We start from the raw sequence: 57,671 nt of genomic DNA, 5'->3' as shown, positions 1-57,671 counted from the left end.
ATTTGCAGAGGTCATCGTCGAAGATGAGCTTGCATTGATTGCTTTGATAGGGAATGACCTGCAGAAGACCTCAGGAATTGGTGGACCGTTATTTACTGCACTGGAAGATTATAATGTACGATTGATTTGTCATGGGGCCAGCCCGAATAATCTTTGTTTTTTGGTTGAGCAGAAACAAGCCGAAGATATCGTGCGGATGTTGCACGGTAAATTTATCACTGAATAAGAATCAGATTTATGAAAATTGCAGTCATAGGAACAGGAAAGACCGGCGGAAAAGTAGTGGAGCTTCTGGGAGATGAACTTGCCGAAGCTTTTGACTCATCAAATCCCCCCAACGTAGAAAAACTTCAACAAGCAGATGCGGTTATCATTTTTGTGCCGGGAGATGCGGTACCAGATGTGATGGATAAAGTCATCGAAGCCGGAATACCCGCCGCCTGGGGAAGCACCGGTTTTGATTGGCCGGATGATGTGGAAGAGCGGGTAAAAGCCAGGAATGCGAAATGGATAATGGCTTCCAATTTTAGTTTGGGGATGAATGTAATCCGCAAAAGCATCGAGGTAATTTCAGCCGGATCAAATATCCTGAAAGACCCGGAGTTTAAAATTCACGAAGTGCATCATGTTCATAAAAAAGACGCTCCCAGCGGAACCGCACTATCCTGGAAGGAATGGCTGGATAAAGAAGCCGAGGTAACCTCAGCCCGTGAAGGGGATGTGAAAGGAATTCATGAACTGACATTAAAAACAGAAACAGAAGAAATCACCCTAAAACATAAGGCCTTAGACCGTGCATTATTTGCAGAAGGGGCGATTTGGGCCGCAAAGCAACTGGTAAACCATTCGAAGATGGAAGCAGGAATTCGTACCTTTGGGCAGTTATTTGATCAAGTAATGGAGGAACAAAAATAATGGAAAATTTTCCACTGTGGACAGCAATTGTCACCCCGATGAATACAGACGGGAGTGTGGACTATGACAGTTTTGAACAACTTCTAAAGAAGCAGGAGAAGGCCGGCAATGGAGTATTGGTTTTGGGCAGTACAGGAGAAGGATTAAACCTGAATGAAGAAGAAAAAAGAGAGGTTGTCGAATTTACCAAGAACCTGAAACTGGATGTTCCGTTTATGATTGGAGTGGGTGGCTTTAATCTTCCTGCCCAGGTTGATTTCATCCATTTTTGCAATGAAATAAAGCCGGATGCTTTGTTATTGGTAACCCCTCTTTATGCGAAACCGGGTGCTGAAGGTCAGTTTGAGTGGTTTAGCGAATTGATGGCAGAGACAGATATTCCCTGCATGCTGTACAACGTGCCTTCCCGAACAGGGGTGAAAATGCATCCGAGCGTACCGGCACGCCTCAGTAAAGAATTTGACCACCTGATGGGAATGAAAGAAGCGAGCGGCAGCGTGGAAGAGTTTAAGGCCTTCCGGCGCGAGGCCCCTGATGTTAAGTTTTATAGTGGTGATGATGGCATGACCCCGGCTTTTAGCAAAGAAGGTGGGGTAGGGTTGGTTTCCGTAGCTTCAAATGTATGGCCGAAAGCTACCCACAGATATGTGGAACTGTGCCTGAAAGGAGAAACCGAAGGATTATTCCCTTTATGGAAAAATGCTACGGATGCCTTATTCAAAGCCCCGAATCCGGTTCCGGCGAAAGTACTGCTGGGCAAAAAGAACTGGATTACCAACGACACTGTTAGGTTACCGTTATCCCTTGGAGATATCTCAGAAGATGTAGAAAATAATCTTTTGCAGGCCGATAAAGAGATTGCGGAGTGGCTTGACGGGCAGAAATAGCTGTTTGTAAAGTCATACAGAATTGCACAATTCAAGAATTCAATAATATAAATTACAGAATGAGTTACGAAGATATTTTAGATCAACTGGAAGAAGGAACGGTAAGAGCAGCCAACAAAACCGAGAGTGGCTGGGAGGCTAATGTAGAAGTGAAAGAAGCTATTCTGGCTTCTTTTAAAGATGGCGAGAATACTTCCTATGAAGGCATCTACGAGGGATTTGTTGATAAGCACAATCTGCCACCCCGATTCTTTGGACCTGAAGATGGAGTACGTCTGGTTCCCGGTGGTTCATCGGTTCGCAGAGGCGCTTATGTTTCACCGGGTGTGATCATCATGCCTCCGGCTTACATCAATGTTGGAGCATTTGTGGATGAAGGCTCTATGGTTGATAGCCATGCTCTGGTGGGCTCCTGTGCTCAGATTGGGAAGAACGTACACCTTTCAGCCGGAGTACAGATAGGTGGAGTATTAGAGCCGGTTGGCATGAATCCCGTAATCATCGAAGACGATTGCTTTATTGGGGCCGGATCTGTAATTGTGGAAGGAATTCTTGTAAAAAAAGGGGCCGTCATTGCACCCGGAGTTACACTTTCCAAAGCTGTTCCTGTTTATGATACGGTGAATGAGAAAGTTCTGGAGCGCGGATCAGCTATTCCTGAAAATGCAGTAGTTATTCCGGGAACACGACCGGTAAGTAACGATTGGGCCAGGGAAAATGGCCTCAGCATGGCTTGCCCTATTATTGTGAAATACAGAGATGAAGGAAGCAATGCATCCCTGGAATTAGAAGAAGCCCTCCGATAACTCTGTCTACCTATTATTTTTATCATCGGGTGAGGTTGAAGACTTTACCCGGTGATGTATAATACTTATGGCTCCAAGGATTAAAAAGGGCAGTGTGGATGAGAAGATTCTGATATTCATTCCCATTAATCCTATTAGGGAAACAAGTAGAATCAAGAACCCAACAGCAGTTAATCCGGATAAGGACAGCATTCGTCCGGGTTTTTTCTGAAAAAGCGTAATGATCAACAACACCTGTCCTATTAATGGGATTACAATTAAGGGATGGAAAACTGAAAGCGGATCCTCAAGAAACTTTGAAAACAATTCTATTTCTATTTCTATGAGGAAAGTGTTGTAATCGACACCCCACTCAAAATAAACCAAAAAAGAGCTTAAGATCAGGCCGATATTTAAAAGCTTTGTTTTCAATGTTATCTCAAATCTGTATTTGAAATAACTGAAACACCACTAAAATAGCAACAAGTACTATCTAGATAGCCAATGCCTTATTTGCTATTGCCAATCCTTTTACAAACGCTTGAATTACAGCTTCCAGAGTATCAGGAGAAGCTCCTTTTGAAGTAAATCTATGCCCTTCTTTTTCGAGGGTAAGAGTTACAATTACCAATGAGTCAGTATCCGGACTCAGGATTTCCACTTCGTGATTTATGACTTCAAGTGGTAGGAATCCATCCGTTTCTGATTTGATAGCGGTAAGAATGGCGTCAATCGGGCCTACACCCTGATCGAGGGAAATGATCTCATCTTTTTCTTCAATTCTCAGTTTCACAGCTGCACTTACAAGTCCGTGTTTACGCATGGTCAGCTTATAGTCTACCACCTCAACCGGATACTCGAGGTTCGCATCTTCATTATAGACCAACGAGCGAAGTACCTTAATCTCTTCTTCTTTAAGCGTTTTTCCTTTACGGTTGATATTATTCACGTACTCATCGTACAGCTTGCTATGTCCTTCATCCATATTAACATTTTCAAAGCCGGTGTTACGCGATTGCCCCCAGCTGTTCTTCTGCATGTCAATAAAGCCCGACTCAATATACTGTTGAATTCGCTCTAAGTCCGGAGGAAGCACCGGAGATGAAAGAGAGTATTTGGCTACAATATGGGAGCTCTTAAGCCCGGTTCCGGTAAGCACAAACAGGCATTTCTTTCCTTTAAACTGCTCGAGGTTATTCTTGAAAGTAGCGAGAGGAATGGCGCATGCCGGTTCGGTGAAATACCCTTCCTCTACCGTCATTTCTTTCATAGAATCGAGTAACTCATTTTCGGTAGCGGTAAAAGCAAGACCGTCCGTTTCTTCAATTCCTCGAAATACCTTATAGAAATCCAGCGGATCGGCTACAGCCACAGCATCAGCCATGGTGTTAACCTGTTCTTTCACAATTTTATCTTTCTTGAAAATTCCTTCTACTACCGGCGAACTTTGCTCGGGTTGAACCGCAACAAAGCTTGGGATTTTATCAATCATACCTGCGGCTTTCATCTCTTTGTAGCCTTTGTAGATGGCAGCAAAATTAGTTCCGGCGCCAATGGGTACAAAGATGTAATCAAATTCGGTATCACCCTGCTCGTATAACTCGTATGAAAACGATTTCTGACCTTCCTGACGAAAAACATAATCTCCGGCAAGGTAGTAATTCCCGGATTTGGCAAACTCACGGCATAGCTTCTCACAGGCCATAAAATCACCCTTAATCTTGATAATGGTGGCATCATAAATAGTGGCCTGAGCCAGTTTTACTTCAGGCGTCTTTTCCGGTACGAAGACAAAACAAGGGATCTTGAAATAACAAGCGTAAGCAGCCACCGATGCAGCCATATTACCGGTTGAGGCCAGGCAAATAGCATCAGCTCCCAATTCAAGGGCCTTCTGAACTTCAATATAACTTCCACGGTCTTTAAAGCATCCGGTGGGGTGTTCAAATTCAAGCTTGGCATAAAGCTCTGCATCATATTTCTCGGAAAGACGATCAAGCTTCTTCAGCGAGGTGTAATGATTCTTAAGAGGATCAGGCAAAATCTCTTTAAGCGGATATTGAATATGCTTCTCAGATTTATTGTACTCAATATCCAAAACTCCTCCGCAGTTGGTACAATAAGTACTGGTCTCTCTTTCGTCATTTTCACGGCCGCACATAATGCAGCTCATGGTATATCCGGAATTGCTTGATTTCATGGAATAATTCTATTGAAATTGTAATAAAACTGCGAATCAGAAGTTATCAAAAAATAAAGAAAAAAGCGCTTTTTCAGCGGTTCTGATTATAATGGAAGCAGGGTAATTTGTTCAAAGTCCAGATCCAGTTCACTTAAAACCGGGGCCGCGATTTCCTCAATTTCATGCTCATCGTAATCATTCAACCCTTCCAGCTTCACATATAAAATATCATTGTGTTCATCGATGAAAAACTGTGCATCGGTCGACTCAAAACTGTCTTTCAGCGTTTTAATCAAAAATTCGACATCTTCAATAAAAGCTTTAATTTCGTCTTCGGTAGGTTCGCTCATTTTCCGTAGGTTCTTGCTTATAAATTCAGCCTAAATCTATGAATAATTATTTGGCAAAACTGTGGGAAATTTCCCAAAAACCGGAACGCACTATTATAGGGTTGATGTCCGGTACCTCGCTGGATGGACTTGATTTATGTTTATGTAAGGTGTCCGGCTTGGGAAGTAATTCGAAGGTTGAAGTGATTAAGTTCACGACGGAAGAATATTCAGCCAATTTGCGGAATCGAATTCGAGCTATTCAATCTAAAGAACAGATTCCGGCCCGGGAGTTAACCGTATTGCATACCGAACTTGCCGGGATCTATGTTTCATCTATTCTTAAAGCACTGAATGAATGGGATATTGATCCTGAGCAAATTGACCTTATAGCCAGTCACGGACAAACGATTTACCATGCACCTTCTCAAAGTGAAGATGAAGAACATGCCACACTTCAAATTGTAGATGGAGATCACATTGCTCAGAAGTCAGGAATAATTACCATATCTGATTTTCGTCAAAAGCATACGGCTGCTGGTGGAGAGGGAGCACCGCTGGCTGGAATTTTTGATGAAGTCCTTTTTCGAGATCAGGAGAAACACCGGTTATTGTTAAACCTGGGCGGGATTGCCAATTTTACCTGGTTACCGTCCATAAAAAGTGGAGAGTCGATTTTAACAAGCGATACCGGTCCGGCCAATACGCTTATCAATGAAGCTATGCAAAAGTATTTTGATAAGCCTTTTGATGAGGGGGGAAAAGTGGCGGCATCCGGGCAAGTGCATTCTGAACTGGTGAGGTATGTGCTGCTTGAGCCTTACTTTCGCAAAGCTTTTCCCAAGACGACCGGGCAAGAAGATTTTCGCCTCGAATTTATTGAAAACCTGATGGAAGGACACGGTATAGAATTACCGAAGGAAGATTTGATAGCTTCACTCACAGCCGTTACATCACAAAGTATCAGTAGGGCAGTTGATGAGATAATTGGTGATGTGAAGTTTGAATGCTTCGTTAGCGGTGGGGGTATTCATAACAAAACATTGTTGAAAGACCTGAAAAAGAGAAACCTAAAAGCGGAATTCAAAGATTTCGAAGAATTGGGGATTTCAGCTGATGCCAAAGAAGCAGCGATGATGGCCTTTTTTGCCAATGAGCTGGTGGCCGGGGAGGGATTTGCCATTCCTGGGGTTACGGAAGAAAAAATTCACTTAGGGAAGATTAGTCTGCCGGGGTAAAAGCTACTGTTTGAGAACCCTGATTTACTTGATTTTCGGATTACCCGGATTCAGGTATCCAAGATTTACTAAAATAGCACTATTCAAGCTCAATTATAGTTACTCCCGTCGATAATTTGGAATTCAGGATAGCAATCAGATTTTTTAGCAACTTAGAGATGTTCTGATAGGTCAAACGATTTACGCTCAACACTAAAACCGGGATGGAGTAGGTATTAAAGTTTTGTTGATTTTGAAGATTTTTATCCGCTGTTATGAAAGCATCAAAACCATTGGCCAGCATCAATTTCAACAATGCTCCATTTTCTTTTCCCTGCCAGCCCATATCCTGCACGGTGAATACCTCATGCTGTGAAAGGTCTTTCTTTAAAGGATGAGGAATATTTTCATCAAGAAGTAGCTTCATACTTTGACTTAAAATCCTGAGAGGAAACCACTTTGCCGGCAATATCTAAAACAGCGATAGCTTGTTTCTTTTCCACTGTGGGATAGTCGTTCAGAAAGGTATCAATGGAAGCGCCTTCTTCGAGGTAATCAAAAAGGATTTCTACAGGAACGCGTGTGCCTTTAAAAACCGGTGTTCCGCCTAGAATATTAGGATTGGATTGAATTTCTTTCATGGCAATCTCCTGAAATGATCTGAATAATAGTACAAAAATAAGGGCTGAAATTCATTAACGGCTTTTCCGGTGTGAATGGTATTATAGGTGGGTACAAATTTATACGAAAAGGGAAACCCGTTAATAACTTCGTTCCGCTTAATCCGTGTTCTATTATTTAGTTTGATTCAATGCCCATTTCAGTTCATCAACAATACGCTCAATCTGTTCTTTGGTAATAACCAAAGGAGGGAGAAATCGAACCACGGTGCCATGAGCGGCGTTGCCCAGAATGTTATGTTCAAACATTTTATCGATAACAGGTCGTGCAGGGCGGTTGAGCTCGACTCCTAACATGAGTCCAAGTCCCCGTATTTCTTTTACAGAGGGATTATCGGACAGCTTCTCTTTTAGCAGGCCCATCATAAACGCTCCTTTTTCAGCGGCCTGCTCGGTGAGTCTTTCTTCTTCAATGGCATCCAAAGCTGCATTGGCTACATGGCAAGCGAAGGGGTTTCCGCCAAAGGTAGTACCATGATCGCCGAACCCAAGCGCTGAAGCCACCTCTTCTTTGGCGATAACGGCTCCGATTGGGATACCACCCGCAAGAGCTTTGGCGGTTGCCACTATATCCGGCTGTACGTCAAAATGTTGATACGCATAGAATTTCCCGGAGCGACCAATACCGCTTTGAACCTCATCAATAATCATCAGAATGTTGAGCTCATCACATAGCTCCCGTGTTTTTTTGAGGAATTCGGCGTCAATCACATTTACCCCGCCGGAGCCCTGTATGGTTTCAAAGCCAATAGCAATGGTATCTTCGTTAACTTTGGCTGTAAGGGCTTCAAAATCATTATAGGGAACCTGATCAAATCCGGTAGGCATGGGATCAAAACCTTCACGATAGCTCGGCATGCCCATCGCGATAGTGGTTACCGAACGGCCATGAAATCCTTCACTGAGTGTAATTACATTTCCGGACTTTCCGTTTTTTTTGCCCCATTTCCGGGCCAGTTTAACACAAGCTTCCATGGCTTCCACGCCGCTGTTGCAAAAGAACACCCGGTCTAATCCGGATAGATTCGCCAGTTTTTCGGCCAGCAGACTTTGAGGTTCATTATAGAAAAAATTGGAAGCATGAAGCAGTTTGTCAGCCTGTTCTTTAATGGCAGCCACTATTTTGGGGTGTGCATGCCCGAGGTTATTCACAGCCAATCCCCCAAAAGCATCCAGGTATTCATTTCCATCCGTATCCCAGAGTAAGGCTCCTTTTCCATGGGAAAGAGTAACCGGCAGGCGGTTATACACCTGGAAGTGATATTGTTTTTCGAGCTGCTGTGCTTTGTCCATTTGTGTTCGTTATTCGGTTTTCGTTAATCGCTGATCGTTATTACGAATAACGACTAACCATTAACGAGTTTAAGTCCAATTCGTCCTCGTTCCAGATCCAAGGTAATAATTTCAAGGCTGAGAATATCGCCTACGCTCACCACATCATGCGGGTCTTCAATCTTTTTGTTTTCGGCCATATTGGAGATGTGCAGTAAACCGTCTTGTTTAACTCCGATATCCACAAACGCTCCGAAATCCACAACGTTCCGAACGGTGCCTTCCAGTTTCTGACCTGTTTTCAGGTCTTCCATTTTCATAACATCGGTTCGTAATAATGGTTTCTGCAAGTTCTCGCGGGGGTCACGACCGGGTTTTTGCAGGTTTTCTATGATGAGCTCCAGGGTTGGAACCCCAACGCCGATTTGCTCAGCTGTCTCTTCGAGACTTACATTTTTGAATTTGGATGCAATCTTATCCTTTTCAGCAGAAATATTCTCAAGGTTAATACTGAAAAGATTACACAGCTTTTCGGCAGCTTCATAGCTTTCGGGGTGAATGGCGGTATTATCCAGAGGATTTTTGGATTCGGGAATACGCATGAAACCCGCTGCCTGCTGAAAACGGAAATCACCCACACCATCGATGCCGCGAATTTGTTCACGGTCCATGAAAATTCCCTTCTCTTCCCGGTGCTTTACGATGTTGGTGGCCACTCGCTTGCTCAGGCCTGAAATATGAGATAGCAATGGGGCAGAGGCTGTGTTCAGGTTTACACCCACTTCATTCACGCAGCTTTCCACCACATCATCCAGCTTGCCGGCCAGCTGATTTTGATTTACATCATGCTGATATAAACCAACGCCGATCGATTTTGGATCTATTTTTACCAACTCTGCCAGTGGATCTTGCACCCGTCGCGCTATGGAAATATTTCCACGTTGTGCTGCATCAAGTTCAGGGAATTCCTCCCGGGCTACTTTGGATGCAGAATACACAGAGGCGCCCGCTTCATTTACAATCAGGTAGTGAAGTTCTTCATCGGGGTGTTTCTCTTTCCGCTTTTGGAGAAAGTCGGCCACAATCTGCTCGGTTTCCCGGCTGGCCGTTCCATTACCGATGGCAATCAGGCTCACCCCGTATTTATCAATCAGTTTCTCAAAAACAGCTTCGGCTTCAGCTACTTTTTTCTGAGGTGGAGTAGGATAGGTGGTGGTTCCTTCCATGTATTTTCCATGCTCATCCACTACGGCAACTTTACAACCGCTTCTAAAGGCCGGATCTATACCCATTACCACTTTCTTGTCTAATGGAGGCTGCATCAGCAGATTGCCAAGGTTGGTCGCAAAGGTTTCAATGGCATGTTCATCGGCTTTGTCGGTAAGGTCGCTTCTGAGTTCCCGCTCCAGAGAAGGGAACAGCAGACGTTTGTACGCATCTTCCACGGCATCCTGCAGGTATTCGGTAAAAATGCTCAGGTCGTTACTAATAACGAGGTCGTCAATATTTTCAAGCGTTCGTTCTTCCCAGAGCTCCACATTCACAAACAGAACATTTTCCTTTTCACCCCGGTTGATGGCCAGAATCTGGTAAGGCTTCATCTTACTGGCCCGGTAAGAAAACTCGTAATAATCTTCGTAATTGGTCCGGTCTTTTATCGCCGGGTTTTTCTTAGTTACGATATTGGCATGCTCGGTAAATACTTTTCGCAACATTTCCCGTACTTCCAGGCTTTCATTGATCCACTCAGCAACAATGTCGGTGGCTCCGTCAAACGCATCTTCAACTGTTTCAACTTCTTTTTCTTTGTCGATGTACTCCCTGGCGTATTCAACCGGATCGCCTTTTTCAATCTCCTGATCCCAAATCAGCTGAGCCAGCGGCTCCAGTCCTTTTTCTTTGGCTTTATCACCCCGGGTTTTACGCTTTTGCTTGTAGGGAAGGTAGATATCCTCCAGTGTGGTCAGGTCGGTACAAGATTTGATCTGCTTTTCCAGTTCCGGGGTTAGCTTCTCCTGTTCTTTAATGGATTTAAGAACCGTTTCTTTGCGCGCTTCAAGGGTTCGCTGGGTTTCCAACCCATCCCGGATTGCTCGGATTTGTTCTTCATCAAGTCCATCGGTGGCTTCCTTCCGGTAACGTGCCAGAAATGGAACCGTAGCTCCTTCATCCAAAAACTTGGCTATGGTGCTGATTTGCTTGGGTGAAAAATTCAGTTGCTTCGCTAAAAAATTAAAAATCGGGGTATCGCTCATTGATGATATTCGTTTCAAAATTAGGACGTTGAAAATAAGAACTCGGCTTTAGAATTATGAATTTTAAATGAGGATTTTTTAGTTAGTCGTTGAATCAACATCCAAACTTCCGGTTGAAAAGGGACGAGTATCGAATAACAAAAAAACCTGTAACCTTTTCTACTAACATCAGTGTATAAGGTTGAAAACATAAAGCTCGGGAAATTTACGCGGTGGACTCTACTTCGGATAAGGCATTGATGATGAAAGTAAAGAACGGCGACCTGGATAAATTGGGTCTGCTGTTTGAGCGATATAATCGCCCGTTATTTAGTTTTTTCTACCGGATGTGTAAAGAAGCAGAGCTTTGTGAAGATCTGGTTCAGTCAGTTTTTGAACGTATTTTGAAGTACCGGGAGACCTATACAGGCGACGGAAAGTTCACCACCTGGATGTTCAGTATTGCCCGTAACGCTCACATCGATCACTTTCGAAAGCAGCAGCGGGAAGGTATTTCAGTGGAAATTGATGAGGAGCGGATGGAAGTTGATCAGGAAGAGGCGAAAGCCGTGATCAACAAGAAAGAGAAAAAAGAGCTGCTTGAAATAGCACTGGGACGATTAGATGAAGACAAAAGAGAGATTATTGTTTTGAGCCGGTTTGAAGGCTTGAAATACAAAGAGATCGCCGATATTCTGGATACTACAGAAGGGGCGATTAAAGTAAAAATGTTTAGGGCCATGAAAGAGTTAAAAGATTTGGTAAATACCTTAAATGAGGAATGCAGCCATGAATGAACAACATGAACAATTAATTGCCGACTACCTGGCAGGAAACCTGGATGATGCCGGGAAGACCAAGGTGGAAGAGCTGATTGCCAACGGCACAATCGACTTTATGGAGTTTCGTGAGCTCGAAAAGCTGCATGAAGATCTGGGTTCCATATCTGTTCCCGCTCCCCGAAAGGAAATGAGCACTAAGTTCTACGCTCTGCTGGAGGAGGAAAAGCAGTCGGTTAAAGAGCCTTGGTTTAAAACGATACAGAATCAGATTAAAGAATTTATCGCAGAACTTACCATGCCAAGGCTGGCCTACGGCTGTGTATTGTTGATTATGGGTGGTCTCATCGGTTCACAATTAAATAGCAGTGATTCTGAAATTGAGCAGCTCAGCCAGCAGGTGCAGGACATGCGTGAGATGATGATGGTAAATATGCTGGAAGGAGCTTCGGCTGCCGACCGGTTAAAAGCGGTTACCATCAGCAGTGAGTTGCCATCGGTTGACTCAGAAGCAATTCACGCGCTGCTTTTTACCCTTAATAATGACCCAAGTGTGAATGTTCGCGTACAGGCCATTGAAGCTCTGAAACGATGGGGTGGTAATGAACGGGTAAGGGAAGGATTGGTGAAAGCGATAGCAAAACAACAATCACCAATTGTAATTACTGAATTGGCCGATGCCATGCTGGAGCTGGAACTGAAAAATTCAGCCCCTGAGTTCAGACGTCTTATCGAAGAGCGCGACCTTGATTTTACGGTTCAGCAGAAATTGGAAAGCAGCATAGCTGCACTAATGTGAGAGAGATTATGAGACTTTTATTATTACTTGGAATACTTTTATTAAGCACTGTCGCAGAAGCTCAGTCGTCAGTTTCATCACAACGGGCTCAGGAAGATATTGAAATCAGAATCCCGGCCTCTGAGTTTAATGCCGAGACTTACTTCCACATGAAAAACATCAACGGGGACTTGAATGCAGAAGGGTATGACGGGGATGAAATTATCATCACTGGTACTAAAATTGTAACAAGTAAACCACGATTAATAGGTGATTTTAATCCCGATGAGATTTACCTGGACCGCCTTAATGGAGACAACAGTATTTTCATTTTTGTACGTCAGCCCGGAATGGAAGTAAAGATTGAAGGGGACAAACTTCATTACAATTACCAAAGAAGAAAGAAGAACAGGTATGGAGATGATGAACGGCTGAATTTTGAATTTAATCTTCAGCTTAAAATCCCTCACTACCTCATGTCAGAGATTTCAACCATCAACGGCGGGGAAGTTGTGGTTACCGGTATGACCACCGGGGTAAAAGCCAATAACGTGAACGGAAGTGTTTTTGTGAATGATGCGGCCGGGAAAGTTGATGCCAACACGGTGAACGGTAATATCCAGGTTGAATTTGCTAAGGCACCCGAACAAGATTCTGAATTTCATACCGTAAATGGTACGATCGAAGTGTACGCCCCAAAAAACTTGTCTGCTGTTGTAACCTTCAAAAGTTTACACGGTGAGCTATATACCGACTTCAACAATATTGAATACTTGCCTAACCGGGTAAATAAAAGTCAGGATGGGACAACCCGGTACAGCATCGAGCAAACAACTCCTATTCAAATTGGCGAAGGCGGTCCTGAACTGCGGTTCCGTCTTTTAAATGGAAACGCTTATATCAAACAAAGAAAATCATAAAGAGATAACATCATGTATAGATCAATAAAAAAATTGCTTTTCGTTCTAACAATTGGCCTGATTGCCATCCCGGCCCATGCTCAGAATAACCTGGAAATACCGCTATCAAATCCCGGCGAACCCGGAAAGCTGATTGTGGCGGCTAACTTCTCCGATGAAGTTGAAATCAGAGCGCACGATAAGAATAATGTAATTGTAAATTATGACGGTGATAACGCCGATGACGAAAGAGACGCCATGAGAAACGGTATGCGCCGAATTTCAGGCGGAGGGGTAGGTATTGAAGTAACCGAAGACAATAACGAAGTACGTGTAAACACCGGCCCCATGCCAAACGATGATCTGGAAATGATTATCTATGTTCCACGAAACTTCTCTCTTAAGCTGAATACTGTGCAGGGTGATGTAACGGTTTCTGGTCTTTCAGGGGAGTTAGAAATCAGTGCGGTAAATGGTGATGTAGAGTTAAGTGATATCTCCGGAACAGTATTGGTTAACAGTGTAAACGGTGACATCGAGATCGATTTCAATGAGATAACTGCAAACGCTCCTATGTCTTTTACCGGGGTGAACGGAGATATCGAAGTATCCTTCCCGGCTGATGCCAAATTCACCGCAAAAATGAAAACAGAGTGGGGCGATGTGTATACAAATTTCGACATGGAAATCGACCGGTCATCTTCTAAACCGGAAGTGAATACCAAAGATGGAGAGTACCGGGTGGCCGTGAATAAATGGATTTTTGGGAAAGTGAATGGAGGCGGACCCGAATTTCTGTTCAAAACTCTGCACGGAGATATTTCAATTCGTAAAAAATAATTTTTTAAAGCAACCTTTTAAGATCCGAATCGTCTAAAGGTAAAACAAAAAACTGGAGCTGTAAGTCATTTGAGTTAAATGGCTTGCAGGGATAGGACTCCTCTCAAAAAAATCCCCGAACCTATGAAGCCCATATATACTACTTTGGCATTGGTATGTCTTTGTGTCAATGTGTTTGCACAGACTTCCTATCAAAAACAAACGGATACAATTGCCATTAATACAGGTGATGTAAGAAGTGGGAATGTGGAGAATCCCGCCATGCAGGCTATCAGAATTGACGGTGAAAACGAAATCGTATTAGACGGACTTTTAAGTGAATCAATTTGGAAAAATGTCCCTATTGCAACCCAATTCACTCAGCGTGCTCCGGATGATGGCAGTGCTGCTTCAGAAAAAACAGAAGTACAACTGCTATACACCGATGAATATATATTCGTTGGAATCATGGCTTACGATTCAGCTCCTGATTCCATTAATGCACCTCTATTTCGCCGTGATGGAAACCAGGCAAGCGACTGGGTATATGTGCTTTTCGACAGCTACAACGATAAAAGGACAGCTTTTACTTTTGCGATAAACCCTCGGGGAGTACAGAAAGATATCCTGCTTTATGATGATACCGATGAAGATCAGCTTTGGGATGCCGTTTGGCAGGCAGAAACAAAGATATTAGAAAACGGCTGGTCAGCAGAGATGAAAATTCCCCTTTCACAATTGCGCTTTAGCTCTAATAGTGAAGAGCAGTCGTGGGGGGTTAATTTTCAGCGCAGGATAGCCCGCAATGGAGAAGTATCATTTTGGGCACCTACCTCTCAGAATGAGACCGGTATTGTTTCGAGGTTCGGCAGACTTAATGGAATTCAGAATCTTAAGGAGCCACGCAGACTGGAGGTCATTCCTTATGTTTCGGCAGATTTGACCCGTGTTCCATCTATAAGTACGGATAATCCTTATTACAGCCGGAATGAATTGGGAGCCGGGATTGGAGGCGATATTAAATACGGGCTTACTTCCGACCTTACGCTGACGGCTACCATAAATCCGGACTTCGGTCAGGTTGAGGCAGATCCGGCAGTCATCAATTTAACAGCTAACGAAAATTTCTTCTCCGAACGAAGGCCGTTCTTTCTCGAAGGCAATGATATTTTTCAATTCGGCAATACAAAGACATTCAGTCGCTTTGGAAACCCTGTTACTTTCTATTCCAGAAGGATTGGCCGGGCCCCACAGGGAACCCCGGGAAGGGCAGGTGTGAATGCTGAATATGTAGATCGGCCGGATTTGACAACCATAGCCGCCGCCGCTAAAGTAAGTGGTAAAACGCAAAACGGATGGTCTATAGGTTTTCTCGATGCTTATACCCTGGAAGAAGAAGCTTTATATACTGCGCCTTCGGGAACAGAAAGTTCTTTTGCTGTTGAACCGGCTACCAATTATATGGTTGCCCGAACCAAAAAAGATTTCAACTCAGGAAACACCTATTTCGGAGGTTTTGGCAGCGCCGTAAACCGTAGTATTGATGGAACCTACTTTGAGGACTTTCTCCGCTCATCAGCCTATCTGGGAGGCGTGGATTTTGAACACAGTTTTAATGATCGTAACTGGATTACAAGTGGTGCTTTCTCTTACAGTGTTATAAACGGTTCAAAAGAAGCCATTCAGCGGGCTCAAACATCACCGGTCCGGCATTTCGACCGTGTAGATTCGGATGAGCTTTCAGTAAATCCCAATAAAACGAGCCTGTCCGGTTTTGCGTCAGAAATAAGTATCCAAAAAAGAGGGGGAGATGATAACTGGATGACTTCCTTAACCTACTCTGATGTTTCGCCGGGATATGAGACAAACGATATTGGTTTTCAAAATAGATCCGACTATCGGTCTATAAACGGAGGCCTGATTTACCGGGAAACTGATCCTGAGCTACTGCAGTACTTCGAAACATGGTTATTTAAAGGGAATGCGTGGAATTATGATGGAGACGTGATCAGCAACTGGTATGGAACAGGTGGGTTTATGCGCTTTGATAACCTCTGGACCTTCAACTACAATGCAAATATGTCCGGCGAACAGGTTATGGATCGCACTACCCGAGGAGGACCTATCATGGATCGACCACGTGACTGGAACTTCAACCTTAATCTCAATACCAACCAAAATAAGGATGTGTCATTCTATTTTGGAACCTTCCAGCGTCAGGATGTTTCCGGTGAATTTGACAACAATGTGTGGATGGGAGTAACCTATCGGCCCACAACTTTTATACAGGTATCTGTTTCACCGGAGTTTGGGTATCAGCGGGATACAGATCAATATGTGACCCGTGTGCAGGACGCAAACGCAACCGAAACCTATGGCAACCGGTATGTATTTGCGGACATCAAACAGCGAAGTCTTATGACCAGCGTAAGGTTAAACTGGACATTTTCACCCACTATGAGTTTGCAGACCTACGTACGTCCGTTTATAGCCAGCGGTGAGTACACACACTTTAAGGAGTTTGCTGAGCCCGGAACGTACAACTTTGACCGCTATGGAGAAGATAGGGGAACCATAAGCAAGTCAGGAGATGAGTACACCGTTGATCCAGATGGAGCTGGAGGTTCTGCTTCTTTTAATTTCCGTGATCCGGATTTTAACTTCCGTTCGGTACAAGGTAACGCAGTATTTCGGTGGGAATATACGCCAGGCTCAACTCTGTTTCTTGTTTGGCAGCAACAGCGGAATGATTTTGTTGGAATGGGTAATTTTGACCTGGGTCGAGATTTGGATGGTCTTTTCAGTGCCAAACCAACTAATGTATTCCTCGTTAAATTAAGCTATTGGTTCGGTACCTGATCGTTAATAAAATACAATTTTGAAAGGGCGCATAGTTGCGCCCTTTTTTTTTAGGAATGTTAGTTTTAAAACAGACTTAGGAATCCCAATCTGTTATTCTGCAGAAGTCTTGCATGTTGTTAACCCAAAGGGAGCATACAGAGGGCAGAAGCTTACCAGGCTTGTAAGCACAAACACTCCGGCCAATACCAGCAGAACGATTCCTATTGTACCGGAAACCGTACCTGTGAAGTAAAGTGCTGCAAAAATGATCGCCAGAACAAAGCGGATAATCTTATCAGCAGAACCCATATTCTTTTTCATAGTAACCTCGGTTTTTTGTTAGATAATCCATTCAAATAGAAAAACTAAACCTGTAATAATTAGTATACAGAGTACACAAACGGCAAGAAGTTTTAGTATTTTCACCGCACAATAAAATTTATTTTTGAAGGTTTTGTGAACTTGTTATCACAAGTGAATAGTAACTGAACTAATTCTTTATTAAAAGCAGCAATGAATACACAGCATCTTACAGCAGAACAAGTAAAATCGATACAGTCCAGTTTCATTAATAAGGTTTATGGCTGGATGGCTCTGGCACTTGCCATTACCGGATTTGTGGCCTTACGTGTGGTCGACTCCGGCTTTGTTGAAACGATGGCCCAAAACCAGATTTTATTTTTTGGGGTTATCTTGGCTGAACTTGGTCTGGTAGTTTGGCTTTCGGGAAGAATCAACAGTATGAATGCTAGCATGGCCATCGGTCTTTTTCTGTTGTACTCGGCGTTAAACGGGCTCACGTTCTCAATTCTATTTCTGGTCTATACGTCGGCTTCCATTGCATCTACTTTCTTTATAACAGCCGGTACATTCGGGGTGACGAGCGCCTACGGGTATTTCACCAAGAAAGACCTTTCCAGCATTGGTAATATTGCCTTTATGGGGCTGATTGGAATTATCATTGCCACCATTGTGAATATTTTTGTGCACAGTGAAATGCTATATTGGGCTATTACCTACATTGGTGTGTTGGTGTTTGTGGGGTTGACTGCCTACGACACACAGAAGATGAAAAAGATGAGCCTGGAAGTGGATGTAGAATCCGAGGAGGGAAGCAAAGGAGCTATTATGGGAGCCCTTGCCTTATACCTCGACTTCATCAACATGTTTATCTTCTTATTGCGAATATTCGGAGACCGGCGATAATTTTATTCATATAAATCGTCTTTATCTGCCCGGGCAAGCTCAATCATAAACCGGGCCATTTTTTGGGTAACCGCTTTGAAATATTTTTCACCTTTTTCAGCGGATGCTTTCTTGGGGTTTCCTATTCCGGTGTCGTCAGTTACCTGAGACCATGGCCGTTCTGCCCAAGCCCAGTCTTCACTAAGGGCTTTTATTTTACTCTTTCGTTCACGGCCCGGTCCGGCTTCCTCAAGGGGTAACACCAATTCGGGTTTTAGATGGAGCAGTAAGCTGGTTTCGAGTTCATCGGCATGGTCTCCGTCTTCATCAAAAAACTTACTTTTGTCGAGCGACTTAAACCAATCGGCCACGCAAAGAAACATATTAGAAAATTCCAGCCCGAGTTCCCGCGCCATGGGTTTAAAGTTGTTACCACCATGGCTGTTAAGAATCAAAAGTTTGTGAATTCCCTGCCGGTTTAAAACGGTAATGAGGTCCTTCAGAATAGCAAACTGCGTGCTTGGGTTAAGGTTCATATCCAGATAAATGTCTGCCTGCCCTGTATTCACCCCAAAAGGGATGGTGGGAAGAACAATGACTTTGGCGCCCTCTTCCCAAGCCAGTCGGGCCGATTCTGCCGCTATATGGTCTGCTTCAATTACATCGGTAGCGTAGGGGAGATGGTAATTATGTGCCTCCGTAGCTCCCCATGGAAGCACTGCTAATTCGAAGTCGGCATCCTTGAGGTTTTTCCAGTTGGTTTCAGCTAAGATATAAGGGCGGATCATTTTTTTCTGACTATAGGTTTGCACAGTTTTTATTGTGATAACAAAAGTATAAAACAGTAGCTGATATTGGAAACCTAAGATGAAAGTCAGTCTGTAGAACAAGATTCTACTTTCTGGACTGAAATACCCGGATATTTTGTATTGCAAAGTAAAAAGAATTACATGGCAGACTTAAATAAACTATCCGAATCTGACAAAAGCAGAATCATTGAAATGGCCTGGGAAGACCGGACTCCCTTTGACGCGATAGAATTTCAATTTGGGCTTTCCGAAGATGAAACTATAGAACTGATGTGGTCGGAAATGAAACGTTCCAGCTTCAAGATGTGGAGAAAACGGGTTTCAGGCAGAGATACCAAACATCGCAAAAAACGAAAAGATGATATTAATCGGTTCGTAAGTCCCAATCAGTATTAAGCAGGGATTTCCCGGTTAATTTTTAGATTTTAAAAGTTCGTTTAGTTCCTCCGGTTGTAAAAGCTTTCCTTTCGAAATAACGGAATATATATCTGTGGTATTTTCGATATCAGCTAAAGGATTTTCATTCAGGATAAGCAGGTCTGCTGTCTTTCCTGCCTCAATACTTCCAATCTTATTGTAATCCCCAAAGAAATGAGCGCCGTTATAGGAAGAAGCCTGAAGGGCCTGCAATGGTGTTAATCCCGCTGTTGTAAAGGCTTCCAATTCACGGTGAAGCGATATTCCCGGATATACATACGAATTATACGCCCCGGCATCCGAGCCTGCCAATAATTTCACACCCGCCTGTTGCAAGTCATGGGTCACTTTTTTGAAAAGATCATTGAGTTCTTTCTCAAACTGAATGGCTTCGGCATCTCTCCGCTGAGCTGAACGAACCCGGCGCTGGTAAGTTTGACGGAGGTCATCCGGAATATACGCCAGATATTCATCCCCCGAGTGATCTTCTTCATGAAGAAAGCTTAGAACATCATCAATATGAAGAGTTGGAACCACATACACATTTTTATCAACCAACTCCTGATAAAAAACCCGGGCGGTATCTTCATTATAGCTGTCTTTTAATTCAGCTACAGCATCCCAAAACCCAAGCTGACCGTTATATACCTTACTGGTGATTTCGCCTTCCCGATCCGAAGTCCCTTTCAAAACATAATAGAGATGTTCAATTCCATCCAATCCGGCTAATATGGCGTCATCAATAAAAATGCTCATGGGCATATGGCCGGTAACGGTGAGTCCGCGTTCTTCAGCCTGACGAATAATTTCCAGGTAAGCCTCGCCACTTAAGGTGCTCTCATAAATCTTTATATAATCAATTCCCATGGATTGCAATGAATCGAGAGCTTTGGAGATATCTTCCTCACTCTGAACTTCAATGGAGCCTTCCCATGTTGGATCGGGGCCGTCAATTTTTGGGCCGGATGTGTAGATATAAGGACCGTTTAAAGAACCAGTTTTAATTTCAGATCGCCATTCAAAAATAGAAGGGGTTAAATCACCCCCGGCATCCCGTACTGTAGTAACTCCGTTAGCTGTGTAAAGTGGCAGCATTTTTTTATTTGAACCGATAAGATCCTGCCCACCGCGTAAATGAATGTGCATATCCCATAATCCGGGAATGGCATATTTACCTTGCATGGAGATCGATCTTGCACCGTCAGCGGCTTTACTTTCATCTTTAAAAATGTCCTTAATAGTATTTCCTTCAATAAGTATGGAATGATTTTCAGCGATATCACCGGTTTCAATATCAATAACCTGAAGTCCGGTTAGGAGAAGCCGGTCAGATTGATTTTGAGAGGTGCATGACATCAGGGAAATGACTGCCAGCATTAGTGCAGGAAATAGGGAGGTTTTCATAGCTTTAAAGAATGGTTAAGTACAGAATTTGATTTCAGATGGTATCATATCCAACGGATGAAAAGAAGAAGCAACTCATTCTTTTACTTCATTTATCACCATGATAGTATGAATGATTGCTCGATCATTTTCAAATATCCTGAAGACATTCAAACTACTTTATTGCCTTGGAGTGGAATAAATCGTATTATTGCAACAGAGTCGCAATAAAGAATTATGCCGAGAAGAAAGACACAATCAAGTACCGAAATCTTATCAACGCTAAAGGCAGCCGAGTCGGCCATGAGTCACCGTATGATCGAAGAAGCCCTGAGCATTGAGGTGGACAGGGCTACGATATACCGGGTGTTAAACCGGTTTTATGAGGACGGGTTGGTACATCGTGTAATTGGGGAGAATGGGAAACAGTACTTTGCTTTGTGTGAAAACTGTGAGGAGAATGATCACAGCCACGATCATTTTCATTTTCGGTGCAAGAATTGTGGAAAGGTAGAGTGCCTTACCCGGGAAATTCAGATTAAGCTGCCCGAGGGGTACATGGCTGAAAACTTCAACGGGATGGTTTCCGGCTATTGTTCCGGTTGTGCCTGATTTACCTCAAAAAGTTTAGAATGCAGAAGAAAATCATAAAATTATCGAAAGGTTTCTGGGACCGGTTAGGCATTGGATTGTCGGGCTTGTGTGCCATTCATTGCTTGCTGGTGCCGGTTTTTGTTTCTCTGATTCCATTATGGCCTGCGCTTGATGAATTCCATGAGTACACCCATTTGGTATTTTTTCTGGCTATAGCACCGGCGGTCATATTATCTGTCAAAAACCGTAAGAATCTTAAATCTATTTCCGGTTATTTATTCGTCGGGCTTGCTATCATTTTTGTAGCCTGGTTTTTTAATCACCAGCTTGGTGATTATGGTGAAGCGGGAGTTACCCTGGTGGGAAGCGTGCTGCTAATCAGAGGGCATTGGCTGAACTATAAAACCAAAAGCTTCAGCTGACGTTTTTTTGGAGTAATTGCCGCACTTTTTCTGCACATCCCCAGCTTAGTGTTACACCGGCACCTCCATGTCCGTAGTTATGTATAAAAAGCCTGTTATGGATTTCTTCGGTTTCAAGCCGTAATCCCTCTTCTTTTTTGCGAAGATACCGGTAGCCAATCTTTACTTTTCTTTTGGAGAATCGATCGAGTTCCACTCCGAAGGTTTCGCACAAAATATTTTTATGAAGAGTAAATATTTGTTTGGGTATTACAGTGCCGTCAATTTCAATATTCGGAGAAATGGTTTGTTCACCGGTCCATATTCCATGTTCATCTAATCGCCCTTCCTGGCGACTTCCTCCCAAAATCCACCCATCGCTCCTTGGATAAAAGTACACATCCTGCGCATTGCCTGATTCCGTATGATAGATTTCTGCTCCCGGTGAAAAGTTATACGAAAAGATATCTCCGTTGGGGTTCTTCAACATGGGAGCCTCTAAGATTTGAAGAAGATGTCCGCGATAGAGAAGTCCGTTGGGATCATTAAAAAGTTCTACAGATCCAAGTCCGGAACAGTTTACAACGATATCGAAAGGAAGTTTTCTTAAATCGTCTTTTTCAAGTGATTGGATTTGAAGCTCTGCTCCACCCTCTAAAACCGAATTCAATAAAGCCGGGTAGTAGAGCGGCCAATCTGCAAAATAGCAGTTGAATTTCCAGCCGGCCTGTATGGCAAATTCGGAATGTTTGGGATGAAAAGAATCCCGGAATTCTTCAAGTGTAGAGAAGGCATCCATGTATTGGGCATAGCCGGGAAGATCTTTCCCGGAAGCAAATAACTCAAAGTGTTCGTGAATCTTCAATCCGGGAAATTGCTGTTCATGAAGTGTGTCAAAATGGGAGAGGCTTTCTCTGAATAGAGAATCGATTTCCCCGGAATTAACGCTGCGGGGAATCACCGAAGCAGCCGGAAAGAGGCTGCTGAAGGTAGGGTCGTTCCGGGCTATTCTTGGATCAGATTCCGATAGTACTGTGACTTTCCAATTGTGTTGTTGTAGAAGTTTGGCAACACTCAATCCACTTATTCCACAACCGATGACACAAACATTTCTTCTTTTACTCATAACAAAATATAAGCCATAAAGTTGGAATAAATTAATTTTCAGGCCGTCTATTTTATTGTTTCAAGTATCTAATTTTGGTAATATTAATCATCATCAGACAGGCTTTATACGTGCAAAAAACAATATCATCAGTTTTATTCACTGTTCTTTTTTTGAGCATTGTATCCTGCAATTTGCTCACCGTGGATGAAGAAGCATCAGACTATCCTACCACCTTTCCGGCCATCGAGTTTTCGGATCTTGACCAGATGAATCAGGAATACCAGGCCTCGAACGACGGTCACATTTGTTCTACCCTCAATAAGTACGGGTTTACCGGATACAGCGAAATATTTTTTGAGAACGGAGAAAGTCCATGTGCAAATCGGGAAGTTGTACGGATTGAAATTGAACAAACAGATACCCTTATTACGGCAGCAAAGGCAGCTTTGTTAAGGAATAGCACCTATACCGGAGTAAATGATACATCAAAACTTATTATTACAGAATTATTGCCGATAAGAGGATGTACCATCTGTGAAGGCCCCGGTCTTAACAATGTACCGATAGAGTTGAAAATTACTTTTGCTGAACAAAAGGTAGATTCAAGTGAAGTAATTGGAGCCGATATCACTGTTGTTGTAGACGCGGAGGGAGTTAACAGAATATGGGGAAATTGGTATTCCGATTTTGAAGCCCCCGATTTTGTGAACTATGGCTACAATGAAGTTCAATCCGGTATGATAGGCTGGCAGATCGATATGCGGCCTTTCACAGGAGAAGAATCAATTTACACAGTACAGGAAAATGATATCAGCGGGAAGCCTGAGCGAGTGTACCTGCCGATAGAAAATGAGAGTGAACAACAACTGGAAATTCGTACTTGCTGGGCAATACCCATTTCCTATAGTGAAGGTTCAGCTTTTGAAGGCTGGATAGCATACGTGGATATAGAGGAAGGATTCCTGGTAGATTTGAGGACCCGTTAGTTCAAAAAATTGGTATTTGAAAAGAGATATTTGATTTCTTTCCCATACCTGATTATTAAGATTAGTAACATTTTTTAATCTCATTACTCTTATACTTTATGAGCGATGACTTTACAAAAGCATAAAGGACACAACATTGACTGAATCCGCAAATAAGAAAATACTTATCGTAGAAGACGACATGATTATATCATTAGTCGTTGAGAATATGATTAAGAAACTTGGCCATATTTTGGTAGGTAAGGCTGCCTCCGGAGATGAAGCCATTGAGTTAGCCAAAGAGCATCAACCGGATATTGTGTTGATGGACATCCGCCTGAAAGGAGAAATGGACGGAATTGAGGCTGTAACTCAGATTAAAGAGCACATCAGAACAGAAGTGATCTATCTGACAGGTAATTCTGACAAAGTAAACTATGAGCGGGCTAAAGCAACCGAATGCATAGATCTTATCTCAAAGCCCTTTACCATAGGCGAACTGACCCGTTCATTAGAGCTCGTTCCCTGATAACATTCTGGTGCATCTTTTATATGATTTTATCGTAGGTTAGTCCGAAATAATTATGGGCAAATACTATGAGTACAAAATTCAAGAACCTCCGAAACGATTTAGAAGATCTGGAACAAGACGGGCAGTTTGACATTGATGAGGATTCATCGGTTTCCGGCAGCAAGTCGAGTTCAAAAATCGCCAATTATATTCTGCTTTTTGCTTTCATTGCTACTCTCACTTTTTATGCCGGTTCACAGTTTAGTTCATCCGGTATTGATTTAAATCCACTGGATAACATCGTTCAGGAATTTAATCAGCCCGACGAGGATTTGTTAAACAGCATGGGAGCCTGGATGGAGGAAATGGGCTATGGAACCCTTACCCATGAAGAACTAATCGCCTTAAGGGCAGAAGGAGTTACCGCAACTTATACTTCTCAAATCAGGGATGCTGGGTATCCTGAGGTAACTCTGGAGCAGCTGGTAGAACTTCAGGGTGCAGACGTAAGCAGCACCTTTACCCGAATGATGGCCGAGCTGGGTTACGATTTGACCGTTCAGGACCTGCTTGATCTGCGCAGAGCAGATGTAACAGCATTTTTTACCAGTAACATGATGGATTTAGGCTATTCGATGGAAGAGCTATCCAAAGAGAATTTGATCCGGATGAGAAATATCGGGGTCACACACACGCTTGCAGAGAGATTGACAGAAGAGCGGGGAGCACGGCCTACCGTTGATGAGCTAATTCGCTATCGTATTAGTAATCAATAAGCAGGCTGTTATTAAGGGAACATTTTCTTCTAAAATTTCTTTACAAATAGTGAATAGAAACAAATAAACACTTTGTAATGAAAAAATTACTTTCACTTTTTTCTTTAATAATAATTTCAACGCTGTTAACACAGGCTACAGCTCAGCAGTATCTGATCGAAAATTCCTCTGGTATTGGACCTAAGATTGGTTTCTATAAAGCCCCTGATGCTGAAGATGGAACCATGTTCATTGGTCTTCAGTCCCGAACGAAAGGGAAGTACGTAGGTGCTGAATTCTCTCTGGAATACAGAGGAGAACAAAGCTATACGACCACAGGTGGAAGCGAACTGACTGTTCGACAAGTTCCTGTAACCGGTTCTTTATTAGTGTTTGCCCCACTGGCAGAAAATTTTGCTCCATATGGTTTAGCTGGGTTGGGTGCTTATTATACTTTTTATGATTATGACGGTGGTTTCACCAACCCGGGTGATGATGCGGAGGTCAAAGTTGGATATCACTTAGGTTTTGGTGCCGACGTAGCTCTTTCAGAATCGGCTGCACTGAATGTAGATTATCGCTACTTATTCTTAGATGGAAGTGATGATCTTTCAGATAAAGAATTCAGCGGTAACGTAATTTCAGCAGGACTGACGTTTTATTTCTAAGCTAAAAAAGTCCTATTTTAGAAATCCCGCACTTAACCGGTGCGGGATTTTTTTGTTTAACCCAAAATGAACCTCTTTTACTCTTACTGAAATTCAGAAATATGCCGGAAATCGTACTACCTGAAGTTGAATTAAACATCTACTCACCTAAAGAACCTACCGAGATTACCGTAGTTGAAAACTATGTATGTACCAAAGAAAGCAGCCCAAACTTTGTGAGACATGTTACTTTTGATGTATCAGGAACCGAACTTGAAGGGCGGGTTCGCATCGGACAGTCGATAGGGATCTTACCCCCGGGTGAAAATGAAAAGGGTCGCCCGCACAAACTTCGTTTATATTCAGTTTCTTCTCCTACAAAAGGAGAGGGGGGCAAGTCAAATCTGGTTTCAACAACGGTAAAGCGAACTATAGAAGAGCTGGATGGGAAACTATACACCGGTATTTGCTCAAACTACCTGGCCGACTTAAAGCCTGGTGATAAAGTAAAAGCAACCGGTCCATCCGGAAAACGATTTTTACTACCTGAGAATCCTGAGAACTTCAATTACGTCTTTTTTGCTACGGGAACCGGTATAGCACCATTCAGAGGAATGATTATGGAAATGCTGGAGGCAGGCATGGAGAATCAAATTGCCCTTGTTTTCGGTGCTGCTTACCGAACCGACCTGATCTATCCCGATTACTTTATGGAAACGGAAAAAGAGAACGATAATTTCCACTATATCGCCAAAATATCCCGGGAAGACCGCCGACCTGATGGCTCAAAATACTATGTTCAAACAGCCATCGAGGATGAGGAAAAGATTCTGGATCCTATCCTGAGTAAGGAAAATACGCTGATTTATATTTGCGGAATTAAAGGGATGGAAGCCGGGATCTATAAGATGCTGGCCAAAAAAGGCTTTAAAGATTACCTGGTATTAAAGGGCGATTACGCCGATATGGATCCTTCCGATTGGGACTGGGACGAAATGAAGCGCAACGTTAAACCAGGTGACCGAACCTTCGAAGAAGTGTACTAAAACTGCCTCCAGTCTATAATTATCCTTCATTTTGAATCTGATTTGGAAGGCACCCCTAAGAATGGATCTTAGTCACCCCGCCGGATACGATAAACCGCATAAAGTTGGTTGGATCGGTTTTAATAGGGGTAACTTTGTCTTTAGGTACGATATATAAATTCCCGGAAAAGTTATACGAGTGAGGGCAATACACAGCCACCTCATCTTCCAGTCCAAAATGCTTCAGGGATTCTTCGGTGATGAAGCCAAATCGCTTCATACCAACCGGCTCACTGAATTCCACACTCACCGGCTTGGTAAATTTCTTTTTATCTCCTACGAAAGCTTCTGTGAGGTCTTTAAGAGAGTTGTAGACAATATTAACGAAGGGTGTTTTTGTAAGCAGCTTTTCGAACAGATGAAGGATGGGCTTTACGAAAGTCTGTGTCAGAACAAATCCAATCAGAGTGATGGCAATGAAGCCGGTCACGATTCCCAAACCGGGAATTTCCAGATCAAACCAACTGTAGAACAGGTTATTGAAAATGTCATTTATCCAGACCAGGGTTGCATAAACCAGATAAACCGTTGCGCTGACGGGTAAAATGACCAGCATTCCGCGAAAGAAGTAATTCAGGATGGTTTTCATAATCGGCAGATGATGTTAGCTTTTTCGGAATCTAACGGTAAATCTTCAAAAATGTGTGTCCGGATTAATTAGTGATTTTCATTTATGTACAGAAAAAAGTACTATTTGCTGATCCAAACATAGACACATAACAATGCTATGGAAGAATTGGGGTTGCAAAAATCAACAGAAAAAGTACTTTCCCGTGACCTGAAGCTAAGGAACAGGAAGATCACCCATTACTTCTACATTTCTTCCGTGTTGTACATGTCGGCTTTAGTGATAATGGGTTTTTGGCCAACCTATTTTAGTCATGTGTTCAATGAGTTTCCTGTAAGGCACTGGAGTATGCATGCTCATGCCCTGATTTTTATTGGATGGTTACTCCTTCTTTTGGTTCAGATTTCACTTGTAGCGTCAAACAATGTCAAGCTTCACAGGAAGTTAGGAGTAGCCGGAGGTTTGTATGGAATCCTGATGCTGGTTTTTGGTGTTTCAGCAGCTTTTATGTTGCCATTGGAAAGAATTGAAAGCGGAGCATGGACCTTAGACCGTGGCGCCTCTTTTCTGATCCATCCACTTGGAGATCTGGTTATCTTTGTCGCATTTTTTATCCCCGCGTTGTATTACCGAAGAAAAAGCGAGATTCACAAAAGACTGATTTTGATCGCTTCTCTTATGTTGGTATTCCCCGGAATTGCTCGTATTGGGATGGGGGAATTCTCGACCTTTTTCGTTTGGCTGTTTCCGTTATTAGCTGGTGCTTCATTGGATATTATGTTCAGGAAAAGAGTACACTTTCTTTATCTGCTTGGTGCTGCTGTGTTAGTGCTTTCGGTAGTGGGGAGATATTATATTTCAGGCTCCGCGCTGTGGCTTGAAACAGGACGATACCTGTTGAGTATTTTTTGAAAACTCCATTCCCTGCATTGGTAATAACTCTGACCCCAACTAAACACCTGCCATTAACTTGAAAATGGAATAAACAAGCCTGAGTTTGAAGACTGATTAATCTCAAACCATACATGAGTTCAAATCATATTTTTCCTATCTTCAAGGCTCTGTAAAATCCAACACTCACACATCAAAATTAATGTCTTATAAGACTTCTGCCCAGATTCGTCAGGAATTTTTTGATTTCTTTGCTGAAAAGAACCACGCTATTGTTGATAGTGCTCCCGTTGTTCCCAAGAACGACCCGACCCTGTTGTTTACCAATGCGGGGATGAACCAGTTTAAATCTATTTTTCTTGGGGAAGAAGAAGCCCTTAAGCATAACGGAAAGACCTGGAACCGTGCCGCCGATACCCAAAAATGTATCCGTGTGAGTGGAAAGCACAACGACCTTGAAGAAGTAGGTCACGACACCTACCACCATACGCTTTTTGAGATGTTGGGGAACTGGTCGTTTGGCGATTATTTCAAGAAAGAAGCTATTGGCTGGGCATGGGAATTATTGGTAGATGAGTGGGGACTGGAACCCGACCGACTGTATGCAACCGTATTTGGCGGTGACGAAGAAGACGGCCTCCCCGTGGATGATGAAGCCATTGAGCTTTGGAAAAGTGAGACAAGCATAGATCATGATCATATCCTGAAGTGCGGTAAGAAAGATAATTTCTGGGAGATGGGGGAAACAGGTCCTTGTGGCCCGTGTTCGGAAGTACATATCGATCTTCGTTCGGATGAAGACCGTAAGAAACTGCCCGGTCGTGATTTGGTGAATATGGATGACCCAAGGGTGATGGAAATCTGGAACCTGGTATTCATACAGTTCAACCGGAAACCGGATGCTTCTCTTGAAAAACTTCCGTCCCAGCATGTGGATACAGGAATGGGATTTGAGCGTATATGTGCTGTTCTGCAGGGTAAGACATCCAACTACGATACCGATGTCTTCACCCCGGTAATTAATGAAATCGCAGACATGGCCGGCTTGAAATATGGCGATAACGAGGAGAAAGATATTGCCATGCGCGTGATAGCTGATCATATCCGGGCGGTTACTTTCTCAATAGCTGATGGAGCTTCTCCGGGCAATGATGGCCGGGGATATGTCATCCGGCGGATTCTGCGTCGTGCAATCCGTTACGGCTGGGATGTGCTCGATTTCAAAGAACCTTTCTTCTATAAGCTGGTGGATGTACTGGCGGAGCAATTCAAGGATGTATTTCCGGAAATTCCGGCCCAAAAGGAATACATCGTCAATGTGATTCGCTCAGAAGAAAAAAGCTTTCTGAAAACGTTGGGACAGGGCATTGAGTTGTTCAACGAAATGGTGGAAGGCAAGGAAAAACTTTCTGGTGAAGATGCTTTTAAACTGCACGACACTTACGGGTTTCCCATTGATCTGACCGAGCTGATGGCCAGAGAACGAGGCGTTGAAGTGGATGTGGAAGGCTTCAACAAGCATATGAAAGAGCAGAAAGAACGAGCCCGGGCTGCCGGTAAGTTTTCTGTGGATCAATCTGATTCCAAATCATGGAATATCGTTGAAGATACGGATGACTTTGAATTTGTAGGCTATGATGATGCCGAAGCTGAGGTGAAGATAATCGCCTATCGCAAGGAAGGAGATCGCTTTGCCATTCAGTTGAACAAAACGCCGTTCTATGCTGAGAGTGGTGGTCAGGTTGCCGATACCGGGCTTATTACTAATGGCGATGAATACCTCAAAGTGCTGGATGTGCAAAAGTCGAACGGGCAGTTTATTCACTACATAGATAAACTTCCTGAGGACCTGAGCGGAACCTGGAAAGCAAGCATCGATTTGGACCGACGGATTGAAATTCAGAAGCATCATTCGGCTACGCATCTTGTGCATGCTGCGCTGCGCGGAATTCTTGGCGATCATGTTGCTCAGAAGGGATCGTTGGTGGATGAACATCACCTCCGGTTTGATTTTTCTCACTTTGAAGCGATGACCGACGAGCAGCTGGATGAAGTAGAACAGCTGGTGAATGAAAAAATTCAGGAAAACATACCGCTGCAGGAAGAAAGGAACGTTCCGATTGAAGAGGCCAAAGATCGCGGTGCGATGATGTTATTCGGCGAGAAGTACGGTGAAACTGTTCGCGTAATCACCTTTGACGAAAATTATTCGGTTGAGCTTTGCGGTGGTACTCATGTGGGAGCCACCGGTGAAATCGGCTATTTCCGGTTCACTCAGGAAACTTCTGTTGCGGCCGGAATTCGGCGAGTTGAGGCGGTTTGCGGAGTGCAGGCCGATACATTGCTCCGCGATGAAAAGCGCCTGTTAAAGCAGGTGAAAGGAGCAATTGGCCAAACCCAGGACCTGGTCGCTGATGTAATGAAGCTAATTGAAGAAAAGAAATCGCTGGAAAAAGCACTCGAACAGCAGCAGCTCCAAAATACAGGAGCAAAGCTGGACGAGCTTATTCAAAATGCCGGTTCACTGGATTCGAACATTAAACTGGTGAAAGGCGAAATCGCCGGCGCGGATATGGATGTGCTCAAGCAGCTTGGGTATGACGGCCTGCAAAAAACAAAGCAGAATACAGCAATCGTGCTTGGCTCTAAAGATGAGGAAGAAGGGAAGGTATACCTGATGGTAGCCCTATCAGAAGATCTCATTAAAGAAAAAGGACTCAAAGCCGGAGCTATTGTCGGTCAGCTTGGAAGGCTCGTTGGAGGAGGAGGAGGTGGTCAGCCTAACCTGGCAACAGCCGGTGGCCGCCAACCCGAAAAACTAGGTGAAGCTCTGGAAAAAGTGAATGAAATAATTGAAGAATCCATTTCCTAACCCGACAGTGGAATGGAACACGGATGAGTTAGATTGGACGGATCATAACGGATATGTGTTCATGATTATATGACAAGTGTCTTGTTTGCGAGGTGTTGAATTTAAGCATTGATGTTGTTTATAAAGTCCAAGCGGACGCTTGAACTAACTCAACTAACAAATAATTTATTAACAGTGATTATCTGCTATATCAGTGTCATCCGTGTTCCATTCCGATGGTAAATCTTTGAATAGAATCAAATCACGAAATCTTCACAAAAATTGGATATATTTCCAGTCTTTTGAAGAATCCTGTTATCACTAAAACTAATTATGGCTAAGAAGAAAACAGACGAAGTAAATTTTGCCCCGCGTGGGATTGGAGATGAAAAAGACGGTGCCGTCCAAAAAGGCGTGGACCTGCCATCCCCGACAAAAAAGAAACATAAATCCCTGGGCTTGAGTGAAGACAACCTCAAGGCTATGTATGAGCAAATGTATCTTCAGCGACGATTTGAAGAACGTGCCATGCAGCAGTATCAGAAAGGGAAATTTGGTGGATTTCTTCACCTTTACATTGGTCAGGAAGCTATTTCTACCGGAACGGTTTATGCCCTGAACGATGATGATGATATTATAACGGCTTATCGTGACCACGGCTGGGGACTTTGCCGCGGAATTACGCCCAAAGAAGGAATGGCAGAGCTGTTCGGCAAAGCAGCAGGGTGCTCCAAAGGTAAAGGCGGTTCCATGCACTTTGCCAAAACAGAAAATCACTTTTGGGGTGGTTACGGAATTGTAGGTGGCCATATTCCAATTGGTGGCGGACTTGCTTTCGCTAACAAGTACAATCAGAATGGGCGACTCTCAGCTACCTTCTTCGGAGACGGTGCTGTAGATCAGGGGGCTCTGCACGAGACTTTTAATATTGCCAATCTGTGGAAGCTGCCGGCCATTTTTGCAGTAGAGAACAACGGATACTCCATGGGTACCGCTGCACGTCGCCACACGGTTACCGAAATTGTAGATCGCGCTAAAGCTTATGGTATGAAGGCCAAAGTGGTGAATGGAATGGATGTTTTTTCTGTGTATGAAGCCATGAAAGAAGTGGCTGAAGAAGTACGCGAGACTTCAGAGCCGTATTTTCTCGAAATCAGAACCTACCGTTATCGAGGTCACTCTATGTCGGATCCTCAGAAGTACCGAACCAAAGAGGAACTGGAAGAATATCAAAAGATAGACCCTATTGAGCGTCTGAAGACTTACCTCAAAGACGAGAAAATTCTGAGCGATGATGAGATTCAGGAAATAGAGGATAAAGTGGAAGACGAGGTATTGGAAGCTGTTGATTTTGCGGACAATGCCGATTTCCCGGAAGAGTCTGAGCTCTATGATGACATGTTTGCTGAAGACGATCCTTATTTCCATAAATAATTTTAAAACTGACTACATAAAGTAATGGCTGAATTACAATTTAGAGAAGCGATAAAAGAGGCAATTGACGAGGAAATGGCCCGTGAAGAGAAAGTCTTCATTATGGGTGAGGAAGTTGCCGAATACAACGGGGCTTACAAAGCTACCGAAGGACTATTAGATAAATACGGTTACAAACGGGTTATCGATACTCCTATTTCAGAGCTTGGTTTTGCTGGGATTGGAGTGGGCGCGGCTATGAATGGTCTGCGTCCTATTGTGGAGTTTATGACGTTCAACTTTGCCGTGCTTGCAGCTGATCAGATTATAAACCATGCATCCAAAGCAGGATATATGACCGGTGGCCAGATTGATATGCCCATTGTATTTCGTGGGCCTAACGCCTCTGCCGGCCAGTTAGGAGCAACGCACTCCGTAGCTTACGATTCAATGTATGCTCATTTCCCGGGATTGAAAGTTATATATACCTCAGAGCCCGATGATGCCAAAGGATTACTGAAATCTGCCATTCGAGATGACAACCCGGTATTGTTCATGGAATCGGAGCAGATGTATGGCATGAAAGGAGAAGTTTCTGATGAAGAGGATTACATCATCCCAATCGGAAAAGGAAAAATTAAGCGTGAAGGTAGTGATGTGACCGTTGTTGCTCACGGAAAGATGTATCACGTAGCGAAACAAGCCGCTGCACAGCTCGAGAAAGACGGAGTAGAGGTGGAGATTATCGATCCCCGAACCGTTAAACCTCTGGACCTGCCATTGATTGTTGAGTCCATTAAGAAAACCAACCGGTGTGTGGTAGTGGATGAAGCCCATCCCTTTGCCGGATTTGCAGCAGAAATTGGTTTCTTGATTCAGCGTGAAGCATTTGATTACTTAGATGCTCCGGTACAGCGTGTTACGCTACCGGATGTGAATGCTCCGTTCTCCAAGCCTTTGTTTGATGCCTGGTTGCCGGATGCTAAAAACGTAATTGATGCGATAAATCAGGTTACTTACAGGAACTAAAAAAAGTGAAAGGTCAAAAGTGAAAAGTATTCAGGTATTACTTTTCACTTTTGCTTTTTGCCTTTTCACTCAAACACCCGTTACATTGGCGGTAGTAAAAAATAAAACCAACTTACTCAACAGTTTAGATTAGAAGAATTATGGCGATTAAGATTGAAATGCCGAAGCTCAGCGATACCATGGAAGAAGGGGTGATCGCATCGTGGAATGTAAGCGAAGGTGATAAGGTTTCAGCCGGCGATATTATTGCGGAAGTAGAAACCGATAAAGCCACCATGGAAGTGGAAGCCTTTGATGAAGGAACCGTCCTCAAAATTTTAGTAAATGAAGGTGATGCCGTTCCATTGGGTGGTTTGATGGCCGTTCTGGGTGAAGAAGGAGAAGATATTTCAGATATCCTTGACGGTGCAGGAAGTGATTCCTCATCTTCAAAAGATGAAGTGAAGGAAACGGAGTCTTCAGAAAAGGAAGAAAGCACATCCAAAAGCTCTTCCGGATTGACTTCGCCAAAATCTGAGCCTTCTACAGAATCTGATTCTTCAGCTACTGCTTCTGACAACGGAAGAATTAAAGCTTCTCCACTTGCCCGAAATATGGCCGAAGACAGAGGAATTGATTTAGGCAGAGTGGACGGTTCAGGTCCCGGTGGCAGAATCATCAAGGCTGATATTGAGAATTATAAGGAATCTGCACAGCCTGCGGCAGCATCTGCTTCAGCAGCTTCATTCCAAAGCCTGGAAAGCCGCGAAGTGAAGGTTTCTCAAATGAGAAAAACCATTGCCCGACGCTTGTCCGAAAGTAAGTTCAGCAATCCACATTTCTACGAGACGATCGACATTGACATGAAGGCGGCTATTGCGGCCCGCAAGTCTGTAAATGAGGCGAATGATGTGAAAATCAGCTTCAACGACATTGTGGTGAAGGCTTGTGCCATTGCTCTTACCCGTCATCAGGCGGTAAACAGTTCCTGGCATGGTGATATCATCAAAGAGCACGGAGATGTGCATGTAGCGGTTGCCGTAGCTATTGATGAAGGATTGATGACCCCGGTTATCCGTCACACCGACCAAAAAGGGTTGGCGCAGATTTCATCAGAAACCAAAGAGCTGGCCGGACTGGCACGAGACCGCAAACTTCAGCCCGAACAGATGGAAGGCAGTACCTTCACCATCAGTAACCTCGGGATGTTTGGCATTGAAGAATTTACGGCCATCATCAACCCGCCAAATGCATGTATTTTAGCGGTGGGGGCTATTCGGGACGTGCCAGTGGTTGAGAACGGGGAAGTGGTTCCCGGTAAGCGAATGAAAGTGACACTTTCCAGTGATCACCGAATTGTGGACGGAGCCAAAGCAGCTGATTTCCTGAATACCGTGAAGAACCTGCTGGAAAATCCGCTATCCATGCTGCTTTAAGCAAGCTTTTATAGATAGAGTAAAGATAAAGCCCTGATCGTTTGGTCAGGGCTTTTCTTTTATAGATACCATTCGGTAATTACATTTTTATACAAACTTGTCAGAAATTATTCCGTAATTCGGTTCAACCCTTAACCAAACCGAATTACATGAAGAACTTTCTACTATTTATTTTCGCATCCCTGCTTTTTATAGTTCCTGAGTCCGTGAATGCCCAAACACAGGATGTGAGAGACGTGCAGGCTACCATAGAACAACTTTTTGATGGGATGCGGGCAAGTGACAGTGCCATGGTGGCCGATACGTTCACAAAAGATGCGATCATGAAGAGGGTGGCAACCAACCAACAAGGAGAAGTGATGGTTAACACCGGGAACCTTGCTTCATTCCTGAATGCGATCGGTTCGCCAAAAGAACAAGTATGGGACGAGCGCATTGGCAGCTATGATATTAATATTGATGGAAACCTGGCTACCGTATGGACGCCTTTCGAATTTTATATAGGAGACAAGTTTTCACACTGCGGGGTGAACTCATTTCAGCTGGTTAAGAAAGACGGTGACTGGAAAATATTCTTCATTGTGGATACCAGCCGTCAGTCAAATTGTGTAGAATCATAATAGCTATCAGCTGAACGCTTAAAGAAACATCATGAAAAAAATATATACCATACTACTCATAATATTGTTTGGAGCGCAATTTGCTGTTGCACAGGTTAGTGAAGAGCAGCGTGCCAAAGACGTGGAAAGCATCGATAACCTGATAGAAGCCTTATATGCTTCTATTTCAGGGGAAAAAGGGGAAGCCAGAGACTGGGAGCGTTTCAGGAATTTAGTGATTCCGGAAGCCAGACTGATTCCAACAGGGCGAAATCAGCAGGGAAAAAATGTTTATCAAGTCCAGACTCCTGAGGAATTCATCGAGAACACAGATTCCTATTTCGTGGAAAACGGATTTTATGAATACGAAATCCACCGCGAAGAACACCATTATGGGAGAGTGGTACACCTTTTCAGTACCTATGGCTCTAAGCGTAGTGAATCCGATGCCGAGCCTTTTAACAAAGGTATAAATAGTATTCAGCTATTTGATGACGGGGATCGCTGGTGGGTGGTTACCATTTACTGGTCGCATGAATCGGAGTTCAACCCCATCCCGGATAAGTACAGCGGAATGTAATCAGACTTCGTGAGATTCGAGGAGCCGGTCGACAAGTTCGGCTTTCTCCGGATCCACATATTTACCGTACGACATAATAAGCGTCCCTTTAACGCCGCTGTCAGATTCTATGGCATAAACGGTGGATTCACTACCGGGATCGGTTCCCTGGTCAAATTTGTGGGTTTCTTTAATGGAGAGATCATCCGTTGTATACTCTACATCCAGTTCTTTGCAGGTAATACAATCTTCTCCGAGTTCAAAGGTATGATCAAACCCTTTTTCTTTAAGTGATTCTACCGCATCGGCTAAGTCGTTATACATATCTGTATTAGTTGTTGGTATTCACTCTTTTCAACAAGCTTAACCTAAAGAATGTTTCGAAGCGGATGCCCAGCTCACCGGTTGCTCATAAAATCGTAGCAGTAACGGGCTATATCAGCAGAGGCTTCAAGGACGGCCTTACGATCAGGGGCATTTTTTGAGAGGAAAACGAGAACAAATGCATCTCCCTCCGGCATGAAAATAATTCCGGAATCGTGGTGAACATTGGAAATCCATCCGGTTTTATGAGCTACCGGGGTATCTTCCGGAAGCTTGACGGGAAACATGTCATTATACTTTTGCTGCTTCAGTATGGATAGTATCTCTTGTTTTAATTCTTCGGTCAACAGATCACCAGTAACAAGTTCTTCAAACATAATTTGAAGATCTTTTGGCGTGGTAGTGTTGCTTAATCCGGCTTCATAGGCTTTGATGTCTTCCACACCGCGGAGCACTTCTATACTGTCGGCTCCCATTTCCCGCATGGTGGCGGTCACTTTTTTAGCATCCAGAAAATCGATTAACACATTGGTGGCCAGGTTACTGCTTCGGGTAATCATTTCGTAGGCGAGATGGTATAGGGAGGTTTTCTCACCTAAAAGAGAATATAAATCCTGTTCGCTATCCTCAGAAACAGACATGGTAAAGGTGGAGCTGTCAACAATGCTTACAAATTCATTGGTTACGGTAATGGAATCCTGAACCGAGAACCGGCCTTGCTCAGCCTGCCGGTACAGCTCTATGATAACCGGTGTTTTCATGGTGCTTGCGGCGTGAAAACGAACATCTTCGTTGATACCAATAGTCAAATCAGGATTTTCAATGCTTTTAAATGAAATCCCAAATGTACCTTCAAGTTCAGAAACCCGGGCGTTGATCAGATTCTCCAACTCAGGGAGTGTTTCAGGTTGTTGGGGAGAGGAACAGGAAATGAGGAAACAAAAAAGCAGTAAGAAGGACAAAGATCGCATTTCAGGAGTTTATTTTTAATGATCAACGGGTAGATACAGAATGTATGGATATAAAAAAAGCCGCTTGTGTAAGCGGCTTTTTTGAAAAACACAGAGCTGTAAAATCAGTCTTTGTTTTTGATGTCCTGAATCTCAAGACGGATCTCCTGAGCTAATTTCTTTAATTCCTGAAGGCCTTTACGCGCACGTGTACCCGCTGCTTTGTTGCCCTTGTCGTAGAATTTTTCCATTTCTACAGTGGTTTCTTCTACGAGGTTTTTGATTTCTTCAACTCTACTCATTATGTAGCTCCGTTAAATTATTTATTAGTTAAGTTTTTCTGTTTTCAGAAAGTGCGTTGAAGCTATTCAATCGGGAATATCGAGTCAAATTAAAAAGTGCTTTTTTAGCATAAATTTTAAACTTTTTTTCGAATCACTCGATTTTCGTCACTTTATTCAGCGATGGCCAGTTGGCAAAATCAGTAGCGGTAGTCAGTTTTACGGGATGGTCAAAATTCCGAAACTCATCGGGAAGAGTTGTTTCTGCAAATCCGGCCGGTAAACTGCTCCAGGAGAGCTTTTCTTTGCTTTCTGAAATCAGGATTTCATCTTTCTCATTTTTAGAAAACAAAAGAATATCTGCATCATCCAGCTCGGCTGAAATTGACCGGCTGAATTCAGGTAATGGGACATGCAGGGGGGCTCCGTTTTGCTCTACAAGACTTGAAATCAACAAATTGGGAGTGTCATGGTGAGCATCAAAAGCTTTTTTATTGAGCAGGATATCATCTCCCTGTTTGGTTAGTAATCCTTTCTGGAACCCATGAATGCCTATGGTGGGAATTCCCTGATCTGCAAACAGCCCCACCAATCGCTTGTTAAGGTCTTTAATGGCTCGCAGACGCGCGTCCTCTCTCATCATGCCTGTTTGTATGAGCCGGTCGGTGTAGGGGCTGTCACCGTGAATTACGATCCCCTTACGGTCCCCAAGCTTAGCCAGAGATTTGGCAAAAGCAGTGAGAAAAACCGTATTCTCCAGGTGTTCGTGGTCTAGTACAGCGATGAAATTAATGGGCATTATTTGTAACTATCCTATGAATTAAAGCAAATGTATTTATAAAACTTACTGTATAAGTATGCTAACTCTTAAACCTTATTCAATTTTATTAAAGGAAAAATATTTGCCGTGAGTTTCAGAAAAGAGAACAAGATTTGACTTATCTATAAAATCGATTATATAACAGAGATTTAAATTTTCCGTTATTTCTTTTATCAGTACCAATTGATCAGGTTTGAAAACTTCAGTGTAGATATCATCATTACAATCAGATGCCGAAACATTGTACTTCAATTGATAGTGATATCGACTGTTTCCTTCCATTATGACTGTCTCAGAAAAATCCCAATTTAAGCCCTCAGGTTTTACACTTTCCCATTCTCCTAAAATTAATTCCTTCGGATCGGGATCTAATGAGATTGCCCAAACCATAATTAAAGATAGAAGAGTTCGTATTACCATTATTTTTTAAGAGCAGAAGATTTAAAACTAAAGGGTAGCAGGTCGAGGGAAAGGTGCTCAGACTGTGTTCCATCAGAATGATGAAGAATAATATCATGATAGGGAAGCAGCTCAGAGATTACCTGGCGGCAGGCTCCGCACGGACTGCTGATTTCTCCTTTTCGGGTATGAACTTCCAGACGGGTAAATTCTGTGTATCCTGCTGCAAAAGCTTTGGAAATAGCCACTCTTTCGGCACAGATTCCGTGTGTCCAGGCACTGACTTCCACATTCACTCCTTCGAAATATCCATCTTCTGTAAATAGGATTGCCGAAACAGGGAAATCAGAATTGGGAGCCACAGCCTTATCCAGAAGGGATTTTAACCGGGGAAGCGCGTCAAAGTCTTCTTCAGAAGTTTGGAACAGATCTTCCAGATCATCTACAGGCGGATCATTGGTTTCTATAATCTCCAGATTAAATTCACCGGCCCAGTAATCCAGCTGTTCGGATGCAGAATCTTCAGTATAAATTCTAACCGGAATCTCACCTTCACTCAGGCAAATAGCACAAGCGGCTTGAACAGCGGGGATGGTAAGCGGATAGGAAATATTCTCTATTCTGACCCCGGCATAGTATTTCCCGGATTTACTTTCTACAACACACGCACTATTATCAGATGAATAGGGTACATAAGATCGTTCGTAAAGAGAGTTCCAGCTCATATTAATTGGTTATTGCGGAGAAGGCTGCATCTGCAACTTTGGCCCTGATTTCACTGATTCGCTTTCCATACGACCGGTATGGAAACGTTCGGTTGGTTAACAGAATAACGGCCATATTTTTCTCTCTGTCAATCCAAAGACTGGTTCCGGTAAAGCCCAGATGTCCAAAGGTGTCTTCACTTGCAAGTTGCCCGGCTGTGGAAAAGCCGTTCGGGCTTTTACGGTCGAAACCAAGTCCCCGGCCGCTGAGTTCTGATTGAAGGGATGTAAATAGCTGAATGGTTTCAGGCTTAAGATATCTTTTACCGGAATACACGCCTCCGTTAAGCAGCATGGTGCTGTATTTAGCCATATCAATGGAGGAGGAGAACAACCCGGCATGTCCGGCTACACCATCCATAAAGTATGCCCGTTCGTCGTGCACTCTGCCGCGAACCTTACCGCGATCAAAAACAGTGTCAATTTCTGTAGGTGATATGCGGGGTACCAGCCAGCTGCTGGTTGAAGCCGGATTGAAAAAGGTGCTGTACATATTCATCGGGAAATAAAATTCATTTCTCATAAACCGGTCCAGCCGGCTGCCGCTTACTTCCTGAACTATTTCACCCAGAAGGATCATCCCCAGATCACTGTACCTGTATTCAGAACCGGGTTCGTAGATCAATGGCTCATTTTTAATAGCCTCAACGATTTGGTTCCTCTCGGTAAGTGAATCCACATAAACGCGGAAAGGGGGGAGTCCGCTTTGATGAAGAAGAAGGTCACGGATCGTAATGCCTTTCTTCTTGTCGGTATTAAATTCTTCAATGTACCTGGTAACAGGATCGTCGAGCGTAATTTCACCCTCATCAACCAGTTTCATAATGGCTGTGGTGGTGGCCATTACTTTGGTGATGGAGGCCAGATCAAATACATCCGTATCTCTGACGGCTTCCGTTTTTGCGTAATCCTGATAGCCATAACCACGATTGTAAGCTAGTACACCATCTTTCACGATTCCGACAACCGCTCCGGGAAACACCGAATCCCGAATGGCTTCATTAATGATCCGGTCCACCTCAAACTGTTTTTCATGATCCAGGTGCACTTCTTCTGGCTCGCCAAACCTCAGGGTGGTATGTTCCATTTCCAGTCCGGCCCCTAATGGATAAAGTCCGGGTATTTCGATGGGAAGTTTTGCACTGATTCTACTGGCACCAAACAGGGCAGGCACCACTCCATGAACCTGCTGAGATGAATTGTACCAGCCTAAAACATGTGCATCGGTGTCCTTCAGATCAGAAAGCACATAGGGATTCCCGAATGAAACCAGTACCGAGGGCTTCCGGCTTTTCACCAGGTTATTCAGGAAATATTGCTGTTCGGAATTCAAGTGAACGGTTTGGCCGTGTCTGAGATGCAAAAAAGATCCTATAATGATCAGGTCAACATCACCGGCTTTATTCAGTATTTTTCGCTTATCCTGCTCACTGGTACGTTCATCATAAATGTGAAAAGAAACATCGGGGTGATAATCCCGGAGTTCTCTCACAAAGTCTGATCCCGTTCTACCAGACCTGTCATCCGCAACGGAAACCACCATGATCTCCGGATATTCAGAAGGGAGCAGAGGCAAAATATCGTTTTCATTCTTTAGCAGCGTGATAGATTCTCTGGCTATGCGGCGGGCTTCAGCTTCATGAAAAGCCGTGTTTATCTTGTTATCCAGCTCATCGATATCTACCTGGTTTTCCGAATCGAAAAGCCCGTATTGTTGCTTCCAGAGCATGAGCTTGGCAAAGGATTTATTAATTCGCTCCTCCGTAATTTCACCGTCTTCAACGGCTTGATGAACTTCGTTGATGGCTGTGTAAACATCCGGGCTGATGAGCATGATATCAGCACCGGCGTTCAATGCCTGAACTACTGCTCGCCCCGGGGAGAATTTGGAACTGATGCCTTTCATTTCCAGGCCATCGGTCACCACCACGCCATCAAACTGCAGGGAGTCTGTAAGCAAACTACCAAGGATAGCTGAATCGAGTGTGGCAGGAAGGAATTCAGTTGGACTCAGGTTTGGAAAGGCAATATGAGCACTCATCACGCTACCTATACCACCATCAATTGCGGCCCGGAAGGGTATTAGCTCAAGGGAATCAAGACGATTGTAGTCGTATTTGACAACGGGAAGGTCGCTGTGCGAATCAACATCGGTATCTCCATGGCCGGGAAAATGTTTGGCCGTGGCTACCACCCGCTCACTTTGCACACCCTGCATAAATGCCGTTCCAAAATCAGATACAATCTGAGGATCACCGGAAAAAGAGCGGACATTGATAACCGGGTTGTCCGGATTGTTGTTTACATCCAAAACGGGTGCGTAAATCTGGTGAACTCCCAAAGCCTTGGCTTCGATGGCGGTTATTTTACCCATCATAAAAGCATTCCGCTTGTCGCCCGAGGCGGCAACGCCCATGGCAGGGGTGAACCGGGTTGTGCCCGACACCCGCATCGCAGCTCCGAACTCCATGTCTTGCGAAATCCAAAGAGGGAATTTGGCCATGCGTTGTAGCTTATTGGTCATGATGGCCTGCCCGTAAATGTCACCGCGCATAAAGATAATACCACCTACATGATGCTGTTGTACCAACTCTTCCAGCAGCTTAAAGCTTCGGTCTTCACGGTTTGTGAATTCTCCTTCGGCCGGAATAAAGAACAACTGCCCGATTTTCTCTTTCAAAGGAGTGTGTACAATCAGGGAGTCGAGATATTCCTCTGAAGTTTTATCGATGGTTTTTACGGGAAAGTTTTGAACCGTTTGTCCAAAAAGAAATTCGGACAGACTTTGGGCATTTCCTGCTGTAGTATTTATCAGAAGAAGAACGATCACGATAAAAAAAGCCGTGGAAAACCTGCTTTTCATAAAAAACGAGTTGTAGATGATTTTTTGACCTTAGTACGCTCTAAATGTACGTGTTAGTAACAGACTACGCCAACGCTTTATTTCTTAGCCTCTCAGAGGAAACAACTTAACAAAGTATACAGTTACTACTTTAAACTGGATTTTAGCCTGCTTAAATTCCACCGAAATAAATTTTCTGTATGAATGCACATTTTCGCTTTATTTACAGCTTGAAAATGCTCATCATTGGCTATGATAAGTGACGAGAAGAAAGAAGAAGTACGGGCAGCCGCAGATATCGTGGAGGTGGTTTCAGACTATGTAAAACTGAAGCGGTCGGGCAGTGGATTCGTGGGACTCTGTCCTTATCATGATGAAAAAACTCCTTCCTTTAACGTAACGCCCCGTCTTGAGATTTTTAAATGCTTTGGCTGCGGTGAATCCGGCGATGTATTTAAGTTTGTGATGGATCAGGAAGGGGTAGGCTTTAATGAGTCCGTTCGTCAGCTTGCCGAACGTTACGGAGTGTTCATCCCTGAAGAAGATAACGAAGAGCCCAGCGAGAATTCCCAGCTTCGGGAAGGTATTTATCATGCACTGAAATTTGCGGGTGTATTTTATTACCGGAACCTGATCGAAAATCCGGAAGCTGAAAAAGCCGTCAAGTACCTTGAAAACCGGGGATATAACCGGGAAGTGTATAAGAAATTCGGGCTTGGGTTTTCCCCATCGGGAGGAGAGGAACTGTGGAAGGCCGCAAAGAACGCCGGTATTGATGAAAATTACTTAGTGGAAGCCGACCTGATTAAACCAAGTAATCGCGGCAGTGGCTTTTACGATACTTTTCGGGGAAGACTGATGTTTCCCATTTTCAATCCTACCGGAAAGGTAATTGCCTTTGCGGGACGGGTTCTGGGGAATGAAAAAACAGCGAAGTACATTAACTCCTCGCAAACCAAAGTGTATAACAAAAGTGAAGTTGTTTACGGGGTCAATTTTGCAAGGAATGAGATTCGAAAGAACAAGGAAGTGATTCTGGTTGAGGGATATACGGATGTGATTACCCTGCACGAACATGGTATTAAGAATGTGGTGGCGAGCAGTGGAACGTCGCTCACACCCGGACAAATGAAGATTTTGCACCGTTATGGTGAGCGAATTGTGATGATCTACGACTCTGATGATGCCGGCCAAACAGCTATGAAGCGCGGTATTAACATTGCCCTGGCTGAAGGCATGGAAGTGCAGTTGCTGGAACTGCCTGAAGATCAGGATCCCGACTCTTTTGTTAAGCAATTCGGTAAAGAATCATTTGAGGAGCTCAAAAAAGAGGAATCCGGCGATTTTGTTGATTTCCTGTTGCTGAAGGCCGGGGAAGAGGGCCGGCTCGAAAAACCGACCGAAATACCCAAAGTTATTACAGAAATCCTGGAGTCTGTTGCCAATATCAAAGATTCCATACAGCGACAAGTGTATGTGCAGTACCTTCATCAGAAGATGCAGAAGTTCCAGAAGGTGAAGGAAAGCGATTTATACGAGCAGCTGGAGCGGGTAATGAACGACAAGCGCTGGGAAGAGAAGCGGTCTCAGAGAAGGGAAGAAGCACGGCAGCGTTTTCAGGAGGATAATGTTACCCGGGATCCGGGAATGAGCGGTGGGCCCATGGATGAGCCACCTCATCCATCCGGTGAGCAAGCGTCGGCAAGAACCCAGCCACGCTCCAGGAAAAAACCTCACTTTGAGAAAGAGCTGATCCGGCTGATGATTACATATGGGCGCAGTATGGTGGAATACATTTGTTCGTTCACCAATTCCAAGCTGTTTGAGGATGACGAACTGCGCATGTTTTACGAGAACATCATTGAGCGATACAAAGAAGAAAGTGAGATTTCTGTAAATACTTATTCCGGTATGGATGACCCTTTCCCGCGGCTGGTCGGCGATGTTCTTCTTGAGCAGCATACCGCCAGTGACCGACATGAAGAGAAAGTGGGACTGAAATATGAAAAGGATAAAAATCCCTATAAAACGGCAAAAAGCTCGATTCGGGCTGCTCAGATTAACTTTTATCGGCATAAACAAAATGAGCTGGCCGATAAAATTGCCGCCGCTAACGGTGATGAAAAGCTGGAGCTGATGGAACGGCAGAAGGATATCAAATCAAAACTAACCCGCCGGGAAACTACCGATCCGGACGATCTATATCCCGACCCGGATTCTGAAATTGATCATCATGTAAGCGACAAGGTATTTCAATATAAGATGAAGGGGGAGGAGTGATGGGTGATTAGGTGGTAGGGTGATAAAGTGATTAGGTGATTAGGTGATGAGTGAGTACTACAGTATAGGTGGGAATCTGATTGGTTTTTAAAGTATTAAGATCAAGGGCATTGCCGCGAGATGACTACTTAAAAAATCACCCTATCACCTAATCACTTTATCATCCTATCACTCTTCCAGCTCACAATTGAGCATCCAGCGGATACCGAATTTATCTTTAAGCATACCGTATCGGGCGCCCCAAAAGGTTGTTTCTAAGGGCATGGTCACCTCGCCACCTTCTGAAAGCAGTTCAAATAACCGGTCTTGCTCTTCTTCTGATTTCAGATTGATGTTCAGCTGCACGTTATCGCCCTCCGTTATATCTTTATGAGGGGCACCGTCCGAAAACATCATTTGGATACCATCGGCGTTCAGCTCTCCATGCATAATCTTTTGTTTATGATCGTCATCCACGGGCATTTCGGTGTCTCCGAAGCGTTGCAGAACAGTGATTTCACCATCCAGGCATTCTTTGTAAAAATTCATGGCTTCTTCGCAGTTTCCCCGAAAAAATAAATATGGAACAAGCGTTTTCATGTAAAAATCAGATTAGTTAGACGTTAAGGCATATACTAAAATATTTGCGCCCATTTGCAAAGCTTTTTGTCGGAGTGATTGCGGGGTGTTGTGCACATCTGCATCCGCCCAGCCATCTCCGAGGTTAGACTCATAACTGAAATAAACCACCAGCCGTCCTTCATAAAAAATACCAAACCCCTGTGGTGGTTTACCATCGTGCTCGTGGATTTTAGGCAGGCCATTCTCAAAAGTGTAAACCTGATCGTAGATGGGATGATTGAAAGGAATCTCGATAAACTCTTCATCCGGAAAGACTTCTTTCATGGCCGGACGAATGTATTCATCCAGTCCGTAGTCGTCATCTATGTACAAAAAACCGCCATTCTGCAGGTACTCACGGACGTTGCGGGCTTCTGTTGAAGTGAGAGCAATGTTGCCGTGACCGGTCAGAAAAACAAAAGGGTAGGAATGGAGATCGGCGCTGCCCAGAGATACATCCGTGTAAGAATCTGCTATCTGGATTGGGACATTGCTCTTTGTAAAGGAAATAAGGTTTTCCAGAGCAGACGGATCATTATACCAATCGCCACCGCCCCGATATTTAGCCCGGGCAATTTCGAACTCTCCGGAGCTTTGGGCGTAAATAGCCGGGCTTCCTGTAAAGGCTAAGAACGGTAATAATACATAGAGAATGGTTGAGCGCATAAATGGATCTGTAACAAATTGAATTTTTGAGCGCAGTGAACTAAAGAAAATATAGCATATTGATATTCATAATCACAGCCACCTTCAAATCTAAGGTTATACCGTGTAGATGTGCTATTTATTGTTAGAGATTGGGATTCCGCTCCACATTGGTGGTTACCGTATCGGATGCAAGAGAACCGAACACGCCAATGCCGCCATTCACATGATAAATTACATTTTGAATCTCTCCGGGAGAAAGGGTGGAACCGCCCAGCTGCACTTGTTGTGATCGCACAAAGTCGTACACGTTATCATCCAAAGTATTGGCTACAATGTTATTCAAGCCATAAAAGGCAATGCCAATCCAGGGGTATTGTACCGTAACCGAGCCATCCGGGTTCACTTCAAAATTACCCTCATTGATGATGCCGGAGCTGTTATTAGACAGCAGGGTTAAATCTTCTTCAGGGTCTTCGCTGTCCTGGAATATATCAAAATAGAAAGGGGTGAGGTCTTCAGCGTCCGGTTCAAAACTGATGGCATTGAATACAAAGATATTCTGCCGGCCGGGATAGGAGCTTTCACTAAGGGTGATTTCAAGCTGTTCGGAGGATTGATAAACCACAGACTCAGCAACACCGCTTAAAATCCCAAAGCTTCCGGGGATAATGGTATGTGCCGTGATGACATCATCGGAGCCCGGGAAAGATATATGTAACTGATACGTTCGCTCAGGAATTACTGCATGATTCTGATCGGGTTGATAGATGCCGGGTTCAGCATTAGAATATGAGAAGGACTGTTCTACAGCACTTTCCGGCCCGCTTGCCAATAGTCGTACTTCGATGATTGCATCGTTTATGGCAGCCTCTTCAAAATCATACACTTCATCGGCCGGAATGGTGGAAGAAAGGCGAACCTGTGGGAGCTGCCGATTGGCTACCAGGTATGATTCCACCACATAATATTCCTCATAATCATCTTGCGGATATACATTACACGAGACAATAAGAGCAGAAATGAATAAGGTTAATAATGTTAGGTGCTTCATGTTACTAAAAGTTGACGGTGTAAGAAATTGAGGGCAGAATGGGCAGCAGGTACACAGGGTTACGCTCCACCGGGTTTTCATCAAAGTCGAAGCTGTAGAACCATACATTCCGGCGTGAGTACACGTTGATGAGTTGCAGCTGAAGCTCTGAATCGCCCAAATCAAAGAATTTCCCCTTCCTTGAAAACGATACATCCATCCGGTGATAACTTGGAAGTCGTGATGCATTCACACGACCCACGGTAAAGGTGTTCCGGTCATCAAAAGTCCAGGGAAGATCAAGCTGCACGTATCGGCCTAAAACCTTGGTATAAGACTGACCGGTAGCAAAGTTGAACGAAGCGGTAACTTTCCAGCGCTCGTTTAACTGATAATTTCCAACCAGGTTTATATCGTGCCGGCGGTCGTATTTTGGCGGGTAAAAACGTGCCGTTTGTCCTTGCTGTGTTATTTCAGAGTTATAACCGGGAAACCTTCTCCAGGTATAGCCGAGGGTATAACCGATGAACCCGGTAAAGTCACCGGCTCTTTTTTCAAAAAATACTTCCACCCCGTAGGCGCTTCCATCGCCTACACGGAATAAATCTTCATATAAGAGCCCGGCAACGTCGGGAAGGAAAGGATCCAGCTCGAACAAGTCTTCCATGGTTCGATAATACAGTTCAACATCGAGGCCATAATCTTCAAAAGGGATGGTTTTAGCTCCGAGTACAAATTGATCTCCATAAGCTGGAGAAACACCTTCAGCCGAAGTAAGCCATACATCAAAGCCGGAAAAAGCTTCGTTGGTTACAAGGGTCAGGAACTGGTTATATCGTCCATAAGCTGCCTGAAGGCGTACCCGGCTTCCCGGCCGGTATTCCATGGAAAAGCGGGGTTCAATTCGCACATAATCGCCATCCGAAAAATAGTTCATACGCACTCCCGGGGTGAAAATCCATTGATCGTTGGGCCGCCATTCATCCTGCACATAAAATGATGCATACTGATTTTGAATCCGACTTCCGAAGGTGTCCTGTCCGTCAAAAGTATCCTGCAGCTTGAAAGTAAAAATTCCGGACCAAATGCCGGTTTCGATGGTGTGGTTGTTGCCGGGTAAATATTCAAGGTCGGCTTTCAGGGAAAAATCATAGATGTTGTTGGAGCGGCTAAACTTGGTGCCTGCAAAATCAAAACCCGGAAAGTTAAAGTACCGGGAACCGGTTAAAACGAAATTCGAAAACAGTTTTTCCGAAAAGATATGAGTCCAGTTACCGCTCAGCGTCTGATTCCCATAATTCAGGTCAAACTCTGCATCGTCAGCAAAAGGAAAAGTCACCTCATCCTGCCCGGCATAGAAGGCTAGGGAGAGCTTATCGTTCTGAGTGGCATCGAAATTCACTTTTCCGTTAACATCATAGAAATAAAATTGACTGGGAACGTTATCTGTAGTTTGTCGGAGTCCGGCAAGTAAGGGTTCAAGTGTTGATCGCCGTGCGGAAAACATCCACGAGCCTTTGCTGTATGGACCTTCAATCGAAGCCCGGGAAGCCAATAGTCCTATGGTTGCCGTCCCGTCCATCTCATTCCGGTTTCCGTCTTTGTTGTAAATCGTCAGTACTGAACCCAACCGGCCACCGTACTCTGCCGGGTACCCGCCTTTGTATAATCTCACATCTTTAATGGCGTCGGGGTTGAAGGTGGAGAAGAAGCCGAAAAAATGACTGGGGTTATACACGGTGGTTCGGTCTAAAAGGATCAGGGTTTGATCAGGGCTTCCCCCGCGAATATACAAACCACTCGAAAAATCAGAGGCGGCCTTAACGCCGGGCAGCAGCTGAATGGACCGAAATACATCGGCTTCGAAAACAGACGGGAGCTCCTGTATCAGCTTGGCATCAACCTGAACGGTGCCAATGTTCTTCTGCTCTTCTTCCTCCCGGCTGGAGCGTACCACAATTTCATCAAGTTCCACACTTTCGGGAACCAACTCAACATCCAGTCTCAGATTCTCTCCGGGCTCAAGGGTGACTTGTTGACGAAATGGCTTATATCCTACATAACTGCAAAAAAGGGTATAGGTGCCGGGCTGAATGTTTGGCAGGGAATAATACCCAAGGGTATTGGAGGCCGTGCCTTTATTGATTTCACTGAAACCAATATTTGCGCTGATGAGCGTTTCCCCGGTTTCAGAATCTGTGATGTATCCGTTTAAAGAAGCGGCTTGCTGCGCTAAAGCAGGTGTGTGTGTCCCGGTGATGAATATGAATGCCAGTAAAAGTGTACGGTACATGAAGTTTGAGTCGTCTGATTTTTTGAGGTACTTACACGAACTAGTTCAAAGAAAGTTAGCGCTAAATTCATTCCCAAATGTTAAGAAACTATTACTCCGGGTTCTTTTCAAAAAAGGGTTTTTTGATTGGCTGGAATGGGCGCGAAGGGTTGAAACCCTTCGCTTGTGTACCGGAGGAGTAGGTGTAAAAGGTTGTTCATTTATTATACCCTTCGTTTGAAAATCTGCCGGTCCCATGTTCATTTTGGCTTGATCCAAAACGAACCAAAAGATCAAGGCGGGCGAAAAAAGAGCTAAAAGTGACTGCATTACGCTAAAATAAATCAATGCTCCATCGCTCTCTGAGTTGGCTTCTTTGGTTCTCAGCGGTGTGATTTATTTCTTAACGCTTCATTTCGTCTCTTTCTTTACGCTTTTTTTTCTAAGGCCGGTTAGTATTTTCTTCAATTTCTTATTGACGACTTTGACCTTATTTATAATCGCTTGGCTGGAATGGGCGCGAAGGGCTGAACCCCTTCGCTTGTGTACCGGAAGAGATGGTTGCTTAGTGATAACATGGTGGCCGGGGCTGAGATGGATTCCGGTAAGCAAGCGAGTCGTTTACGGCATCGCGGTGGATTGGTAATGTATTGAAGGGCTAAACCCTTTCGCTTGTGTACCGGTGTAGATGGTTGCTTTGTGTTGACATGGTGGCCGGTTCTTAAATTACAGCCCCAAATCCCCCTGTTCGTCCTCGCCGGGGATGTCAAGATCGGTGCTCAGTTCTTTGTTTATGGCTTTGATGAAATGCTTCGAAAGCATGGGCGATTCTTTCTCCAGGTTCTGATGCACAAAAAAGTACAGCTTCTCAAGTCCCTGCTCTTTCCAGAACTTGAGGCGTTCCACCCAATCATCGAGGCGGTCATAGTCGCTGGCGTGATTGGCACCCACATATCGGATAAAAGCAACGGGGGAGGTGAGTCGCATATGGAGCAAATCACGTCGACCGGCTGTGTCCGTGATGATATTGGCGACCCCGTTTTCTTCGAACAACTGATAAACCTGACTCGCTACCGCTTCATCATTGTACCAATCCGTATGCCGCAATTCGATGGCTAAAGGTATATCATCCGGCCAGATTTCCACCAGCCGCTGAACCCGGTCAAAATCTTTGGGTTTGAAATCATCCCGAAGCTGCAGGAATATCATTTCCAGCTGCTCCCCAAAACCGCGCATTCCGTGGAGGTATTCTTCCAGCGAAGCCTCAATATTCTTCAATCGCTTGAAATGACTGATAGTGTTCACCACTTTGGGAAAGAATTTGAAATCGTCCGGGGTTTTCTCCGCCCATGTTTCCGATTGTTCAGGTCCTTTATTCCCGTAAAAGGTGGCATTCAGCTCAATAGAATTAAACTGCCGGGAATAGTATTCCAATTCGTCTTTGGTTCCGCGAGGGTAGAATCCTTTCAGATCTTTCCTATTCCATTTGGCACAGCCCACATAAGCATCAAAATCGCCACCACCTTTTTGATTTAATACCCGCAGGGTGTCGGGGTGATCGGGTGGGAGGGTGAAGTCGATTTCGCCGGGATTATCTACCTTACCAAATTTCATAGTGGGAATGTTGAATTTTAAATGTTGAATGCTAAATGTATACGATGTTAATTTAACATTTAGCGTTCAACATTTAGAATTATTTATGGGAGAAGAGATATAATAAAGTCCTCAATTTTTCGTACCTTTATGGCAGTTCATTGACGTATTGGGGGTGTTCTGGATTCGACGGGTTGAGTATCACCGTTGGTTGCGTGTCGAGAGTGTCCAATGATTCTCGTAATAACAATCATTATGGATCAAAAGTAATTGACAATAATTACTCTTACCGCTTAGCAGCATAAACTGACTAAGCCGTCCCGCCGGTTAAGTGCCTGTCATTGCCGGCCCGGACGTCATACAAGACAGGATATCGTAAGCGTGCCTTCTGCCGCGTTTGCGTGAAACTTTAGCAGAATAGGTTGAAGTCGCTTAGGTACTGGGCTCGGCTTCACCCGAACTACCAATCAGTACCTACACATGTAGATGCTAACAGGTCTACCTTCCCGGACCGGGGTTCGACTCCCCGCACCTCCACAATAATCATTTATTTAAGCCATCATATTCGAGAGAGTGTGATGGCTTTTTTGTTTTTTATAGAATGCTGTGTGATTGGCAAACTAAATACTCTCTTTATTTAAGAAAGTGCGCTGCTGCTGCCTTTAGTTTCGGATTTAGAAAAGCCTAATTCGAATTTCGTACCCTTACCGGTTCCTTTGTAGGAGAACGTACCTTCCAGTTGTTCGGTAAGGGCTCCAATAAGGTTGAACCCCAATGTATTATCGTCCGGCTTAAAATGATCGGGAAGGCCTTTCCCAAAATCTTCAATCACCAGTTGTATTTGGTCACCTTTATTAATGAGCGAAATATGCAGTTCACCGGGTTCGCCTTCACTGTAAGCGTGCTTTATGGTATTGGTGATGACTTCGTTGATGGTTAAGGAAAGCGGGATGGCCTGATTGATGTTCAGTTCCAGGTTTTTATCAATATTCAGCTGAACGTTGAGTTCGGAGCCAGATTGAAAAATGGAGGTAATACCGGATACAAGCTTATCCATACTTTCATTGAAGTCCAGCCTCGAAAATGTTTCTGATTTGTACAGGATTTCATGTACAGCTGCCATCGAGTTGATACGGCTTACGCTGTCAAATAACTTATTTTGTAAGCGTTCATCATTTTCGCCGAAGGCCTGTAAATGGAGCATCCCTGAAATTACAGCAAGGTTATTTTTTACCCGGTGGTGTATTTCATTAAGAAGAGTACTCTTTTCTTTCAGAGCTTCTTCCAGTTTTTCTTGCCGCAGCTTTTCTTCGTGAATATCCTGAACGCTTCCAAGAATACGAATGCACTCGCCCTTTTCCATTTCACTTTCCCACATAACCCGTACCCAGCGGTCTTCTCCGGTTGGGGTTTGGACCACAAGTTGGGTCTCAAAAGAAGTTCCGTTTTTAATGGAGTCTTCTAATGCATCAAGCATTCGGTCTCTTGCTTCTTTATCTCTGATCAGGGGAAAGGTATCCTCTGTGTTGGGGTCAAAACCGGTATCTACCCGATGAATTGATTTTACGGTCTCAGACCAGTACCTCTTATCTTTTTTTACATCGTATTCCCAGTGCCCGATTTCAGCCAGTTGATAAGCCCTGTTAATCGTTTTCTGGTTCTTAGCCAGAATTCTTTTGCTCTCTTTCAGTCGGGAGTAGTTTCTTAGCTCTCTTACTACAGCCGGAAGCAGTCGGTCAGGTTTATCCTTCATGATATAATCTGAGGCTCCATCTCTCATTGCCTGTACGGCTAATTTTTCAGGGAGATATCCAGTGACCAAAATAAATGGAAGATCAGGATTGATCTCTCTGACTAAGCTCAAGGCTTCGAGTCCCGAATAACCAGGGAGGTAGTAATCACACAACACTAAATCAGTATCTCCATTTTTGACAATGGCAATCAGCTCATCCCTGTTATCCGTTTTGGTAACAACAATGTCCTCCTTAAGCGTGCTGATTTTTTGTACTATGAGTTCTGCATGAGCTGCATTATCCTCAACCAAAAGTACCCTGAAAGAAGCTTTTTTTTCTGACATAGACATATTCACTTTTTAAGTGGTAATCTTATATCAAACCCAATATAAATTCACCTAAAGCAAAAGAAATATAATTAAAAATTGGTTATAAGTAATTACTTTACCTTAGATTATGGTTAGTAATTCTTAATGAACCCGAGAGATTGCTCAGTAATCCATCGTTCTGATAACTGAATAAACCTTTTATATTTCACAACCCGTTTGCGGGGATTTATTAGAAACACTACATAGCTCTTACTTTTGAAGAAACAAACAAATAAAAAAGCAGGACTCCGAAGGCATCACTTTTTCTCGGCTTTTAATTCTATCCCCGATGCAATGGTAGTGACGGACATAAACCGAAGAATTATTTCGGTGAATTCTGCTTTTGTGAAGTTGTTCGGGTACGAGAGAGGGGAAGTCAAGGGATTAGAAACATCTGTTCTTTACTCGTCTGAAGAGGATTTTAGTGATACAGGCGATGCCATGTTCAATCCGAAGTCGGATGTTAAAGCAGAAGTATATGAAGTGGAGTACAGGAGAAAGAACGGAGAAGTATTTCCGGCTGAGTCTATAGGCAGCGTGGTTAAAGACGATAATGGCGAAACCATAGGTTACCTTGCCGCGATAAAGGATTTGACCAGGGAAAAGAGAAGGAGTGAGGAAATATCACTGCTTACTAAAAGGCTCCGGCTTGTGGCAGCGATCGTGGCTAATAAGGAAAAGGATTTTGATGCCAAAATTAAAAATGCCCTTAAACTTACTACCGATTTATTGGGGTTTGAAATTGGGATCATAAGCCGGATTGAGGAGGATACCTACACGATAATGCAATATTATCCGGAATCGGCTGGCCTGGAAGTTGGGATGCAATTTGATTTGCGGGAAACCTACTGCAGTATCACGCTTGAGTCAGAAGATGTGGTGTGTATTGATGAAATGAAAACATCTCCTCATAATGCTCATCCTTGCTACTCAAAGTTTAGCCTGGAGAGTTATATCGGGGTTCCTCTGGTGGTAGATGAAGAAGCCGTTGGCACTATTAACTTTTCCAGTTCAAAGCCAAGGCAGGAACCGCTTAATGAAGCTGATGAAGACATGGTTAAGCTGCTTGGGCAATGGTTAAGCTCGGAATTTGAAAAGCAAGCCTACCAGGATGAGTTAAAAAACAGCAGAGATCGGTTTCGGCTTATTTCAAACAACTCCGCAGATCTTATTTGTCTGCATGAAGCAGACGGGACCTATGTTTATCTCTCGCCCTCGGTGGAGGATATATTGGGGTATACCCAGGAGGATTTGGTCGGTAAATCGCCCTATGCTTTATTTCATCCCGAGGATTTAAGACGCATTCAGGCCGAATCACATGAAAAAGCGTTGAAAGGAGAGCATATAGGTCGTATTCATTATCGTATTAAGCGAAAAGATGGTGAGTTTATATGGTTTGAAACAGCCACAGAACCAATTCAGAATGAAGAAGGGGACGTTGTGAGGTTGCAAACTTCCTCGAGAGAAATTACAGACCGAAAGAAGCTTGAGAAACTTTTGAAGGACACAAATAAGCTGGCTTCGGTAGGAGGATGGGAGTTTGATCTTAAAACACAGGAGCTATTTTGGACGGATGAGGTATATCGCATTCATGAACTTCCGTTGGGCTCCAAACTTAATGTGGAAGAAGCCATCAACTACTACGCGGAAGAGGATCGGCCAACAGTCGCCGAAGCTATGAATCATACCATCGAAACCGGCGAAGGTTTTGACCTGGAGCTGACGCTGATTTCAGCAAAAGGAAAAAGGAAATGGGTGCGGGCTATCGGTAAATCCCAGGTAGATGAGCAAGGAGAGCCCTATAAGTTATATGGTGTTTTTCATGATCTGAGCATGCGTAAACTCATGGAAGATCAGTTAAAAGAAAAAAACAAGCAGCTGGAACAACTGCTAAAAGCCACAAACGATATAAATGCTATTATTGGTCACGACCTGAAATCCCCGTTAAATACAATTATCGGTTTTTCTGATTTAATATTGAAGGAACTGACCGAAGAAGATGATTTAGATACGAAGAAACTAAGCAGATTTATCAACCTGATCTATACTTCTTCAAAAGGAATGAGCACCACCCTTGACGATTTACTGAAATGGTCCAGATTACAAACAGGAAATCTGAATGTAAGTATTGCTTACATAGACTTGAAAAAAGTTGCCCATAAACTCTCTGACTTTTTTCAGGCGAACCTTAGTAATAAAGACCTCACGCTGAGTTTTGATTTTTCAGATCATGCTTTCATCTATGCTGATGAGAGTATGATTCTAACCATACTGAGAAACCTGATTTCGAATGCTATCAAATTCTCAAATGAGAAAGGCGATATTAACGTGAGCCTGGATAAGTCAGAACAGGGTTGGAGGTTTGTAGTGAAAGATGAGGGCGTTGGGATGTCGGAAGAGGTTAAGCAGAACTTGTTTTCACCTATGCATCACCCCAGCGAATATGGTACGAAGAATGAGAAAGGAACCGGGCTCGGACTAAAAGTTACCGAGAAGTTGGTAAGACTCCACGGTGGCAGGGTAGAAGTTGAAAGTGAGGTTGGTGCAGGCACCACGTTCAGGTTTTTTATCCCGATTGATCTAAGGCCGGAGTGAGGGGTTGAATTAAAGATACTGCCAGCTCAACCCGGACCCTCACTCTGTCTCTCTCCCTCCGGCAGGCTGTACTACATTCCAATCCTTTGTTGGGCCGCATGGAAAGAGGACGCTTTGGTGAGGAGTTGGGGAAATGAAAATGATGTGAGCTATGGCAACAATCTTAGATATAGCGCTCCCTCCATATAAGCGCAGCGCAATAGGGAGGGCCGGGGTGGGTTGGTAGGTGGAGAAGGCTTGATATTTTACAAGAAAAGAAGCTAATTCAAAGATGAACCTTACCAAAAAATCCATCACTGAAATAGCAAGAGAGCTTCGGAAGAACCCAACCCCTTCGGAGAACAGATTGTGGAAAGTTATCAGAAACCGCCAGCTGGGTGGATATAAATTTCTTCGGCAGAAACCCTTTGTACACGAGCAGCACAATAACCGCCGGTATTTCTACGTGGCCGATTTCTATTGTGCAGAGTTAAAGCTGGTGGTAGAATTGGATGGTAAAATTCATGATTTGCAAAAGGAATATGATTACCAACGGGATGTTGTACTCAATGGACTGGGCCTGAAAGTACTTCGGATAAAGAATGAAGAACTGAAAGATATAAATCAGGTGCTGGAGAGGATTTTGGAGGTTGGGAGGAGGTAGTTTGGCCATTACATACAGGACCCTCACTCTGTCTCTCCTTCTGGCCCACCTCTATGGAAGTATGGGCCTAGAATTCCGCCGCAGGGAAAGAGGACGCCTTGGTGAGGAGGAGACTTTTTCAGGTTTGCTTGAGTTCATGCTGCGACTTAACAGAGATATATTACAGGTGTCCTTCTCCTTGCTAAGGAGAAGACAGAAGAGGTCGGAGCTGCTGAATTAAAGATATTGTCAGTTCAACCCGGACCCTCACTCTGTCTCTCTCCCTCCGGCGTGTCGGTATTATATTCCAATCCTTAGTTGAGGCCGCAGGGAAAGAGGACGCGTTGGTGAGAAGTTGGGGAAATGAAAATGATGTGAGCTATGGCAACAATCTTAGATATAGCACTCCCTCCATATAAGCGTAGCGCAATAGGGAGGGCCGCGGTGGGTCGGTTTGCGAAGGGCTGAGATTGATTATTTTAACTAAAGACTAGCTCTAAGTAGTTTGGAATATATTTTTAAAAGAACTCATCACTATTGAAATCATCATAAGTTGAACTATATTTAAAAAGAAAATTGATAATTAAGAACAAACCCTATGCGAACAAATATATCCTCCGGAGCAGAATGGGAAGATAAAGTTGGATACAGCCGGGCGGTGAAAACCGGGAGTCAGGTTTTTGTATCGGGCACAACAGGTATTGATGAGAACGGGGATGTTGTGGGAAAAGATGACATATATCTTCAGACCAAACAATGCATTCTGAATATTGAGAAGGCACTAAAGATTGCCGGCGCTTCGCTGAACGACGTGGTTCGGACGAGGACTTTTATCACAGACATCGACCACTGGGAGGAATTTGGAAGGGCTCATCAGGAATATTTCGGGGAAATCAAACCGGCCGCTACACTGGTGGAGGTTTCACGGCTCATCCATCCGGATTTAGTGGTGGAGATTGAGGTGGATGCGGTTGTTTAGGTGCAAGGTGTTAGGGAGGAGGTTTTAGTTTTTAGGTGATAGGTGTTAGTGGAGCCCTGCTACTAACACCTAACACCTAATACCTAATAACTAACACCTAAAAAACCTATTAAAACCTCACCATCATATTAAAAGAAGGCTGAATTCCTAAATCATAGACATTCACGGCCTTGGAGCTTAGCCGGCGCTGAGAAGGAGGAACCGAAGTGTCAATCACCAGGTTCAGTTCCCGATACCAGGCATTTTGATCATCAAAGAGATTAAAGATGGAAGCCCCGAATTCCATCACCACTCCGTCAAATTCTGCTTTATACTCAAATCCTGCATCCACTCTTCGGTAATCTCCCAGCCGCTCCTGTTCTTCAATCTGCAGAAAATGCAGGCGGTTCGGGGTGCCGGAAGCAAGGGTGAGACTCAGGAATGTCTTTAAGTTTGGAATAATCCTGTACTCAACGGCAGAATGGAAGCTATGTGTGCGGTCCCATTCGGTATAAAATTCCGCTCCATCAAATATATCCGGATTTCGGAAAGTGGATTCAGAAAGCGAATAGGAATGAGTGAGCGTCAGCTTTTGAAAGCGGGTTTTAAGTAAAAACTCGAGTCCTTTTGCGGTTCCGTTGTTCCCATAAAACCAGGGGGGAGCATTAAAACTATTGGTCAGGGTTTGGGCATTGATATCGAATAAACGGGCGTTTTCGAGTGATTTATGATAACCCTCCACCTGGAAAAGGGTGTTTTCAAAAACCCTGAAATACAGGCCGGCGGTGAA

At 43.9% G+C, this 57,671-nt stretch carries 55 protein-coding genes and 1 other RNA gene (2 of these 56 cut by a window edge); 31 read left to right on the top strand and 25 right to left on the bottom strand.

The window, feature by feature from the left end; translation table 11 throughout:
* The 4 genes in view from lysC to ABFW99_RS00995 are tightly spaced (at most 59 nt apart) and all read left to right on the top strand, a layout consistent with a single transcriptional unit that may run on beyond the window.
* Positions 1-226: the 3' portion of a lysine-sensitive aspartokinase 3 gene (gene lysC / locus ABFW99_RS01010; protein ID WP_349355370.1), read on the top strand. The gene continues 1,103 nt to the left of window position 1, outside the view; the window shows 226 of its 1,329 coding nt (coding positions 1,104-1,329); its start codon lies off the left edge, out of view; its stop codon occupies positions 224-226.
* A gap of 11 nt (positions 227-237) precedes the next feature.
* Positions 238-915: a dihydrodipicolinate reductase C-terminal domain-containing protein gene (locus ABFW99_RS01005; RefSeq protein ID WP_349355369.1), complete on the top strand. Its 678-nt coding sequence runs from the start codon at positions 238-240 to the stop codon at positions 913-915.
* Positions 915-1,802: a 4-hydroxy-tetrahydrodipicolinate synthase gene (dapA, locus tag ABFW99_RS01000; protein ID WP_349355368.1), complete on the top strand. Its 888-nt coding sequence runs from the start codon at positions 915-917 to the stop codon at positions 1,800-1,802. Before ABFW99_RS01005 ends, dapA begins: the two co-directional genes overlap by 1 nt.
* A gap of 59 nt (positions 1,803-1,861) precedes the next feature.
* Positions 1,862-2,608 carry a 2,3,4,5-tetrahydropyridine-2,6-dicarboxylate N-succinyltransferase gene (locus ABFW99_RS00995; RefSeq protein WP_349355367.1) on the top strand — a complete coding sequence of 249 codons (747 nt, stop codon included), beginning with the start codon at positions 1,862-1,864 and terminating at the stop codon, positions 2,606-2,608.
* Between the two features lie 6 nt (positions 2,609-2,614).
* On the opposite strand, the gene ABFW99_RS00990 is transcribed toward ABFW99_RS00995, so the two are convergent.
* From ABFW99_RS00990 to ABFW99_RS00980, 3 genes are all read right to left on the bottom strand, one after another.
* A complete protein-coding gene (locus ABFW99_RS00990) occupies positions 2,615-3,019 on the bottom strand; it encodes a hypothetical protein (RefSeq protein WP_349355366.1) in 405 nt (134 codons plus the stop codon).
* 61 nt (positions 3,020-3,080) lie between these two features.
* Positions 3,081-4,787, bottom strand: coding sequence for a threonine synthase (gene thrC, locus ABFW99_RS00985; protein ID WP_349355365.1), 1,707 nt, complete (start codon positions 4,785-4,787; stop codon positions 3,081-3,083).
* Positions 4,788-4,873: 86 nt separating this feature from the next.
* A complete protein-coding gene (locus ABFW99_RS00980) occupies positions 4,874-5,119 on the bottom strand; it encodes a hypothetical protein (RefSeq protein WP_349355364.1) in 246 nt (81 codons plus the stop codon).
* Positions 5,120-5,157: 38 nt separating this feature from the next.
* On the opposite strand from ABFW99_RS00980, the gene ABFW99_RS00975 reads away from it, so the two are divergent.
* Positions 5,158-6,336, top strand: a complete 1,179-nt coding sequence (locus ABFW99_RS00975) for an anhydro-N-acetylmuramic acid kinase (RefSeq protein WP_349355363.1) — start codon at positions 5,158-5,160, stop codon at positions 6,334-6,336.
* A gap of 79 nt (positions 6,337-6,415) precedes the next feature.
* On the opposite strand, the gene ABFW99_RS00970 is transcribed toward ABFW99_RS00975, so the two are convergent.
* The 4 genes from ABFW99_RS00970 to ABFW99_RS00955 form a co-directional block, all read right to left on the bottom strand.
* A complete protein-coding gene (locus ABFW99_RS00970) occupies positions 6,416-6,742 on the bottom strand; it encodes a DUF5615 family PIN-like protein (RefSeq protein ID WP_349355362.1) in 327 nt (108 codons plus the stop codon).
* On the bottom strand, positions 6,726-6,956 hold the full coding sequence (locus ABFW99_RS00965; protein ID WP_349355361.1) for a DUF433 domain-containing protein: 231 nt from the start codon (positions 6,954-6,956) through the stop codon (positions 6,726-6,728). Before ABFW99_RS00965 ends, ABFW99_RS00970 begins: the two co-directional genes overlap by 17 nt.
* A gap of 153 nt (positions 6,957-7,109) precedes the next feature.
* Positions 7,110-8,288: an aspartate aminotransferase family protein gene (locus ABFW99_RS00960; protein ID WP_349355360.1), complete on the bottom strand. Its 1,179-nt coding sequence runs from the start codon at positions 8,286-8,288 to the stop codon at positions 7,110-7,112.
* 53 nt (positions 8,289-8,341) lie between these two features.
* Positions 8,342-10,522 (bottom strand): Tex family protein, encoded by a 2,181-nt coding sequence (locus ABFW99_RS00955; protein ID WP_349355359.1) that lies wholly within the window; start codon positions 10,520-10,522, stop codon positions 8,342-8,344.
* A gap of 239 nt (positions 10,523-10,761) precedes the next feature.
* Between ABFW99_RS00955 and ABFW99_RS00950 the strand changes: the two genes are divergently transcribed.
* The 5 genes from ABFW99_RS00950 to ABFW99_RS00930 all read left to right on the top strand — a co-directional run bounded on the left by ABFW99_RS00950 (position 10,762) and on the right by ABFW99_RS00930 (position 16,635).
* Positions 10,762-11,298, top strand: coding sequence for an RNA polymerase sigma factor (locus ABFW99_RS00950; protein WP_349355358.1), 537 nt, complete (start codon positions 10,762-10,764; stop codon positions 11,296-11,298).
* Entirely contained in the window at positions 11,291-12,079 is a 789-nt protein-coding gene (locus ABFW99_RS00945) for a hypothetical protein (RefSeq protein ID WP_349355357.1), read from the top strand. The genes ABFW99_RS00950 and ABFW99_RS00945 overlap by 8 nt, the downstream gene beginning before the upstream one ends.
* 8 nt (positions 12,080-12,087) lie before the next feature.
* Positions 12,088-12,978: a DUF4097 family beta strand repeat-containing protein gene (locus ABFW99_RS00940; protein WP_440707387.1), complete on the top strand. Its 891-nt coding sequence runs from the start codon at positions 12,088-12,090 to the stop codon at positions 12,976-12,978.
* Positions 12,979-12,990: 12 nt separating this feature from the next.
* Positions 12,991-13,797, top strand: a complete 807-nt coding sequence (locus tag ABFW99_RS00935; RefSeq protein WP_349355354.1) for a DUF4097 family beta strand repeat-containing protein — start codon at positions 12,991-12,993, stop codon at positions 13,795-13,797.
* 123 nt (positions 13,798-13,920) lie between these two features.
* The gene (locus tag ABFW99_RS00930; protein WP_349355353.1) at positions 13,921-16,635 is read left to right on the top strand and encodes a DUF5916 domain-containing protein; all 2,715 of its coding nucleotides are present in this window, start codon (positions 13,921-13,923) and stop codon (positions 16,633-16,635) included.
* A 93-nt stretch (positions 16,636-16,728) separates the two neighbouring features.
* Here ABFW99_RS00930 and ABFW99_RS00925 read toward each other — a convergent pair whose 3' ends face one another.
* Positions 16,729-16,938 (bottom strand): YgaP family membrane protein, encoded by a 210-nt coding sequence (locus ABFW99_RS00925; RefSeq protein WP_349355352.1) that lies wholly within the window; start codon positions 16,936-16,938, stop codon positions 16,729-16,731.
* A gap of 192 nt (positions 16,939-17,130) precedes the next feature.
* Between ABFW99_RS00925 and ABFW99_RS00920 the strand changes: the two genes are divergently transcribed.
* Positions 17,131-17,823 (top strand): Bax inhibitor-1/YccA family protein, encoded by a 693-nt coding sequence (locus ABFW99_RS00920; protein WP_349355351.1) that lies wholly within the window; start codon positions 17,131-17,133, stop codon positions 17,821-17,823.
* Positions 17,824-17,825: 2 nt separating this feature from the next.
* Here the strand turns inward: ABFW99_RS00920 and ABFW99_RS00915 are convergent, their stop codons facing one another.
* On the bottom strand, positions 17,826-18,587 hold the full coding sequence (locus ABFW99_RS00915) for a creatininase family protein (protein WP_349355451.1): 762 nt from the start codon (positions 18,585-18,587) through the stop codon (positions 17,826-17,828).
* A gap of 165 nt (positions 18,588-18,752) precedes the next feature.
* Between ABFW99_RS00915 and ABFW99_RS00910 the strand changes: the two genes are divergently transcribed.
* Complete coding sequence (locus tag ABFW99_RS00910; protein ID WP_349355350.1) at positions 18,753-19,007, top strand: TIGR03643 family protein; 255 nt, start codon at positions 18,753-18,755, stop codon at positions 19,005-19,007.
* A gap of 15 nt (positions 19,008-19,022) precedes the next feature.
* Here the strand turns inward: ABFW99_RS00910 and ABFW99_RS00905 are convergent, their stop codons facing one another.
* Positions 19,023-20,432: an amidohydrolase family protein gene (locus ABFW99_RS00905; protein WP_349355349.1), complete on the bottom strand. Its 1,410-nt coding sequence runs from the start codon at positions 20,430-20,432 to the stop codon at positions 19,023-19,025.
* Between the two features lie 216 nt (positions 20,433-20,648).
* Between ABFW99_RS00905 and ABFW99_RS00900 the strand changes: the two genes are divergently transcribed.
* Positions 20,649-21,023, top strand: coding sequence for a Fur family transcriptional regulator (locus ABFW99_RS00900; RefSeq protein ID WP_349355348.1), 375 nt, complete (start codon positions 20,649-20,651; stop codon positions 21,021-21,023).
* A 20-nt stretch (positions 21,024-21,043) separates the two neighbouring features.
* Positions 21,044-21,427, top strand: a complete 384-nt coding sequence (locus ABFW99_RS00895) for a MerC domain-containing protein (RefSeq protein WP_349355347.1) — start codon at positions 21,044-21,046, stop codon at positions 21,425-21,427.
* On the opposite strand, the gene ABFW99_RS00890 is transcribed toward ABFW99_RS00895, so the two are convergent.
* A complete protein-coding gene (locus tag ABFW99_RS00890; protein ID WP_349355346.1) occupies positions 21,420-22,532 on the bottom strand; it encodes an FAD-dependent oxidoreductase in 1,113 nt (370 codons plus the stop codon). The two genes, ABFW99_RS00895 and ABFW99_RS00890, sit on opposite strands and share 8 nt — an antisense overlap.
* A gap of 152 nt (positions 22,533-22,684) precedes the next feature.
* Here ABFW99_RS00890 and ABFW99_RS00885 point away from each other — a divergent pair, with 152 nt between their 5' ends.
* The 5 genes from ABFW99_RS00885 to ABFW99_RS00865 all read left to right on the top strand — a co-directional run bounded on the left by ABFW99_RS00885 (position 22,685) and on the right by ABFW99_RS00865 (position 26,438).
* On the top strand, positions 22,685-23,500 hold the full coding sequence (locus tag ABFW99_RS00885) for a hypothetical protein (protein ID WP_349355345.1): 816 nt from the start codon (positions 22,685-22,687) through the stop codon (positions 23,498-23,500).
* A gap of 136 nt (positions 23,501-23,636) precedes the next feature.
* Entirely contained in the window at positions 23,637-24,008 is a 372-nt protein-coding gene (locus tag ABFW99_RS00880; protein WP_349355344.1) for a response regulator, read from the top strand.
* Positions 24,009-24,076: 68 nt separating this feature from the next.
* Positions 24,077-24,766 carry a hypothetical protein gene (locus ABFW99_RS00875; RefSeq protein ID WP_349355343.1) on the top strand — a complete coding sequence of 230 codons (690 nt, stop codon included), beginning with the start codon at positions 24,077-24,079 and terminating at the stop codon, positions 24,764-24,766.
* 77 nt (positions 24,767-24,843) lie between these two features.
* Entirely contained in the window at positions 24,844-25,413 is a 570-nt protein-coding gene (locus ABFW99_RS00870) for an outer membrane protein (protein WP_349355342.1), read from the top strand.
* Positions 25,414-25,514: 101 nt separating this feature from the next.
* Positions 25,515-26,438 (top strand): hypothetical protein, encoded by a 924-nt coding sequence (locus ABFW99_RS00865; protein ID WP_349355341.1) that lies wholly within the window; start codon positions 25,515-25,517, stop codon positions 26,436-26,438.
* 55 nt (positions 26,439-26,493) lie between these two features.
* Here the strand turns inward: ABFW99_RS00865 and ABFW99_RS00860 are convergent, their stop codons facing one another.
* Entirely contained in the window at positions 26,494-27,066 is a 573-nt protein-coding gene (locus ABFW99_RS00860) for a DUF502 domain-containing protein (RefSeq protein ID WP_349355340.1), read from the bottom strand.
* A gap of 153 nt (positions 27,067-27,219) precedes the next feature.
* Here ABFW99_RS00860 and ABFW99_RS00855 point away from each other — a divergent pair, with 153 nt between their 5' ends.
* The 7 genes from ABFW99_RS00855 to ABFW99_RS00825 all read left to right on the top strand — a co-directional run bounded on the left by ABFW99_RS00855 (position 27,220) and on the right by ABFW99_RS00825 (position 35,823).
* Positions 27,220-27,957 (top strand): hypothetical protein, encoded by a 738-nt coding sequence (locus ABFW99_RS00855; protein ID WP_440707386.1) that lies wholly within the window; start codon positions 27,220-27,222, stop codon positions 27,955-27,957.
* Between the two features lie 181 nt (positions 27,958-28,138).
* Positions 28,139-30,808, top strand: a complete 2,670-nt coding sequence (gene alaS, locus ABFW99_RS00850) for an alanine--tRNA ligase (RefSeq protein ID WP_349355338.1) — start codon at positions 28,139-28,141, stop codon at positions 30,806-30,808.
* A 312-nt stretch (positions 30,809-31,120) separates the two neighbouring features.
* The gene (gene pdhA, locus ABFW99_RS00845) at positions 31,121-32,221 is read left to right on the top strand and encodes a pyruvate dehydrogenase (acetyl-transferring) E1 component subunit alpha (protein WP_349355337.1); all 1,101 of its coding nucleotides are present in this window, start codon (positions 31,121-31,123) and stop codon (positions 32,219-32,221) included.
* Positions 32,222-32,245: 24 nt separating this feature from the next.
* On the top strand, positions 32,246-33,229 hold the full coding sequence (locus ABFW99_RS00840) for a pyruvate dehydrogenase complex E1 component subunit beta (protein WP_349355336.1): 984 nt from the start codon (positions 32,246-32,248) through the stop codon (positions 33,227-33,229).
* A gap of 140 nt (positions 33,230-33,369) precedes the next feature.
* Positions 33,370-34,644, top strand: a complete 1,275-nt coding sequence (locus ABFW99_RS00835) for a pyruvate dehydrogenase complex dihydrolipoamide acetyltransferase (protein ID WP_349355335.1) — start codon at positions 33,370-33,372, stop codon at positions 34,642-34,644.
* Between the two features lie 149 nt (positions 34,645-34,793).
* Positions 34,794-35,264, top strand: coding sequence for a nuclear transport factor 2 family protein (locus tag ABFW99_RS00830; RefSeq protein WP_349355334.1), 471 nt, complete (start codon positions 34,794-34,796; stop codon positions 35,262-35,264).
* A 31-nt stretch (positions 35,265-35,295) separates the two neighbouring features.
* On the top strand, positions 35,296-35,823 hold the full coding sequence (locus tag ABFW99_RS00825; RefSeq protein ID WP_349355333.1) for a hypothetical protein: 528 nt from the start codon (positions 35,296-35,298) through the stop codon (positions 35,821-35,823).
* Here the strand turns inward: ABFW99_RS00825 and ABFW99_RS00820 are convergent, their stop codons facing one another.
* From ABFW99_RS00820 to ABFW99_RS00795, 6 genes are all read right to left on the bottom strand, one after another.
* Positions 35,824-36,126 carry a hypothetical protein gene (locus ABFW99_RS00820; RefSeq protein ID WP_349355332.1) on the bottom strand — a complete coding sequence of 101 codons (303 nt, stop codon included), beginning with the start codon at positions 36,124-36,126 and terminating at the stop codon, positions 35,824-35,826.
* Positions 36,127-36,200: 74 nt separating this feature from the next.
* Complete coding sequence (locus tag ABFW99_RS00815) at positions 36,201-37,016, bottom strand: serine hydrolase (protein WP_349355331.1); 816 nt, start codon at positions 37,014-37,016, stop codon at positions 36,201-36,203.
* 185 nt (positions 37,017-37,201) lie between these two features.
* Positions 37,202-37,378, bottom strand: a complete 177-nt coding sequence (locus ABFW99_RS00810) for a histone H1 (protein ID WP_255134905.1) — start codon at positions 37,376-37,378, stop codon at positions 37,202-37,204.
* A gap of 133 nt (positions 37,379-37,511) precedes the next feature.
* Positions 37,512-38,156: a hypothetical protein gene (locus tag ABFW99_RS00805; protein ID WP_349355330.1), complete on the bottom strand. Its 645-nt coding sequence runs from the start codon at positions 38,154-38,156 to the stop codon at positions 37,512-37,514.
* Between the two features lie 440 nt (positions 38,157-38,596).
* Entirely contained in the window at positions 38,597-39,301 is a 705-nt protein-coding gene (locus ABFW99_RS00800) for a cytidine deaminase (RefSeq protein WP_349355329.1), read from the bottom strand.
* 1 nt (position 39,302) lies between these two features.
* Positions 39,303-42,203 carry a glycoside hydrolase family 3 N-terminal domain-containing protein gene (locus tag ABFW99_RS00795; RefSeq protein WP_349355328.1) on the bottom strand — a complete coding sequence of 967 codons (2,901 nt, stop codon included), beginning with the start codon at positions 42,201-42,203 and terminating at the stop codon, positions 39,303-39,305.
* Positions 42,204-42,434: 231 nt separating this feature from the next.
* Here ABFW99_RS00795 and dnaG point away from each other — a divergent pair, with 231 nt between their 5' ends.
* A complete protein-coding gene (gene dnaG, locus ABFW99_RS00790; protein ID WP_349355327.1) occupies positions 42,435-44,462 on the top strand; it encodes a DNA primase in 2,028 nt (675 codons plus the stop codon).
* A 168-nt stretch (positions 44,463-44,630) separates the two neighbouring features.
* Here the strand turns inward: dnaG and ABFW99_RS00785 are convergent, their stop codons facing one another.
* The 5 genes from ABFW99_RS00785 to ABFW99_RS00765 form a co-directional block, all read right to left on the bottom strand.
* Positions 44,631-45,041 carry a VOC family protein gene (locus ABFW99_RS00785; RefSeq protein WP_349355326.1) on the bottom strand — a complete coding sequence of 137 codons (411 nt, stop codon included), beginning with the start codon at positions 45,039-45,041 and terminating at the stop codon, positions 44,631-44,633.
* A 12-nt stretch (positions 45,042-45,053) separates the two neighbouring features.
* Positions 45,054-45,728: a DUF4159 domain-containing protein gene (locus ABFW99_RS00780; protein ID WP_349355325.1), complete on the bottom strand. Its 675-nt coding sequence runs from the start codon at positions 45,726-45,728 to the stop codon at positions 45,054-45,056.
* A gap of 124 nt (positions 45,729-45,852) precedes the next feature.
* Entirely contained in the window at positions 45,853-46,761 is a 909-nt protein-coding gene (locus ABFW99_RS00775; protein WP_349355324.1) for a DUF4249 family protein, read from the bottom strand.
* Positions 46,762-46,765: 4 nt separating this feature from the next.
* Entirely contained in the window at positions 46,766-49,033 is a 2,268-nt protein-coding gene (locus tag ABFW99_RS00770) for a TonB-dependent receptor (protein WP_349355323.1), read from the bottom strand.
* A gap of 705 nt (positions 49,034-49,738) precedes the next feature.
* On the bottom strand, positions 49,739-50,626 hold the full coding sequence (locus ABFW99_RS00765) for a DUF72 domain-containing protein (RefSeq protein WP_349355322.1): 888 nt from the start codon (positions 50,624-50,626) through the stop codon (positions 49,739-49,741).
* A 150-nt stretch (positions 50,627-50,776) separates the two neighbouring features.
* Between ABFW99_RS00765 and ssrA the strand changes: the two genes are divergently transcribed.
* Positions 50,777-51,145, top strand: a transfer-messenger RNA (tmRNA) gene (ssrA, locus tag ABFW99_RS00760).
* Between the two features lie 97 nt (positions 51,146-51,242).
* Here the strand turns inward: ssrA and ABFW99_RS00755 are convergent.
* Entirely contained in the window at positions 51,243-52,682 is a 1,440-nt protein-coding gene (locus tag ABFW99_RS00755) for a sensor histidine kinase (RefSeq protein WP_349355321.1), read from the bottom strand.
* A gap of 240 nt (positions 52,683-52,922) precedes the next feature.
* Between ABFW99_RS00755 and ABFW99_RS00750 the strand changes: the two genes are divergently transcribed.
* The 3 genes from ABFW99_RS00750 to ABFW99_RS00740 all read left to right on the top strand — a co-directional run bounded on the left by ABFW99_RS00750 (position 52,923) and on the right by ABFW99_RS00740 (position 56,902).
* Positions 52,923-55,301: a PAS domain S-box protein gene (locus tag ABFW99_RS00750; RefSeq protein WP_349355320.1), complete on the top strand. Its 2,379-nt coding sequence runs from the start codon at positions 52,923-52,925 to the stop codon at positions 55,299-55,301.
* Between the two features lie 271 nt (positions 55,302-55,572).
* Positions 55,573-55,944 carry an endonuclease domain-containing protein gene (locus ABFW99_RS00745; protein ID WP_349355319.1) on the top strand — a complete coding sequence of 124 codons (372 nt, stop codon included), beginning with the start codon at positions 55,573-55,575 and terminating at the stop codon, positions 55,942-55,944.
* A 577-nt stretch (positions 55,945-56,521) separates the two neighbouring features.
* Positions 56,522-56,902: a RidA family protein gene (locus ABFW99_RS00740; protein ID WP_349355318.1), complete on the top strand. Its 381-nt coding sequence runs from the start codon at positions 56,522-56,524 to the stop codon at positions 56,900-56,902.
* Between the two features lie 109 nt (positions 56,903-57,011).
* Here the strand turns inward: ABFW99_RS00740 and ABFW99_RS00735 are convergent, their stop codons facing one another.
* A protein-coding gene (locus ABFW99_RS00735) for a TonB-dependent receptor (RefSeq protein WP_349355317.1) crosses the window boundary here: on the bottom strand, positions 57,012-57,671 show its 3' portion. Its footprint extends 1,980 nt past the window's final position; the window shows 660 of its 2,640 coding nt (coding positions 1,981-2,640); the start codon falls outside the window, past its right edge — the gene reads right to left on this strand; its stop codon occupies positions 57,012-57,014.

The organism is Gracilimonas sp. BCB1, from assembly GCF_040117685.2.
In the GTDB taxonomy this organism is placed as follows: domain Bacteria; phylum Bacteroidota; class Rhodothermia; order Balneolales; family Balneolaceae; genus Gracilimonas.
The sequence above is the reverse complement of the archived record's forward strand: the minus strand, read 5'-3'. Positions and strand labels throughout refer to the sequence as shown.

Excerpts from the sequence above, each read along its gene's own strand:
- ABFW99_RS00905 (WP_349355349.1), bottom strand. The coding sequence starts at position 20,432 with ATGAAAACCTCCCTATTTCCTGCACTAATGCTGGCAGTCATTTCCCTG.
- ABFW99_RS00820 (WP_349355332.1), bottom strand. The coding sequence starts at position 36,126 with ATGTATAACGACTTAGCCGATGCGGTAGAATCACTTAAAGAAAAAGGG.
- pdhA (WP_349355337.1), top strand. The coding sequence starts at position 31,121 with ATGGCTAAGAAGAAAACAGACGAAGTAAATTTTGCCCCGCGTGGGATT.
- ABFW99_RS00805 (WP_349355330.1), bottom strand. The coding sequence starts at position 38,156 with ATGCCCATTAATTTCATCGCTGTACTAGACCACGAACACCTGGAGAAT.
- dnaG (WP_349355327.1), top strand. The coding sequence starts at position 42,435 with ATGATAAGTGACGAGAAGAAAGAAGAAGTACGGGCAGCCGCAGATATC.
- ABFW99_RS00920 (WP_349355351.1), top strand. The coding sequence starts at position 17,131 with ATGAATACACAGCATCTTACAGCAGAACAAGTAAAATCGATACAGTCC.
- ABFW99_RS00755 (WP_349355321.1), bottom strand. The coding sequence starts at position 52,682 with ATGTCAGAAAAAAAAGCTTCTTTCAGGGTACTTTTGGTTGAGGATAAT.
- ABFW99_RS00940 (WP_440707387.1), top strand. The coding sequence starts at position 12,088 with ATGAGACTTTTATTATTACTTGGAATACTTTTATTAAGCACTGTCGCA.
- ABFW99_RS00995 (WP_349355367.1), top strand. The coding sequence starts at position 1,862 with ATGAGTTACGAAGATATTTTAGATCAACTGGAAGAAGGAACGGTAAGA.
- ABFW99_RS00860 (WP_349355340.1), bottom strand. The coding sequence starts at position 27,066 with ATGAAAACCATCCTGAATTACTTCTTTCGCGGAATGCTGGTCATTTTA.
- ABFW99_RS00925 (WP_349355352.1), bottom strand. The coding sequence starts at position 16,938 with ATGAAAAAGAATATGGGTTCTGCTGATAAGATTATCCGCTTTGTTCTG.
- ABFW99_RS00960 (WP_349355360.1), bottom strand. The coding sequence starts at position 8,288 with ATGGACAAAGCACAGCAGCTCGAAAAACAATATCACTTCCAGGTGTAT.
- ABFW99_RS00970 (WP_349355362.1), bottom strand. The coding sequence starts at position 6,742 with ATGAAGCTACTTCTTGATGAAAATATTCCTCATCCTTTAAAGAAAGAC.
- ABFW99_RS00910 (WP_349355350.1), top strand. The coding sequence starts at position 18,753 with ATGGCAGACTTAAATAAACTATCCGAATCTGACAAAAGCAGAATCATT.
- alaS (WP_349355338.1), top strand. The coding sequence starts at position 28,139 with ATGTCTTATAAGACTTCTGCCCAGATTCGTCAGGAATTTTTTGATTTC.
- ABFW99_RS00840 (WP_349355336.1), top strand. The coding sequence starts at position 32,246 with ATGGCTGAATTACAATTTAGAGAAGCGATAAAAGAGGCAATTGACGAG.
- ABFW99_RS00955 (WP_349355359.1), bottom strand. The coding sequence starts at position 10,522 with ATGAGCGATACCCCGATTTTTAATTTTTTAGCGAAGCAACTGAATTTT.
- ABFW99_RS00945 (WP_349355357.1), top strand. The coding sequence starts at position 11,291 with ATGAATGAACAACATGAACAATTAATTGCCGACTACCTGGCAGGAAAC.
- ABFW99_RS00870 (WP_349355342.1), top strand. The coding sequence starts at position 24,844 with ATGAAAAAATTACTTTCACTTTTTTCTTTAATAATAATTTCAACGCTG.
- ABFW99_RS00890 (WP_349355346.1), bottom strand. The coding sequence starts at position 22,532 with ATGAGTAAAAGAAGAAATGTTTGTGTCATCGGTTGTGGAATAAGTGGA.
- ABFW99_RS00785 (WP_349355326.1), bottom strand. The coding sequence starts at position 45,041 with ATGAAAACGCTTGTTCCATATTTATTTTTTCGGGGAAACTGCGAAGAA.
- ABFW99_RS00975 (WP_349355363.1), top strand. The coding sequence starts at position 5,158 with ATGAATAATTATTTGGCAAAACTGTGGGAAATTTCCCAAAAACCGGAA.
- ABFW99_RS00950 (WP_349355358.1), top strand. The coding sequence starts at position 10,762 with ATGATGAAAGTAAAGAACGGCGACCTGGATAAATTGGGTCTGCTGTTT.
- ABFW99_RS00830 (WP_349355334.1), top strand. The coding sequence starts at position 34,794 with ATGAAGAACTTTCTACTATTTATTTTCGCATCCCTGCTTTTTATAGTT.
- ABFW99_RS00900 (WP_349355348.1), top strand. The coding sequence starts at position 20,649 with ATGCCGAGAAGAAAGACACAATCAAGTACCGAAATCTTATCAACGCTA.
- ABFW99_RS00795 (WP_349355328.1), bottom strand. The coding sequence starts at position 42,203 with ATGAAAAGCAGGTTTTCCACGGCTTTTTTTATCGTGATCGTTCTTCTT.
- ABFW99_RS00780 (WP_349355325.1), bottom strand. The coding sequence starts at position 45,728 with ATGCGCTCAACCATTCTCTATGTATTATTACCGTTCTTAGCCTTTACA.
- ABFW99_RS00895 (WP_349355347.1), top strand. The coding sequence starts at position 21,044 with ATGCAGAAGAAAATCATAAAATTATCGAAAGGTTTCTGGGACCGGTTA.
- ABFW99_RS00965 (WP_349355361.1), bottom strand. The coding sequence starts at position 6,956 with ATGAAAGAAATTCAATCCAATCCTAATATTCTAGGCGGAACACCGGTT.
- ABFW99_RS00980 (WP_349355364.1), bottom strand. The coding sequence starts at position 5,119 with ATGAGCGAACCTACCGAAGACGAAATTAAAGCTTTTATTGAAGATGTC.
- ABFW99_RS00740 (WP_349355318.1), top strand. The coding sequence starts at position 56,522 with ATGCGAACAAATATATCCTCCGGAGCAGAATGGGAAGATAAAGTTGGA.
- ABFW99_RS00775 (WP_349355324.1), bottom strand. The coding sequence starts at position 46,761 with ATGAAGCACCTAACATTATTAACCTTATTCATTTCTGCTCTTATTGTC.
- ABFW99_RS00770 (WP_349355323.1), bottom strand. The coding sequence starts at position 49,033 with ATGTACCGTACACTTTTACTGGCATTCATATTCATCACCGGGACACAC.
- ABFW99_RS01005 (WP_349355369.1), top strand. The coding sequence starts at position 238 with ATGAAAATTGCAGTCATAGGAACAGGAAAGACCGGCGGAAAAGTAGTG.
- ABFW99_RS00875 (WP_349355343.1), top strand. The coding sequence starts at position 24,077 with ATGAGTACAAAATTCAAGAACCTCCGAAACGATTTAGAAGATCTGGAA.
- ABFW99_RS00825 (WP_349355333.1), top strand. The coding sequence starts at position 35,296 with ATGAAAAAAATATATACCATACTACTCATAATATTGTTTGGAGCGCAA.
- ABFW99_RS00810 (WP_255134905.1), bottom strand. The coding sequence starts at position 37,378 with ATGAGTAGAGTTGAAGAAATCAAAAACCTCGTAGAAGAAACCACTGTA.
- ABFW99_RS00930 (WP_349355353.1), top strand. The coding sequence starts at position 13,921 with ATGAAGCCCATATATACTACTTTGGCATTGGTATGTCTTTGTGTCAAT.
- ABFW99_RS00745 (WP_349355319.1), top strand. The coding sequence starts at position 55,573 with ATGAACCTTACCAAAAAATCCATCACTGAAATAGCAAGAGAGCTTCGG.
- ABFW99_RS00865 (WP_349355341.1), top strand. The coding sequence starts at position 25,515 with ATGCCGGAAATCGTACTACCTGAAGTTGAATTAAACATCTACTCACCT.
- ABFW99_RS00835 (WP_349355335.1), top strand. The coding sequence starts at position 33,370 with ATGGCGATTAAGATTGAAATGCCGAAGCTCAGCGATACCATGGAAGAA.
- ABFW99_RS00765 (WP_349355322.1), bottom strand. The coding sequence starts at position 50,626 with ATGAAATTTGGTAAGGTAGATAATCCCGGCGAAATCGACTTCACCCTC.
- thrC (WP_349355365.1), bottom strand. The coding sequence starts at position 4,787 with ATGAAATCAAGCAATTCCGGATATACCATGAGCTGCATTATGTGCGGC.
- ABFW99_RS00935 (WP_349355354.1), top strand. The coding sequence starts at position 12,991 with ATGTATAGATCAATAAAAAAATTGCTTTTCGTTCTAACAATTGGCCTG.
- ABFW99_RS00800 (WP_349355329.1), bottom strand. The coding sequence starts at position 39,301 with ATGAGCTGGAACTCTCTTTACGAACGATCTTATGTACCCTATTCATCT.
- dapA (WP_349355368.1), top strand. The coding sequence starts at position 915 with ATGGAAAATTTTCCACTGTGGACAGCAATTGTCACCCCGATGAATACA.